This is a genomic window from Rhodococcus sp. NPDC003348, from assembly GCF_053589375.1.
Genome location: NZ_JBSFRT010000003.1, coordinates 113160 through 168803 on the forward strand (window position 1 = coordinate 113160; position 55644 = coordinate 168803).

Consider the following 55644-nt stretch of genomic DNA (forward strand, 5'->3'; position numbering starts at 1 on the left):
ATCATCAGCACGCTCGCCCCGCTGGTGCAGCGGCACTTCGAGCAGATCCAGTACGTGATCAACGCCGTCGCGTTCCCGCTCGGCGCGATCGTGCTGCTGTACATGTGCCGATATCCGCTGACCGTGCCGCGCGGTCTGCGCAAGGGGCGCCGCTACGACGCCCAGACCCTGGCCCGGGCGCGCACGGACACGCTGCTGCTCGGCGACCGCGTCGTCGTGGTGGTCTTCGGGCTGTGGGCAATCGCCGGCCTGGTCTACCCGGTGACCCTGCAGATCCTCACCGGCGGCATCCCGGCGGGCGCGTACGTCCACTTCCTGGGTTCGCTGATCGTGTGCGGGGCGATCGCCGTGGCCTACCCGTTCTTCTTCGTCACCTTCTACGCCGTCCGCTACCTGTATCCGGTGCTGCTGCCGTACGGCATCAGCAGCAGCGACGACGACCGCAACCTCCGTGGCCTGGACCGTCGCAGCACCCGCTACCTCGCGGTCGCGGCGTCGGTACCGCTGGTCGCGGTTGCGGGCGTGACCTTCCTGTCCCCGCAGCAGATACCGGAGATCATCGGCGCGGTCCGGGTGCTTTCGGTCGGCGCGATCTTCGCGTTCGTCGGCGCCTACTGGCTGTTCCGGCAGCTGGAGACGGATCTGCACGCGCTCGAGCGAGTGGTCTCCCACGCGCATCGGAGTCCGGACCTGACGTAGAGCGGCACCGCCGCGCCGTTGCCGAGTCTCGGACTCCCCCTCACACCTGAGCGACCCGTTGCCACGGCAACAGCCGCTCCAACTGTGCCGCCACCGCGAGGATGCGGCCCTCGCCGCCGGGCGGAGCCGCGATCTGCACGCCCAGCGGGGTGCCGGTCGTCGGGTGGATCCCGGCCGGGACGCTGGCCGCCGGCCAGCCGGCGAGGTTCCACAGCGACGGGAACGGCGCGTACCGGATGTTCGCGACCAGGTTCGCGAGCCACGCGCGGTCGCTCCACCTCGTCGCCGCGATCGGCGGCGCCGCCAGCGTCGGCGTGATCACCACGTCGTGTTCGGCGAAGAACCCGCTCAGCGCCCGGTCCAGCCGGGCGACCTGCTCGGGTTTCACCGTGCGGGCCAGCACCTTGCCCAGTGCCACATGGCCCCGGGTACGCCGCTGCAGCAGCGACGAGTCCAGTCCGGCCGCGTCGGCCGCGGTACCGGCGGTCCAACGGGCCAGCAGCGGAACCGGATTCACCGGATACGGCAGCGACGCCGTCGCGACGTGGTGCCCCACCCCGCCGAGCACGGCGGCCGCCCGTTCCGCCGCGGCCCGCCAGTGCGGGTCGACGCGGACCATCGGCAGCGGCGCCCGCACCGACACCGCGATCCGCAACGATCCCGGGTCGGCGATCTCGGCGAGATCCGGGCGATCCGCCATCACCGACAGCAGCAGGGCGGCATCTGCGACGGTCGTCGCGATCGGCCCGTTCTCCGACATGCCGAACCAGGAGTCCACGCCGAGTTCGGCGGGCACCACCCCGCGTCCCGGCTTGATGCCGAACACCCCGCACGCCGCGGACGGGATGCGGATCGACCCCATGCCGTCGGCGCCGTGCGCGGCCGGGACCATGCCCGACGCGACGGCGACGGCGGACCCGCCGGACGATCCGCCGGAGGTGAGGCCGGGATTCCAGGGGTTGCGGGTGATCGCGTCCGGCGTGTCGGTGGCGCCCCACACGCACAGTTCGGGGACCGCGGTCAGGCCGACGGGGACCGCGCCTGCGGCGCGCAGTCGCGCCACCACGGGATGGTCGGCGGTCGCGGGCGTGACCGGACTCGCCTGCGAGCCGTTGCCGAGGCGATGCCCGGCGACGGGCACGTTGTCCTTGATCGCGATCGGCACCCCGGCCAGCGGCAGCGCCGTCAGATCAGGGCGAGCGGCCACCGCAGCCGCCTCCGCACGCGCCGCATCCGAGCGGACGGTCACGAACGCCCCCAGCCGCGGGTCCCGCTCCGCGATCCGTGTCAGTGCGTCGTCGACGGCCGCCATCGGGCTGAGCGCGCCGTTGCGCACCCGCTCGGCGATGGAGGCGACGGTGAAGTCGGGATCCATCCGTCGATTATGCCCGGTGACCACCCAGATCCCGGACGGTCGGCCGCCACATCGGCGGTGCCGATCAACCGCCACAGCGGCGGTGCCGATCAACCGCCACAGCGGCGGTGCCGATCAGCCTCCGTAGACGCTGGGGTCGAGGGTGCCGATGTACGACAGGTCGCGGTAGCGCTCGGCGTAGTCGAGGCCGTAGCCGACGACGAACTCGTTCGGGATGTCGAAGCCGACCCACTCGACGTCCACGTCGATCTTGGTGGCCTCCGGCTTGCGCAGCAGCGTCACCACCGTCAGCGACGCCGGGTTGCGAGTCGACAGGTTCCGCATCAGCCACGACAGCGTGAGCCCGGAGTCGATGATGTCCTCGACGATCAGCACGTTCCGGCCGGCGATGTCCTTGTCGAGGTCCTTGAGGATGCGGACGACGCCGGACGAGGAGGTGGACGAGCCGTACGAACTGACGGCCATGAACTCCATCTGCGTCGGAATCGGCAGCGCCCGCGCCAGGTCGGTCATGAAGAAGATCGCGCCCTTGAGGACGCCGACCAGCAGCAGGTCCCCTTCAGGGGAACCGTCGGGGAACTTCTCGGCGATCGCGGCGGCCAGCTCGGCCGTCTTCTCGCGGATCTCCTCTTCGGAGATCAGAACCGATGCGATATCGCCTTCGTACACGGCGCTAGCCCCTTTGTTCATTACCGATCCGGCTCATTGCTGACCCGCTCTGGCTCGCGCGCGACGAACCCGACCGACAGCCTGCCATGCCGCCGGGACAGCACCAACCTGACATCCCGTCCGCCGCCGCCGAGGGCGACACCGCCCTGGCCTCGCCACCGCCCGACGAGGTCGTCGGCGGCCCGCAACTGCGGCTCGGTCAGCCCGTTCACGCCGCTGACCTGCAACCATTCGCGCAGGGCGCGGCGACGGATCGCCGGGTGGGCGGTGACGAGGACCTCGGTGTCGAGTTCGTCACGCCCCGTTTCCAAGTGCACGGTCGCGGCGCGCCGCAGTTCGGTGGCCGCCGCGTCCAGCACCTCGCCGTCCTCGCGGAGCTGTTCGGCGGTGCGGGCCAGCGCCGGGGCCACGCCGCCGCCGAGGATCTGTTCGAGCAGCGGCAGTGCCTCGGTTCGCACCCGGACCCGGGTGAACGCGGGACTCGCGTTGTGCGGGTCCCGGTGGGGCTGCAGTCCCAGTTCCGCGCAGGAATGGTCGGTGACCGCGCGGCGGACCCTCAGCAACGGTCGCCCCCACGGGTCGTTCCACTCCCGCATCCCGGCGATCGACCGGGGTCCGGACCCGCGGGCCAGCCCGAGCAGCACCGTCTCCGCCTGATCGTCGAGGGTGTGACCGAGCAGCACCGGGCGCCCGTCACGAGCCGCGTCCAGCGCCGTGTACCGGGCGCTGCGGGCCGCGGCCTCGAGCCCACCCTTCCCGGTCACGTCGACCGGCAGCACCCGGGCCGAGGCGCACCCGAGCAGACGGGCGCGGCCGGCGGCCTGCTCGGCGACCCGATCGGAGCCGGCCTGCAGCCGGTGGTCCACGACGAGCGCGTGCACGGGCCCTGCCTCGGCGACGGCGGCGGCGGTCAGGGCCAGCGAATCGGCGCCTCCCGACAGCGCGACCGCGACGCCGTCCAACGGACGGTGTGCTGCGACCCAGCGCCGGACCGCGTGTCGTACCTCGAGCAACGCGGGCCCTTCGGGCAGTCGCGGCGGGCCGCCGGTCGTGCCCGCCGGCGGGCCGTCGGTCATGACAGGACCCGGCCGATCCACGCCTTCGGGTTCTCGATCTCACCGGTGCGCGGCAGGGTCTCCGGGCCGGTCCAGATCGTGTTGAACGCGGCCATCCCGACCTCGCCGACCACCGCGTCGACGAACGCCTTGCCGCGCACGTACTGCGCCATCTTCGCGTCGATCCCCAGCAGTGCCCGCAGCAGTCGCTGGAGTGGATTGGTCTGGCGGGAGCGCCGCGCGTCGAACGCGCGCCGGATCCGGGCCACCGACGGGACGACGTCGGGCCCGACCGCGTCCATCACGTGGTCCGCATGCCCCTCGAGCAGGGTGCCGAGCATCAGCAGCCGGTCCAGCGCCTCGCGCTGCGGTTCGGCCTGGGTGGCGCGCAGCAACCCGAGCACGCCGCGGTCCTCGGGGGCCTGCTCCTGACCGGATCGTCGGGCCCGCAACGCCGAGGCGAGCCTGCCGATCAGGTCGGCGACCGAGTCGTCTCCGGCCGCGCCGAGGGTCGCGACCGTCTCCCGCATGTGGTCCGCGATCCAGGGCGCGGACGAGAACTGCACCCGGTGCGTCACCTCGTGCAGGCACACCCACAGCCGGAAGTCAGCGGACGGCACCTTGAGGGCCCGCTCCACCCCGACGACGTTCGGCGCCACCAACAGCAGGGTGCCGTGTTCGCCGGTGAACGGGTCGTACTGGCCGAGGATCGCCGACGACAGGAAGGCCAGCATCGCGCCGGCCTGCACACCGGCCGGGCGGCCGCGCAGCAGACCGCTGTCGGTGTCGGTGTCGTCGCCGGTCAGGTTCGCCATCGACGCGGACGCGGCCCGGATCCAGCCGGCCCGGTCCACCACCCGCGCCTGCGGGACCGGCAGTCCGTCGGCGAGCCCGGTCACGTCGCGGACGGGGCCCTCGGCGCGCACCGAGGCCTCGGACAGTTCCGCGACGACCGCCTCGGCGGCCGCACGACTGGTGCGCGGACCGGGGCGGACCAGGCGGACGCCGGTGCGTGCGGCCAACTCCCAGTCGACCGCGCCACCGAGTCCCCCGGACCGCTCACCGGTCATGTGCACCCGCAGGACCGCAGTGTGGAGGCGATGGCGTCGAGGGCGGGTCGGCTGACGTCCGGCGATCGGTCGTTCGACATCAGAGAGAAGGTCAGCACCCGGTTGCCGACGTCGGTGACGTACCCGGCGAGGGCGCTGGCCTGCGAGAGGGTGCCGGTCTTCGCGCGCACCCAGCCGGCGCCGGAGCCGTTGCCGTACCGCTCGGAGAGGGTGCCGGTCGCACCAGCGACGGGCAGGTAGTCGAGCATCGGCCGCAGCTTCGGCTGGGCGTCGCCGGTCGCGGCGGTCAGGACCTGGTCGAGCAGGCGGGCCGGGATGCGCCCGTCCACCGACAGTCCGCTGGCGTCGTGCAGGGTGACGCCGCCCAGGTCGAATCCGGCCCCGGCGAGGGTCTTGGTGATCGCCGCGGTCGCGCCGGCGAACGAGGGTTCCGAGCCGACCTGCTCCGCGACCTCCCGGCCGATCGCCTCGGCGAGCACGTTGTCGGAATGCCCCATCATCTGGGCGAGCCGGTCGCGCAGCGGCGCGGACTCGACCGACGCCAGCGGCGCCGCGCCGGACGGCGCCGTGCCGAGGGTGACCCGGTCGGGGGCGACCCCGAACGCGGCCGCGAGGGCGCGCCCGGTGTCGAGCGCGGGTGTTCCGCTGCGCGGGGACTCGTCCTCCAGCGGTTGCAGGCGGGCGCCGTCGAGCATCACCGGTTCGATCGGCGCGATGTACCCGGCGGCGACGTCGCCGGGTGACCAGCCCTGTGCCATCGGCGGTCCGGCATAGGCGCCGGTGTCGACGACGACGGACTGCACGGCGGCGCCGGCGCCGCGGATCTGCGTGACCAGGTCCTCGAGTCGCGGCGCGCCCGGATAGAAACCGGGCTGCCCGGCGGGCTGGGCGGTCAGCGTCACGTCGCCGCCGCCGACGAGCACGATCTGGCCGGGCTCGGCGCCCTGCACGACGCGGGTGGCGACGCGATGTTCGGCGGGCAGCGCCAGCAGCGCCGCCGCCGCGGTGAGCACCTTGGTGGTGGACGCCGGGATCATCGGCGTGTCGGGGCCCTGGCTCCACAGCACGGTCCCGGAGATCGCGTCGGAGACGACGCCGGTGAACGATCCGAGCGCGGGGTTGGCGAGCGCGGGACCGAGGGCCGCGGCCAGGGCCGCGGGGCTCGGCGCCGGGGCGTCCGCGGGGACCGGCGCGACCTGCGGTGTCGCCAGCACCGGGGGCGGTGCTGCGACCGTGGTGGTGACTGCGCTGGCGCCGAAGCCCAGGTCCGGGCGCTGCACGACGAGCACCGCGACTGTCGCGCCGATCGCCACGACAGCGACCGTCCCGAGCAGGATCCGGACCCGCTTCCGTCGTTGCGCGGCCAGGGACCCGATCTTGCGGTCCTTCGCCCCTGCCTTCGCCAACGTCCCTCCGATTGGTCGCTCCATGTAGTTCACCGCCATTATCCCTGACGGGCTACCCTGTCGATCGCACCATCCACCTGAAGGCAAAGCGAGGAAACGCGTGTCGTTCGACGTCACCATCGAGATCCCGAAGGGTCAGCGCAACAAGTACGAGGTCGACCACGAGACCGGCCGCGTCAAGCTGGACCGCTACCTCTACACCTCGTTCGGCTACCCGGCCGACTACGGCTACATCGAGAACACCCTCGGCGAGGACGGCGATCCGCTGGACGCGATGGTGCTGCTGCCCGAGTCGGTGTTCCCCGGCGTCATCGTCGAGGCCCGCCCGGTGGGCATGTTCAAGATGGTCGACGAGGCCGGCGGCGACGACAAGGTGCTGTGCGTGCCCGCGGGCGATCCGCGCTGGGACCACGTCCAGGACATCTCCGACGTGTCGCAGTTCGAGCTGGACGCGATCAAGCACTTCTTCGTGCACTACAAGGATCTCGAGCCGAACAAGCACGTCACCGGCGCCGACTGGGTCGGCCGTGACGAGGCCGAGAAGGTCATCGCGGAGGCGTTCGACCGGCTGAAGGCCAACGGCGGCCACTGAGCTCGACTCCTATCGACTGAAGGTGCCCTTCGTTCGCGTCAACCGAACGAAGGGCACCTTCGGCCGTTCCGGGGGTGAGCGGGCTGCGGGCGGTGTCGGCAGCGCCCTCTACGATCACGCCCCGTGAGCGGATACGACGACCTCGACCCCTTCGGCGGCCTCGACCCTGCGGCGTTGCCGCCGCGGCAGCAGCAGATTCTCGTGACGATCCGGGACTGGGTGGTCGAGTACGGTTTCGCGCCGAGCACCCGCCAGCTCGCGGACACGGTCGGGCTGCGCTCCACCTCGACGGTGTCTCGGCACCTGAAGGCACTGGAGGACAAGGGATTCCTGCGCCGCAGCGCCGCGGTCTCCCGGCCGATCGATGTCCGCCCGTTCCTGCACGGCACCGCCACCGGCACCGCCTCTGACGACTCGGTGGCGGTGCCCGTGGTCGGCGACATCGCCGCCGGCGCGCCGATCCTCGCCGAGGAGCACACCGACGACGTGCTGTCCCTGCCTCGGGAGCTGGTCGGGTCCGGCACCGTGTTCGGGTTGAGGGTGCGGGGCGAGTCCATGGTCGACGCCGCGATCTGCGACGGCGACATCGTCGTGGTGCGCCAGCAGCACGAGGCGCATTCGGGTCAGATCGTCGCCGCGATGATCGACGGCGAAGCCACCGTGAAGGTGTACCGGCGGCGCGGCGGACACGTCTACCTGGAGCCGCGCAACGCCGCCTACCCGGTCATCGACGGCGACGAGGCCGTGGTGCTCGGCAGGGTCGTGTCGGTGATGCGGCGGGTCTGACCACGCGGTCAGAAGTCGACGGCGTCCCGGACGATCGGGCAGGTCATGCAGTGTCCACCACCGCGACCGCGCCCGAGTTCGGCACCGACGATGGTGATCACCTCCACGCCCTCCTTGCGCAGCGCCGAGTTCGTGTGGGTGTTGCGGTCGTAGGCGAACACCACGCCCGGTTCGACGGCGACGAGGTTGTTGCCACTGTCCCACTGCTGACGCTCGTTCGCGTAGTGGCCGCCGCCGGTCGGAACCACACGCAGTTTCTTGAAGTTCAGTGCTTCGGCGACGACGTCGACGAACGGCTTGCTCTCCTCGGTCACCTCGGGTGCCTTGTCTCCGGGGCGCAGCGAGAAGGTGTGGATGCCGTCGACGATGTCCGGGAAGACGGTGACCAGGTCGCGGTCCGCGAAGGTGAAGACGGTGTCCAGGTGCATCGCGGCGCGCAGTTTCGGCATCCCCGCGACGATCACCCGCTCGGCGGCGCCCGCGTCGAACAGCGACTGCGCCACCTGGGTGATCGCCTGCCGGGAGGTCCGCTCGCTCATTCCGATGAGCACCGCGCCGTTCCCTACGGGCAGCACGTCGCCGCCCTCGAATGTGGCCATCCCCCAGTCCTGTTCGGGGTCGCCCCACCACACGGTGGCCGCGGTGAAGTCGGGGTGGAAGGTGTAGATCGCCCTCATCAGCAGGGTCTCGTCGTGCCGCGCCGGCCAGTACAGCGGGTTGAGGGTGACGCCGCCGTAGATCCAGCAGGTGGTGTCCCGCGTGTAGAGGGTGTTCGGCAGCGGCGGCATCAGATACTCGCGGACACCGGACTGCTCGCGGGCCAGGGAGAAGTAGCCGGGACGGAAGTCGTCGGGCAGGTCGGAGGTGGCCAGGCCGCCGATCAGGAACTCGGCGAGGGTCCGGTTGTCGAGGCTCTCCAGGTAGGCGCGCACGTCCTCGACCAGGCCGAGTCCCACCTCGTTCGCGACGATCTTGCGGTCCAGCAGCCAGTCCTTCGCCCCGGGCACCCCGAGGGTCTCGGTGAGCAGGTTGTGCAGCTCGACGACCTCGACGCCGCGGTCCCGCATCTTCGTCATGAAGTCGAAGTGGTCCCGTTTGGCGTTCTGTACCCACAGGACGTCGTCGAAGAGCAGGTCATCGCAGTTGCTCGGGGTGAGCCGCTCGTGGGCGAGGCCGGGAGCGCAGACCAGCACCTTGCGCAGGGTGCCGACCTCCGAGTGGACGCCGAGGGTAGCGGGGACGGTCATCGTTGCACTCCTAAATGGTGATCGTGCCGGTCGCGAGGCCGACGATTCCGGCGATGGCGCCGAGGGTGACGGCGGCGAAAAGCGCCGCCTCCCAGGGGGAGAAGAGTCGCTTGCCCGCTTCTCGGCGGGTGAGTACGAACAGAATGGTGCCCGGCGCGTAGACGATGCAGGACAGCAGCAGGAACTCGAGTCCAGCCGCGAAGATCATGAACGCCGTGTAGAAGGTGGCGACGGCGGCGAAGATCAGCTCCTTGGTGCGGTTTTCCGGGTGCAGCTCGTCGTAGGTCTCACGGGTCCAACCCAGCTTGAGCGCGTACGCGGCGGCGAGCAGATACGGCACCAGCGACAGCGCGCTGCACAGCTTCAGCGTGAAGGTGAACGCGTCGTCGGAGAACAGCGTGGTGACCAGCACGAGCTGGATCAGCACCGTGGTGAACAGCAGCGCCACCATCGGCACGTTGCGGCCATTGGCGCGCGCCAGGAACGACGGCATGTCGCGGTCTTCTGCGGCGACGAAGAGCACCTCGGCGGCCATCAGCGTCCACGCCAGGTAGGCGCCGAGCACCGAGATGATCAGCCCGATGCTGATGAACCAGGCACCCCAGGTGCCGACCGCGGACTCGAACACCCCCGACATCGACGGCTGCTGCAGCTCGGCCAGCTCGTCGCGCGGCATGATGCCGTACGACACCATCGTCACCGACGCGAAGATGGCCAGCACGCTGAGGAATCCGAGCACCGTGGCGCGTCCGATGTCCTCCCGCCTGCGGGCGTACCGGGAGTACACGCTCGCGCCCTCGATACCGAGGAAGACGAACACCGTCACCAGCATGGTCGCGCGGACCTGCTCGAACAGCGACTCCGAGTAGGCGTCTCCACCCATGAAGTTGTCGGCGAAGACTCCGGCGTCGAAGTAGAACAGCATGATCACGATGAAGACCAGGATCGGGACCAGCTTGGCGACGGTGACGATCTTGTTGATCGTCGCGGCTTCCTGCACGCCGCGCAGCACCATGAAGTGGAAGGCCCAGATGCACACGGTCGAGAGCAGGATCGCGGGCACCGTGTTGCCCGCCCCGAAGATCGGAATGACCTGGCCGAGCGTCGACTTGATGAGCACCCAATAGCTGACGTTGCCCACGCACGTGCTTGCCCAGTACCCGAACGCCGAGAAGAAGCCGAGGTACTCGCCGAAGCCGGCCTTCGCGTAGGCGTACACACCGGCGTCGAGGTCGGGTTTGCGGATGGCCAGCGATTGGAAGACGAAGGCCAGCATCAGCATTCCGGTGCCGGCGATCGCCCAGGCGATCAGTGCGCCGAGGCCACCGGTCGCGGACCCGAAGTTCCGCGGCAGCGAGAACACGCCTGCACCGACCATCGACCCGACGACCATCGCCGACAGCGTCAGCAGCGGCATCTGTTTGGTTGAGGTGGTCTCCGTCGTCACAGGCGATCTCCACGTCTCCGGGGTTCAGCCGACCCGTTCGACGCGATCCTCGCAGCAGCCACGGCGGTTTGGCCGCACGCCACGCGGACGACCCCCGGCCTCGTGGCCGGAACCACTCAGTCGGTGTCGGCCGCAGCCGCCGCCCTGGCGCGGTCCGCCGCGATGGCCGCGAGACCGCCGCCCGTGCGCAGCGGCACTTCCTTCCAGAACAGCACCAGCACGAGCCCGATCAGGGACAGGACCGTCACGCCGAGGAACACCGTCGACATCGAGTCGGCGAAGCCGGCCTTGAACGGCTGCGCCAAAGCCGGGCTGAGCTGCTGGATCACCGAGCTGTCCTGCAGTACCTCGCCGGCGACGGAGGTGTCACCGTTCGCCAGGCCGGTGGCGAACGCGGCGTCGACGGGGTTGCTGCTGTGCACGTTCTCGGCGACAGCCTGACGGAAGGCCGAATCGGCGCCTGCGGACTGCAGCTCACCGGTGATGTTCGGGGTCATCTGCGCGAACAGGATGGACAGGAACACCGCGACGCCGAGGGTGCCGCCGATCTGGCGGAAGAAGGTGGCCGATGCAGAGGACACCCCCATGTCCTGCGGCGGGAGCGCGTTCTGGATGGCGAGGGTCAGCGGCTGCGTCACGTTGCCGAGGCCGAGGCCGATGAGTGCCATGGCGACCATCGCGACGGTGAGGGGACTGTCGGCATCGACGACGTACAGCATGAACGCGCCGACGGTGAGCATGACGGCGCCGGCCAGCGTGAAGACCCGATAGCGACCGGTCCTGGCGATCAGTTGCCCGGTCAGGATCGACCCGGCCCCCGAACCCAGCACCATCGGCATCATCTGCATTCCGGCGAGGGTCGGACTCGACCCGTGGACCACCTGTAGGTACTGCGGGAGCAGGGCGATCACCCCGAACGTCGCGGCGCCGACCACGGCCGAGATGGCGATACCCAGTGCGAAGGTGGAGTTGCGGAACATACGCAGGGGAAGCACGGCCATGTCCCGCATCCGTCGCTCGACGAGGATGAACGCGAGCACGCCGACCGCGCCGACCGCGTAGCACGCGATCGCCTGCCCACTGCCCCAGCCCCACCCGCGGCCCAGCTCGGCCACGATCAGCAGCGGGACGACTCCGACCACCAGCGCCACCGTCCCCCACCAGTCGATCCGGACGTCGGGGTGGCGCACCTTCGGCAGGTTCAGCACCTTCCACACCACGGCCAGTGCCAGCACGCCGATCGGGACATTGACGAGGAACACCCAGCGCCAGCCGGTGATCCCTGCGATGACGTCCTGCCCGGCGAACAATCCCCCGAGAACCGGCCCGAGCACCGCCGACGCACCGAACACCGCGAGGAAGTAGCCCTGGTACCTGGCCCGCTCCCGGGGACCGACGATGTCACCGAGGATCGCCAGTGCCAGCGAGACCAGACCGCCCGCACCGATTCCCTGGATCGCCCGGAACACGGCCAGCATGTACATCGACTGCGAGGCCGCACACAGCAGCGAACCGACCACGAAGATGATGATCGCGGCCAGGTAGAACGGCTTGCGGCCGTACATGTCGGAGAGCTTGCCGTACAGCGGTGTGACCAGCGTCGCGGTGACGAGGTATGCCGTCGTGGCCCAGGCCTGCAGCGCATAGCCGTCGAGGTCGTCGGCGATGGTGCGGATCGCGGTCGAGACGACCGTCTGGTCGAGCGAGGCCAGGAACATGCTGATCATGAGCCCGGACAGGACGGCGAGGATCTGCCGGTGGGTGAAAACGCCGTCGCCGCCGGATTCGGCGGCGACGGTGGTGCTCTCGGCGGTGTCGGTCATCGGGCGTCCTTCGCGAACACCGGCCGCAGCCGCTCGTAATCCTCGACGAACCGGTCCAGCAGCCGGGTGAACTCACGGAGGTCGTCGACGGGCCAGTCGGCGAGGAGGCGGCCGAGTCGCTCGTTGCGCAGCGCCCGGATCCGGGCGGCCGCGTCCCGGCCGCTGTCCGTGACGGCGAGAACGCTGGCCCGGCCGTCGGTGGGGTCGGGTTGCCGCTCCACGTGGCCGCGGTCGACGAGTTGGGTGACCTGTCGGCTCACCGTCGAAGGATCCGTGTACATCGCCTCCGCGAGCGCGCTGGACCGCATCGGCCCGTCGTGGATGAGCCGGAAGAGGCAGGCGAACACCGCGGGATCGATGCCGTCGGTCGCCTTCGCGTGCGCGATGGTCCGGTCGCGCACCCGCTGCAGGCGGACCAGGTCGTTGCCGATCCGGTCAGCCAGGGGCGCAACGTCGTCCGGGGTCATCTGTCACTCCTTGCGTGCGTCACTCAAGCGTTTGGCGCCGCAAGTATGTGGTGTACCCCACCCCTCGGGCAACCGGCTGACATGCCTTTACCTCTGCACGGTCGGCCGGTCGCCCGGAGCGTCGGTGTCCCGGGGGGTCCCAGTGGAGTCAGCGGCCCTTGAATTCCGGCGCACGCTTCTGGAAGACCGCGGCCATCGCCTCGCCGATGTCCTCGGACGGCAGGAAGGCCGCGTTCCACGCCGCGACGTAGCGGAGGCTGTCGTCGACCTCGGAGCTGCGGCTGTGGTCGAGCACGTCCTTGATGCCGTGCACCACCAGCGGCGGGTTGGCGGCGATCTCGGCTGCGGTGGCGTGGGCGGCGGCCAGCACGGCGTCCGCGTCGTCGAACACGTCGTTGACCAGGCCGATCTTCTCGGCTCGGGCGGCGTCGATGTCCCGGCCGGTCAGGGCCAGTTCACGCATGTGGCCATCGCCGACGATGCGAGGCAGGCGGGCGAGACTGCCCATGTCGGCGACGATCGCGACCTTGACCTCCCGGACGCTGAACTTGGCGTCGGCGCTGGCGTAGCGGATGTCGGCGGCGGTGATCAGGTCGACGCCGCCGCCGATGCACCAACCCTGGATGGCGGCGACGACGGGCTTGCGGCAGTCGGCGACCGCGTTGATCCCGCGCTGCATCGCCTTGATGTCGCCGTGGAACGTGGTCCGCGGCGCCGCCTGCGCCTTGTCCCCGAGGACCGGGGCCATCATCGGTGCCATCGCGGCGAGGTCGAGGCCGAAGGAGAAGTTCTTGCCCTGGCCGGCGAGCACGATCGCGCGCACCTCGGGGTCGGCGTCGAGCGCGCCGAACAGCGGAACGAGCTCGCTCCAGAAGTCGGGACCCATGGCGTTGCCCTTGCCGGGTCCGATCAGCGTCACCTGGGCGACGTGGTCCTTGATTTCGACGGTGAAGGCCTTCAGGTCGAGGCTCTGAGCGCGTGCATCTTGAGTCATTACTCAAGAGTAACCACGCGGACCGTTCGTCGTTAAGCCTGTGAAAACTTCCGGCCCGACAACTGGCCCGACCGCAGCCGGCGTTTCACCATGAACCCACACGGATGCGCCGGGAGGTCACGATGCTGATGCACCAGGGAATCGGGCTGGACAGATTCAACGACCTGCCACACCGCAGCGCGATGCACGCCCTCTTCGAGTGTTGCTGCTCGGCGATCTGGGCGGGCCGGGTCGCCGCCGGGCGGCCGTACGCCACTCGCGAGGCGTTGCTCACCAGCGCCGACTCCGAACTGTTCGAACTCTCCCCGGCCGACATCGACAGCACCCTCCAGTGCCATCCGGCGGTCGCGCGGCGGGCCCACACCACCGCGTCCGCGCTCGAGCAGTGCGCGGTGTGGGCACCGGACGAGGCGACGATGCGGACCGTGCTCGCCGAGTGCGCCCGCTACGAGCAGCGGTTCGGATACCCGTACCTGTGGTGCGCGGCCGGCCGTGACGCCTCCGCACTGCTGAGCGACCTCGCACTGCGTCTGGCCCACTCCCCCGACATCGAACGCAAGACGATGCTCGGCGAACTGGCGAAGGTCAACCGCACCCGCATCGAGCGCATGCTCGGACCCGAGGGCGGCTACGACAACTACGCCTGACCACCCTCCGCTTCCGGCCCTCCCGTCCCCGACCGAATGGGCCATTCGGTCGGTCCATGTGAACGAATGGCCCATTCGTTCACCGGGGATGGAGGTCAGGTGCGGGTGAATGCACCGGCGAACACCCCGGCGACCGCGGCCTGCACGGCCCGCCTGTCCACCTGTTCCGGGTCGACGGCGTGCTCGAGCATCAGGCCGGAGATCAGCGCCATCACGGTGATCGCGAGGGTGCGAGCGTCGACGCTGTCCGCGATCCCCCACTCGACGGCCCGTCCGGTGATCAGTTCCTCGAGTTGTCCTCGCAGCGAGCGCCGCTCCCGCAGGTAGGCCTCCGCGATGGCCGGTTCACGGGCGGCCTGTACGCCGAATTCGAGCACGAGCAGTGCCCATCCCGGGTCACCGACGAGCCACGTGCTGATGGTCTCGCCACCCCGACCGGCCGCGTCGACCGCGCCGAGTCCGGCGATCTCGGCGAGCACCCGGCCCGCCACCTCGAGGGAGCGTTCGGCGAACAGCTCCGCGAACAGGTCCTGTTTGGACTCGAAATTGGAGTAGACGGCGCCCTTGGTGAACCCGGCCCGGCGGGCGATCTCGGCGAGCCGGGCCGAGGCGAATCCGCGTTCGGCGAACTCCTCGGCGGCGGCCTCGAGCAGACGCCGACGCACCTCGGTCCGGGACGGCCGGGACAGCGCCACCGGGCCGCCCTGTGACGCAGCTCTCGGGTCGTCATCCATTGTCGCGCTCGACTCAGTTGCCACGGTTGTCCACTTTCGCCCTTGACCTCGTGAATTCTGAATACCTACGGTATTCAATACCTTGGGTATCGGCAATGGCGTGGGAGCACCGAAAAACACATGAGCATCACAGACGTCGACGCGGCGACCGAAACCGCACCGCACCGGTCCACCAGTCCGACCGACCGCTACAGCCCGCGTCAGATCCTGATCGCGGTGACGATCGGCGTACTGCTCCTCCAGCTCGGGTTCATCACGAGCTACGTCGCGGCGTTCCATCAGCCGACCCCGCGTGACATCCCGATCGCCGTGGTCGCCGAGGCGGGTCTGCCTGCAGGGATCGACCAGCAGGTGGCCGACCGGCTGAACGACATCGACGGTCACCCGGTGCAGGCGCGGGTCGCCGCCAGCACCTACGAGCTGCGCACGCTGATCGCCCAGCGCGAGGTGATGGGCGGGTACGCACTCGCCGCAACCGGTCCCGACACCCTGATCACCGCGAGCGGCGCGGGCACGTCCGCCGCATCGGCCCTGGAGGGCATCTTCACGAAGGTCACCGCCGAGCAGGGCCGCACCTTCGTGGTCCGCGACGAGGTCCCGGTGGGCGCGCACGACAACCGCGGACTGTCCGGGTTCTACCTGTCGATCGGCTGGGTGGTCGGCGGATACCTGCTGGCCGCGGCGATCGGCCTGCTGATCGGGGCGCCGCGGACGCTGCGCGAGGCCGGCCTGCACACCGCGCTCATGGCCGCGTACTCGCTGGCCTCCGGATTCCTCGGCGCACTGGTGACCACGAACCTGCTCGGCACCTTCACCGGGCACCTGCTGCCGCTGTCGCTGCTCGGCGCCGGGGTGGTGTTCGCGACCGGCATGTTCACGATGGGCATGCGCGCGGCTCTCGGCATCCTGGCCGTGCCCCTGGCGATCCTGATCTTCGTGGTGCTCGGAAACCCCAGCGCGGGTGGAGCATTCGGATCGAACGTGCTGCCCACCTTCTACGCGGCGATCGGCCGCTGGATCACCCCGGGCGCGGGGACGGAGGGGGTGCGCAGCATCGTCTATTTCCACGGCACCGGCGTCGGAGCCCCGATCGTGACACTCGTGGTCTACACCCTCGTCGGACTCGCGGCGGTGTTCGCCTGCACCGCCCGCGCCGCCCGCCGCCCGCATTCGGACTGAACCGGCGCTTCGGCGCGCACGAGATGCCCTGCGGTCATATGGTGGGGCATGGCGAGGACACTGCATCCGGACGCGGCGAACGTCGCGAGGACGCTGATCGCGCGGGGCCACCACGGGGTGGTGGTCACGCAGGACCAGCCCACCCACACCGCTGCCGAGGCGGCCGCGACCCTCGGCGTCGACATCGGGGCGATCACCAAGTCCCTGGTCTTCCTCCTCGACGACGAGCCGGTCCTGTTGCTGGTCTCGGGTGCGCACCAGGTGGACGTCGAACGCACCGGCAAACGCCTCGAGGGCTCGTTGGCCCAGGCCCCCGCATCACTCGTGCGGGAGGTGACCGGTCAGCCGCTCGGCGGTGTCGCCCCGGTCGGGCATCCGACCAACCTGTCCACCTACGTCGACTCCGCCCTCGAGGGGTATCCGGAACTGTGGGCGGCCGCGGGGCGTCCCGACACCGTGTTCCGGACCACCTTCCGCGAACTGATTCGAATCACCGCGGGTCTGGCCGTCGACGTCGACTGAGGACCGGCTTATAGTGGGGCAAACCGATTCTGGAGGCACCCGTGACCGTGCAGTGCTGGCGGCGTAGACACGTCGACCTGTGCCGTGTCACGTCGTGGCGCTGTCCGCGCTGATTCGACCCGGCGGCGCCCACCACTGTGTGCGGCTTCCCGTGCCCCCTGAATCCGCACGCACGTGCATCCCGAAGTCACGTGCATCCCGAATCGGAGTACCTCATGCCACAGCCCCTGGAACCGCAGCACCACGACCGCGCCGCCGATCTGCCCGCGGACCCGCACACGGTCACGGCCGACCAGTACCGCACCGCGATGCGCAGCTATCCGGCGGGCGTCACGATCGTCACCCTCGACTCCGATTCGGGGCCGGTGGGTTTCACCGCGACCTCGTTCGCCTCACTGTCGCTGGACCCACCGCTGGTGTCGTTCAACATCGCGCACACCTCGTCGTCGATCCGTGCGCTGCACGCGGCGGACTCACTGGTCATCCACCTGCTCGGCGAGCACCAGCGGCACCTGGCGCAGCGGTTCTCCCGCAGCGCCGACGAGCGCTTCTCGGACACCTCGCTGTGGAAGCGACTCGAGACCGGGGAACCGGTGCTGCACGGCACCCCGATCTGGCTCCGCACCACCGTGCATCAGTTGATCCCGGCGGGCGATCACACGCTGGTGATCGGGCTGGTGACCCGGATCCACGACGAGAACGACGCGGAGGCCGCGGCCGCTCCACTCCTCTACCACGGCGGCCGCTACCACCGGTCCAGCCCACTCGACGAATGACCGTCGCCTCCAACGGCATCCACGTCGAACGGGAATGTCACGGCCCGCACTGACCCGGCCGTCACACCCGATCCATCCGACATCGGAGCCCCCATGACCGATTCGTCAGTTCCGAGGTCGAGCACCGACCTCGTGCTCACCATGCAGTTCTCCGGATCCGCCGACCGCGGTCAGTTGACAGCGCTCGCCGATGCACTGCGCGTCAGCGCGCGTGAACTGTTGCCGGGCGTCGCGGTGCGCGCGGGCGTCGATGCGACCGCCCCACTGCTGATCGATCTGCCCGCTCGGGAAGCGCGACTCGACGGGACGCCGATCTCACTGAGCCACACCGAATTCGAGATACTCTCGCACCTGGCCAGTCGGCCGCGTGAGGTCGTCTCGCGTCGCCGGATGCTGCAACTGAGCGGCACCCTCGGCGAGCGGGACCGCGCCGGGCGCAGCGTCGACGTGCACGTCTCGCGGGTCCGAACCAAGCTGGGCCGCTTCGGCGGACAGGTGTCGACGGTGCGCGGGTCCGGCTACCGCTTCGATCCGGACCCGCGTATCCATGTCGTCCTGGGGTGACGTGGTCACGCGTCGCCGACCACAGGCAAACCCCGTTTCGTTCTCCACCGGCTGAAGGCCACCTTCAGCCGTGAGGGGTCACGCCCGGAGCGGCGCGCGGCGGGTCAGGACGCGAGCGCGCGCCGGTCGGGTGACAACCCGAACTGCCCGAGAACCTCGCCGAGGACCGCGGACGGCTCGGTCACGCCACCCTCGTGCAGCATGGGCAGCACGTCGTCGACGACGCGGTCGAGCACCCTGGGCAGGACCAGGGGCAGCAGGGTGACACCGTCCGCCACTCCGGCGGCGCGGATGTCGGCGATCAGACCGGCCAGGCCGGACGGGGTGCCGATGTACGAGAGGGACTCCGGCACATGGGGTTCGGTCAGGCCGGCATCCAGGCGGGCCAGTTCGCGCCGGGCGGCACGGTGATCGTCGGCGAGGAGCACCTCGACGTCGAGCAGGACCGCGACCGTGTCGGGGTCGCGGCCGTCCGCCGCCGCGCGGATGCGGGCGGTCTCGCGGCGCCGCTGCGCCTCCCCGAGGTCGCGGGCTCGCACCCGGATCACGGAGCCCGGATCCCCGACGAGATCGAGGGTGGAGGAGGTGAGCTGAACCCAGTAGTCACTGAGCCCCAAAGGGATTCGGAAATCGGTGTGGGCAGCCGACGCGGGGTGGTGGCCGGCGCCGGAGAGTTCGACGGCCACATGCAGCGGCCGGACAGGACGGGACGAAAACGATGCAGACATGACTGTCCTCGGGAAGGTGGTGGAGTGACGGGTCCGGCGAGGCCGAGCTCAGACCGGACACATACCCGAGGCGGTACGGCACAGGTCGACGTGCCGGCGGCACCACTGGCCACCGATCAGGTCCACCGCGTCCGTAGTCATGACGCCGATGTTACCGTGCAGGAACACCGTTCGTCGCGCGCAGCGCGGCGAACTCGCCGACTGCGGCGATCAGGCGATCGACGTCCGCGCTGCTGCTGCCGAGTCCGAGGCTGGCCCGAACCGCCCCCTCGGCGTACCCGAGGCGCGACAGCAACGGGTGGGCGCAGAACTTGCCGTCCCGCACTCCGATGCCGTGCAGGTCCGACAGGTGGGTCGCGACCGCGCGCGGCTCGGCGCCGGCGACGGTGAAGGTGACGATGCCGACGGCGTCCGGCGAGTCCGGCCAGATCCGCAGCACCCGGACACCGTCGATCGATTCGAGTCCGGCCGTGAGTCGGTCGCACAGCACGCGCTCGTGCAGCTCGACGGCGTCGGCGTCGAACCCGGCGAGTGTCTCGCATGCCGCGGCGATCGCGACGGCGCCGAGCACGTTCGGGGTGCCCGCCTCGTGCCGCTGCGGAGCGGCGGCCCACTGCACGGCGTCGATCTCGACGTTCTTAGTGGCGCCGCCGCCGGCAAGGTAGGGCTCGGCGGCGTCCAGCCAGTCGGCGCGGCCGACGAGGGCGCCGGCGCCGAACGGCGCGTACAGCTTGTGCCCGGAGAAGGCCAGGTAGTCGACGCCGAGCTCGGCGATGTCGACGCGGCGGTGCGGCAGCAACTGGGCGGCGTCGACCAGGATCCGGGCGCCGCACTCGTGGGCGATCCGCGCGAGGCGGGCGATCGGCAGCACCTCGCCGGTCACGTTGGAGGCGCCGGTGACGGCGAGCAGTGCAGCCGGGCGGGTGCACAGTTCGGCGACGATGCGCTGGACGGTTTCCTCGACGGTGTCCGCGGAACGGACGACGCGGGCACCGTTCCGGTTCCAGGACAACAGGTTTGCGTGGTGCTCGATGTCGAGGACGACGGCCTCGCCGGGCACGCAGGAGGCGAGCAGGTTCAGTGCGTCGGTGGTGTTGCGGGTGAACACCACGACGTCGTCGGTGCGGGCCCCGACGAAGTCGGCGACCACGTCACGGGCGCCCTCGTACCGCTCGGTGCAGACCTGGGAGGCGTAGCCGGCCCCGCGGTGCACGCTGGCGTAGAACGGCAGCAGCGACTGCACCCGCTCGGCGACGGCGGACAGCGCGGGGGCACTGGCGGCGTAGTCGAAGTTGGCGTACGCGATCGAAGTGCCGTCGGCGAGCGGCGCGATCAGGTCACTGCCACAGACCGGCGCGAAAGGCGCAGTGCCATCACAGTTTTCGTTGCGAACGGCGTCGGCACAGAGGGTGGTGTCGAGTACAGCAGTCATGGCGTCATCCCTTACGTCAAGGGACTCGTGCGGTGAGGGTTGATGCATCGAGTCCGCGCTTGCCGTGTCCGGTATTGGATTCACGGCCTGGTCGTCACCCGGGGCACCCCACCGCGGTGGAGGGTTGCCGGCCAGCAAGCCGGGGCTACGCGCTGGCACTCATGACCTGAGCCGAGAATGGCAGCCGTTCGGCCGCGCTGTCAACCCGGCCACACCGAGTTCGCTGTGACTTCCATCACCTCACGCTGTGCTCGGATGCCGAATCCCGGTGCGCGGCGTGCACTCCCGACCGGCACCGGACCTGCACCCGGAAATTGGTTTGAAAACCACACCGGAACTGCGGTTTCCTGGTTCGGTGACCACCGCAACCCTGATCAGTTTCGCGGGTGTCTGCCTGCTGCTGGCGATCATGCCCGGACCCGACTCGTTCCTCGTGCTGCGCTACAGCATCGGGGGCACCCGTCCGGGTCTCGCCGCCGCGCTCGGCGTCAGCCTGGGTGGTCTCCTGTGGGCCGCGGTCGTCGCGCTCGGGTTGGCGACGCTGCTCGAACAGTCGGCGAGCGCATACCGGGTCCTCAAGATCGCCGGCGGCCTGTATCTGCTCTACCTCGGACTGCGGGCGCTGCAGCGCCGTCGTGCGGCGACGGTCGCGGACACACCCGCCCCGGTCGCCGCGGCCACGCGCCCGGTTTCGGCGTTCGGTGCGGGGGTGCTCTCGTGCGCACTGAACCCCAAGGTCGGCTTGTTCTACCTGGCCGTCGTACCGCAGTTCCTCGGTCACGTCACGCTCGGATCGGCGATGACGCTCGGTGCAGTGGAGGCCGCGGTCGCACTGGTCGTGATGAGCGGGTTCGCGGTCGCCGCGTCCCGACTGGTCGCTCTGCTGCGTAGCCCGCGGATCACAGCGCGGCTCGAGAGCGTGAGCGCAGGCATCCTCGCTGTGCTCGGCGTCGGCACCCTGGCATCGGCCGCCGGAAACGCCTGAGCCCCGTGCGCCGATATCCTGAACTGGCAAGTCGAACGTGCGGTGCATCGTGTCCGCTCGAATCCTGGAGGGCATGAAGTGTCGCGTTTTCGTCGCAAGTCCACCGCACTCGCGGCCGCGGTGGCCGCAGCGCTGTTGTTCGGCGGATGCTCGGACGGCGGCGACACCGGGTCCTCCGGCGCCGCGGCGTCCGCGACCCAGGAGTCCGAGGCGTCGATCACCTTCACCCCGGGCGACACCGACACTCCCGTGAACCCGCTGAGCCCGATCCGCGTCGACGTCACCCAGGGCACGCTGACGTCGGTGACGCTGACCAACCCGGACGGCAAGGTCATCGACGGCATCACCACACCGGACAAGACGTCCTGGAAGCCCGCCGAACCACTCGGATACGGGAAGACCTACGACCTGGCCGTGGCAGCGACCGACTCCCGCGGCGTCGCGACCACCAAGGACACGACCTTCACCACCGTCGCGCCGAACAACCAGACCCGGCTGTACCTGAACACCACCGGCGGACAGTCGATCACGGACGGCGGCACGTACGGCGTCGGCCTCGTTGTGGTGGCGCACTTCGACGAGGAGATCGGCGACCGGGCCGCCGCGGAGAAGGCGATGACGGTCACCACCACTCCCCCGGTTCAGGGATCCTGGTACTGGCTCGACGACCAGAACGCGCACTGGCGTCCGCAGGAGTACTACGCACCCGGCACCACCGTGTCGGTGGACGCGAAGATCTACGGCACCCAGCTCGGGAAGGGCCTCTACGGCGAGCAGGACGAGAAGGTCTCGTTCCGGATCGGCGACTCGCACGTCTCGATCGCCGACGACGACACCAAGATGGTGACCGTCTACGAGAACGGCCAGGTGGTCCGCGAGATGCCGACGTCGATGGGCATGGGCGGCACCGAGACGATCGGCAACACGACGCTCTCGTTCTGGACGCAGCCCGGCACCTACACGGTGATGGACAAGGCGAACCCGGTGATCATGGACTCGTCGACCTATGGGCTGCCGATCAACTCGCGCCTCGGCTACAAGGAGTCGATCAACTGGGCCACCCGGATCAGCACCGACGGCATCTACCTGCACGAGCTGGCGTCGAGCGTGTGGGCGCAGGGCAACACCAACACCTCGCACGGCTGCCTGAACCTGAACCCGACGAACGCCCAGTGGTTCTTCAACTTCTCGCAGCCCGGCGACGTCGTCGAGATCCGCAACACCGGCGGCGCCCCGCTCGAGGTGTGGCAGAACGGCGACTGGAGCGTGCCGTGGGACCAGTGGCTGGCCGGAAGCGCGCTGCACCCGTGAGTCCTTCCGTCCCCTGACGGGCCGGACGGACTCACGGGCGACGGAGACTTCTCACATACCGATCGGGAGTCCGGCGTAGTTCTCGGCGAGTCCGGTGGAGCCGGCCGCGCTGCCGGCGATCCACTGCAGTTGCGAACGCTGCAACTGCGCGTCGAACGGATCGCCGCTCTGATGCAGCATGGTCGTCATCCACCAGGAGAAGTGGGTGCAGCGCCAGACGCGACGCAGTGCGCTCTCGCTGTAGCCGTCAGCGAGGGTCTCGTCGTCCTTGCGCAGCAACGCAATCAGCGCGGGTGCCAGCAAGGCCACGTCGGAGACTGCGAGATTCAGTCCCTTCGCCCCGGTGGGCGGGACGATGTGCGCGGCGTCGCCGGCCAGGAAGAGCCGCCCGTGCCGCATCGGGGTCTGCACATAGCTGCGCATCGGCAGCACGCTCTTCTCGGTGATCGGTCCGGATTTCAGTGTCCAGCCGTCGATTCCATCGCCGAGACGCCGGCTCAACGCCTCCCAGATCCGGTCGTCCGACCACTCGGCGAGATCGGTGCCGTTGGGAACCTGGAGGTAGAGGCGGCTGACGGTGTCCGAGCGCATCGAGTGCATCGCGAAGCCGTCGGGGTGCCAGGCGTAGATCAGTTCGTCGGTGGACGGCGGCACGTCGGCGAGCACGCCGAGCCACGAGTACGGGTAGGTGCGTTCCCAGGTCCGGCGGACGCTGTCCGGAATTGCCGCCCGGCTCGGTCCGAACGAGCCGTCGCACCCGGCGATCACGGCCGCGTCGACACGGCGCTCCACACCTTTCGCGTCCACGAACGTCACGTAGGGCGAGTCGCTGTCGATGTCGTGCAGTGCGGTGTCGGTGACCTCGTAGAAGAACGGCTGGCCGGCGCCCTCGCGGGCCGCGACGAGGTCCTTGGTGACCTCGGTCTGCCCGTATACCCACACACTGCGCCCACACAGTTCGACGAAGTCGACGTGGTGCCGTTCGCCGGGCGTCTGCAGATAGATGCCGCGATGCTCCTGGCCCTCGCGGCGCAGCCGCTCGCCGAGCCCGACGGAGTCGAGCAGTTCGACGGTCGAGTGCTCGAGGATGCCCGCGCGGATGCGGGAGAGCACGTAGTCCTGGGAGCGGGTCTCGATCACGACGGAATCGACACCCTGCTCGGCGAGCAGATGAGACAGGAGCAGGCCCGCGGGGCCGGCGCCGATGATGGCTACCTCGGTACGCATGACCGACAGTGAAGCGGCCACGCCGAGTGACGGCCAGCACGGAATTTCACTGAGCGGAAGATCCGCCACGGAGGCTGCGTTCGACGCCACGCGCGGCCACCTGGAGTGCGGCCACGAGCCGGGACCGATCCCGCGCGAGGGTCGGCACGACGAGCCCGAGGGCCGCGATCACCCTGTCGTCCGGCGCCCGGACCGGGACCGCCACCGAGCAGGCACCGAGGCTCATCTCCTCGCGGGTCTCCGCGAAACCGTCCCGGTGCACGCGACGCAACTGGTCCCGGAGCCGGCCCTGGTGGGTCACGGTGTACGGGGTGATCCGCGTCAGCGACGCCAGTACCACCTCCTGGACGTCCGGCGGCGCGTATGCCAGCAGCACCTTCCCGACGGCGGTGGCGTGCAGCGGCAGGGTGGAGCCGATGGTGCTGACCACGGGCACCGACGCGTGACCTCGAAGCCGATCGAGGTAGAGCACCTGGGTGCCCTTGCGCACCGCGAGGTGCACGGTGGCGAGGGTGGCACCGTAGACGTCGTGCAGGAACGGCGAGGCGATCTCGCGGATCCCGGTCTGGACCGGGGCGAGCAGGCCGAGTTCCCACAGCCGCGGGCCCACCACGTACTCGCCCGTGTCCCGTCTCGCCAGAGCCCCCCACGCCACGAGCTCGCCGACCAGCCGGTGCGCCGTGGGGACCGCGAGGCCGGCACGTCCCGCGAGCGCCGTGAGCGTCTGCGCCCGATGCCCGTCGTCGAAGGCGCCCAGGATCGCGAGGACCCGGGAGACCACGGTCGTGCCCGGGGCGGCGGTGTTTCCGGCCATGCTCGACGTCCTTCCACTCAGTGAAAGCCTACCGTCGCGGCGGCGCGCGGCGGCGCCCTAGCCTGCCGCTGTGACCACACCATCTGACCTCCGGGCGAGAGCATCCTCCGATGCCGCCGCATCGACCCAGTCGGAGATCCTCGCCGAGATCCGCGACATCGAGACGGAATACACCCATGGCGGCATCGAGGAGTTCCAGCCCCGCCTCGACTACCCGCCCTACCGGAGCAGCGTCCTGCGCCACCCGACGAAGGACCTGCACCACGCCGACCCCGAGGGCATCGAGCTCTGGGCGCCGGTCTTCGGCGACCAGGACGTCGATCCCCTCGAAGCGGACCTGACGATCCAGCACCGCGGCGAGCCCGTCGGCGAGCGCACGGTCGTCACCGGCCGGATCGTCGACGGCGAGGGCAGGCCGATCGCCGGGCAGCTCGTCGAGATCTGGCAGGCGAACGCGGGCGGCCGGTACATCCACAAGCGCGACCAGCACCACGCCGCGATCGACCCCAACTTCACCGGCGTCGGACGCTGCCTCACCGCCGCCGACGGTTCGTACCGCTTCACCACGATCAAGCCCGGACCGTACCCGTGGCGGAACCACCACAACGCCTGGCGGCCCGCGCACATCCACTTCTCGCTGTTCGGAACCGATTTCACGCAGCGGATGATCACCCAGATGTACTTCCCGGGCGACCCGCTGTTCGAGCTGGATCCCATCTTCCAGTCGATCACGGACCGGAAGGCGCGCGAACGCCTCGTCGCGCAGTACGACCACGACGTCACCTCGCACGAGTGGAGCACGGGCTACCGGTGGGACATCGTCCTGTCCGGCAGCGCCAAGACCTGGACGGAACCGGAGGATCACGCGTGAGCACCCACCTCTCCCCCACTGCCCTGCCCCCGACCCCGGGCCAGACGGTCGGACCGTTCTTCGGATACGCGCTGCCGTTCGACGGTGACAACGAGCTCGTCCCGCCGGCACACTGCGAGGGCGTCCGCCTGCACGGCCGGGTGCTCGACGGCAACGGCGACCCGGTGCCGGACGCGCTGCTCGAGATCTGGCAGGCAGGCCCGGACGGGCGGGTCGTGCAGCGTGCCGGCTCCCTGCACCGCGACGGCTGGACGTTCACCGGCTGGGGCCGCGCCTCGACCGACAACCAGGGCGCCTACTCGTTCTCGACGCTCGCTCCCGGGGTCGGCGAGGACGGCCGGCCGCCGTTCTTCGCGGTGACCGTGTTCGCACGAGGGCTGCTCAACCGGCTGTTCACCCGCGCCTACCTGCCCGCCGACGAGGGCGTGCTCGCCACCGATCCCCTGCTCGCGTCGCTCGAACCGCCGCGGCGCAGCACCCTCGTGACGACCCGGGACGCCGACGGCTACGTTTTCGACATCCGGCTCCAGGGCGAGAAAGAAACGGTCTTCCTGACCTACCGTGGCCGTTCGCCCGGCGCGACCTCCTAGCGGACGCCGCCGATTCGCGACCGTAGCCAGGCCATCGCGGGCATCCGGTAGCCGTCGATCCCCTTGTAGGCGGCGATGTCCGCTGGCAGTTCCTCGACGATGTCGGCGAGCTGGCCGGCCCACTCGGGGACGGTCGCGATCTCGGCGAGGGGCGCCATGTAGGTGCGGATGTTGAACACCAGCGCGCCGGTCATCGGCAGCCGGATCAGGTGCTCGAGTTCGATGCGCAACTGGATGCGGCCCCAGTCCTCGTCGGCGACCAGGCGCGGCATGTCGTGCATCCACCGCGGCATCGTCTCGAGGCTGGTGTCTCGCAGCCGGGAGCCGACCGCCGAGAACGTCCAGTTGACCCGCCGGTACACCTGGTCAGTGGTGAGCCTGCGCATGAACTGCTCGGCCCGGCCGGTCACCCCGCCGGGTGTCAGTCCCGGTACCGGCCGGTGGATCTCGTCGAAGCTCATGCCGATGTCGAACTTGACCGACCAGTCCGCGGACGAGGTGACGAGCGCGGCGTCGAACCACAACCGGCCGTCGCGTTCGGTGAGCAGCAGGATGTCGTCGGGCACCTGCCGTCCGATGAACGCCAGGGGGTGCTCGGGCAGGGTCCCGGCATTACCGAGCAGGAAGTCCTGGTCGATCCCGAGAAGCCGATTCACCCAACGGTATTCGGTGCCGTCCCGGTGCAGCTCCATCGTGTCCGGATACGACGACGCCAACTGCCCCATCAGGTAGAGCATCACGTCCCAGCAGGCGGGTGTCATGTGCGCAAGCACCTGTAGCCGTTCCGGATCCGCGGCCAGCACCGCCGCGCGGAGCGTCATCATCTCGACGTAGTCCGGGCCGAGGTCCACGACGTGCTCGCCCCAGCCGCCGGTCGCGGTGGCGGTGAAACGCGGGGCGGGCTCGACGTTGACGGCGTAGCGGAAGGTGTTCTCGTTCTCGGGGAACGGCCAGGGCAGCCGCTCGAGGTCACTGGCATGCACACTCGTGGTCAAACGTCACTCCTTCGATCGATCGAGGGTCAGGCGACCTCGGCCACCGCGCCGAGATAACTGCCGTGGTGCGACGAGCGGTGGGAACGCACCTCCAGCACGGTGCCGCACGACCGGCACGGGACACGGTCACCGGGCGCGGCGGCCGTGTCCGCCGCGGTGGCGCAGTGTGGGCAGAACACCGCGACGGCACCCGGCGCGGTGAGGTGGGTGGTCACCTCGCAGGGCAGCGCCCCCGCGGCCCGGACGCCGGCCACCGCGGCCATCACGTCCCGTTCCGGCCCCGCCAGCATCACGCGGGTGCCCGCGCTGGCGCCGAGCACCGCGGTCCGGACACGCTCGGCGTCGGCGTCGACCATCACGGTCGCGGTGCGGCCCAGCGCGATCGCCTGCGCGACCCATTCGGCGGCCACCCGGCGTCCGTCCGGACACCGACCGAGGGCGGCGACCAGGAACACCCGCCCGGCGCTGTCGATGGCGTCCGGTTCCCCGCCGACACCGCCGCGGTCGAATCCGGCGCTCACGCCGACACTCCCGCGTACTCGCGGAGCCAGGCGATGCCGGGACCCCGGGTCCGGGTGATGCCCTTGTAGTCGGCGATGTCGTCGGGCAGCTCGACGAGGACATCGTGCAGGCGCTGCGCCCATCCGGGCACGAGCGCGACCTCCTCGAACGGCAGCAGGTGGGTGCGGATCAGGAACATGATCGAACCGGAGGCCCCCAACCGGACCAGGTGCTGCACCTCCACCCTCAGGTGCAGGCGGGCGCCCACGTCGACGCCCGGGCCCTCCGCGACGAGCCGGCGGTCCCGGCCCCAGTCCGGATAGGTCTCGGTGGCGGTGTCCAGTCGCCGGTCCACGGTCAGGGTCCAGTTGGTCCGCCGATAGCGTTGTCCCGGTTGTAATCCCATCAGGAACTGTTGCGCGCGGGGGATTACTCCTTCCTCGTGCACGCGCGGGACCGGCCCGTGGATCTGAAGGAAGCTCATACCGACGTCGAAGCGCAGCGACCAGTCCGCCGCGAAGGTCACCAATCCGGCGTCACCCCAGAGCGCTCCCTCGCGTTGGTCGAGCAGGACCACGTCCTCCTGGATCTGCCCGCCGATGTAGCGCAGCGGCGCTTCGGGCAGGGTGTCGACGTCGCCATGGATGAACGACTGCCGACACCCGAGTTCAGCGTTGCTCCAGAGCCATCCGTCTCCCTCTCGTGTGAGCGAGAACCGGTCCGGGTAGGCGTGGGCGAGCATCCGCATCAGCGTCACCATCGCCTCCCACTGCGCGACGTCCATGTGCGACAAGGCCTGGAACCGGGACGGATCCCCCGACAGGATGCGCCGCCGCTCGGCGAGCTCCTCGTGGTACCACTCGTCGATGTCGACGGGATGCTCGCCCCAGCTCCCCGCCGCCGTGACCGCGCGGGTGCCTGCGGGCTCGACATTGGTGCTGTAGCGGTAGGTTTCGTGTGGGAACGGAAACGGAAACCGCACCACGCGGGCGGGCAGGGCAACGGCGGTCACAGGTCCACCTCGATTCGGTCACCGGCGGCGCGGGAGACGCACGGCATGAAGTGCGTGCCCGCACTCTTCTCCGACTCGGTCAGGTACAGGTCGCGATGTTGTGCGGCGCCACCGACCGTCGCGGTGCGACATTCGCCGCACACACCCTGGCGGCACAGGTTGGGCACCGGCACCCCGTGCTGCTCGAGCGCCTCGAGGGCGCTCACCCCCGCGGGCACCGGCACGTCGATCCCGCTGCGCCGCAGGCCCAGCGTGAACGGCTGCCCGGCGTCGAGGGCGCCGACACCGAAGTGTTCGTGGTGAATTCGGGCGGGTGGCCATCCGGCGTCGGCGGCGCGGGCGGTGAGCTCGTCGATGAGTGGCGCAGGACCGCACGCGTACAGGTGGGTGCCCAGCGGGCGGTCGAGCAGGGCGGGTGCCAGTTCCGTCCAGAGCTCGGCGGGCGTGTGAAAGGTGCGCAGCCGGTCACCGCACAGCTCGCGCAGTTCGCGCAGGTGCGGGCCGTCCCCGGGGCGGAAGACGTAGTGCACCTCGAACGATCGTCCCCACGTGGACGCCGCCCGGACATGCGACAGGATCGGGGTGACCCCGATGCCGCCGGCGACGAGCAGGTGATGTCGTGCCGTCAGGACCGGAGCGAAAGCGCTACGCGGACGGCCGATCTCGACGGTGTCACCGGGTGCCAGGTCGTGGATCCAGCGGGAGCCTCCCCGGCCGGCTGGGTCGAGCCGCACCGAGATCTCGTACGCGTCGGGTTCGAGTTCGGGCCCGGTCAGCGAGTACGAGTTGCGTCGGGGGCGCCCGTCGTCGTCGACCCCACAGGTCACCACGACGTGACTGCCCGGGGTGAAGGACGGCAAGGGCGCACCCTCCGGATCGACGAGGCGCAGATGACGCACACCGTCGGCGGGCATGCCGACGGCAGCGACCACGAGTACCCGGGTCGGTGCGTCACCCCGCACACGGATGTCGGACGTCTGCGTCATGGAGATTCCTCCGTCATCGGCGTCATGGAGATTCCTCCGTCATCGGTGTCATCAGCGATCCTCCGCATCGATCATGTAGCCGAGGTACGCGCCGGTCCGGCGCGACAGATGGTGGTAGACAACGAGATCGGCCGCACATTCGGGGCATCGAGTCAGCCCGCCGACGGGCACCGCCACCGAGTGGACGGTCGCGCAGTGCGCGCAGTGCACCCGGCGGACGTCGGCGTCCGCTCCCCGAGCCGGAACGACCTCGGCGAGGATCTCCTCGCTCAGCAGGCCCGCGGCGAGGGCGCGGGCCTGCGCCGCGAGCACCGGCTCCTCGGCGCCGACCAGGACCAGTCGCCAGCCGACCCGGGCGGCGACGAGCTGCCGGTCCAGGACGTCGCCGGCGAGTTGGGTCCACCCGGGCGGCAGGCGCAGCCAGTTCACCCGGGTGCCGGAGAAGCCCGCGACCAGCTCGTTCGCCCGGTGGCGGGCCTCGCCACCGAACGACAGAACGGTGACGACCCGGCCACCGTCGGCGACGTCCACCCGTTCCGAGTGCCAGCGCCCGACGCTGGTGGTGTCCATGCAGACGGTCACCACGCCCCCTAGGGCGCGAAGGTGCGCTGGCCGACGTAGAACGCCAGTGCACCGGATGGGGTGGTGAACCGGATACGCGAGCCCTTGGGGAAGAAGATCGCATCCCGGGGCCCGGCGACCTCGACCTGTCCGGTGTCGAGGTTCTCCAGCCGGAATTCGCCGTCGAGGACCACCTTCATCTCGTCGTACTCGTAGGTGTAGTCGAGTGGGGCGTCGGTCGGGTCGAGCTTGAAGTACCCCGCAGCCATCTCCGAGCCGTCCGGGTTGGGGTAGACGTCGTCGATGTAGCCCTCGGTGCCGGGGAACTCCGCCACCGGCATCTGAGGAAGCGTCCTCCAGAAGTCGGAGGTGACGCGGAACGCGGGGACCGTGGTGGTGCCGTCTGCCATGAGAACTCCTGGTCACGGGGCCGGCCGAACAGGCCGGAGAAGCAAGGGGAAGGAAGAACGCCGAATCGCTGGCGTGAAACAGACACTACTGAGAGGAAACACACAGCGAGGTTGCGTCGGGATAAATCGATGTAACCAAATCCTCTCGACCGCAACCGAATTGCCCTCGCCGTGCCGCCAGCGAAGTCGTCACCGCAACCTGACGTGGCCGTAACACGACCGTCACGGATGCTATGTTTCCTGGTATTCGACAGCGATTCACCTAATGAAACTTCCTCACTGATTCATTACTTCGCAGCCGAGAAGACCAGGAGCCCCGATGACGCTCGACACCACCGATCTGAACGTGACGCGTCTGCCCTCATCCACCGACCTCACACCGACCGGCACCGATCTCGCCGGCCTCGCTCGCGCCACCGGTACCCGCTTCATCCTCGCGGTCTTCGTCAATCTCGCAGGCAAGCCGTGCGCGAAGCTGGTTCCCGTCGAATCGGTCGACGAGCTGGCCACCGAGGGAGTCGGTTTCGCGGGTTACGCGGCCGGCGCGATGGGACAGGAGCCCAAGGATCCCGACCTGGTCGCGATCCCCGACCCCTCCTCGTTCACCCCGATCCCGTTCGTCCGCTCCGGCCTGGCGCTCGTCCACTGCGACCCGCACGTCGAGGGCAAGCCCTGGCCGTACGCCCCGCGGGTCATCCTGAAGTCGGCGCTCGCTCGCGCCGCCGCTCAGGGTCTCGAGGTGAACGTCGGCGCCGAGATCGAGTACTTCCTGGTCAACAAGGACGAGGACGGCGGCCTGCGCACCGCCGACGCACTCGACACGTCCCGACAGCCCTGCTACGACGCCCGCGACGTCACCCGGATGTACGAGCACCTGACCTCGATCTCCACCGCCATGAACGAGCTCGGCTGGGGCAACTACGCCAACGACCACGAGGACGGCAACGGTCAGTTCGAGCAGAACTTCAACTACTCGGACGCGCTGACCACCGCCGACCGGGTGGTGACCCTGCGCTACCTGATCTCGGTCCTCGCCGAGGAACGCGGCATGACCGCCACCTTCATGCCGAAGCCGTTCGCCGACCGCACCGGCAGCGGACTGCACATGCACCTGTCCCTGTGGCGTGACGGCGAGTCCGCCTTCCCGGACGCCTCCGACCCCCGCGGCCTCGGGCTCTCGCAGACCGCGTACTCCTTCATCGCGGGCATCCTCGAGCACGCCTGCGCACTGCAGGGAGTGATCGCGCCGACGGTCAACTCCTACAAGCGAACCGGCGCCACCGCGACGAGCAGCGGCGCCACCTGGTCGCCGCGCCGGGCCACCTACGGCGGCAACGATCGCACCCACTACCTGCGCGTGCCGGACCACAACCGCGTCGAACTGCGCGGCGGCGACGGCTCGGCGAACCCCTATCTCGCCGCGGCGGCCGCGATCGTGGCCGGGCTCGACGGAATCGAACGCAACCTCGACCCGGGCGAGCCGGGTGCGGGAGCCGGGCCGGGCACCCTGCCGATGACCCTGCTGCACGCGATGGACGCGCTCGCCGCCGATCCCGTCGTCTGCGGGGCACTCGATGCCGCCGGCCCCGGGGTCGCCGACTACTTCACCGGCCTCAAGCGCGAGGAGTTCTTCCGGTGGCACAACTCGGTGACCCTCTGGGAGGTCGAGACCTACCTCACCGCCTTCTGACCAACCCGAACCCCCCTGACAAGGAGACTGCCCATGTGCGGCATCGTCGGGCTCCACCTTCGCGAGCCCTCCCTGCACCCTCGACTGGGTGAACTGTTGACCGGCATGCTCGGCGAGATGGTCGACCGCGGACCCGATTCCGCGGGCATGGCCATCTACGGCGACCCCGCCTTCTCCCCCGCCGGCCACGCCGCGGTGTCGGTGCTCGGCGCGGAGCCCGGCCTGGCCACCGCCGCGAGCGCGGTGCTCGGCGTGGGGGTCACCGCGATCGAACTGCCACCGACGACGGTGCTGCACGCCCCGGTCCCGGCCCACGAGCTCACCACCGTGATCCGTTCCGTCGCACCGGACGCCACCGTCATCGGATTCGGCGACGAGGTCACCGTGCTCAAGGGCATGGGCGACCCGCTCGATCTGGCCCGCGGATTCGGCCTGCCCGCAGCAATCGGCTGGCAGGGTGTGGGCCACACCCGCATGGCAACCGAGTCCGCGGTCACGGCCGCCGGCTCGCATCCGTTCGCCGTCGGTCCGGACCAGTGCCTGGTGCACAACGGGTCGTTCTCCAACCACCTGTCGGTCAAGCGTGAACTCGAGGCGGAGGGCATCGAATTCGACAGCGAGAACGACACCGAGGTCGGCGCTCGCTTCGTCGCCAAGCATCTCGCCGAGGGCGCGGACCTCGAGAAGGCACTGCGTCTGCTCGGCGAGCGTTTCGACGGCTTCTACACCCTGCTGGTTTCCACCTCCGATTCCTTTGCAGTGGTACGTGATCCGATCGCCTGCAAACCCGCGATCGTCGCCGAGACGGACGCCTACGTCGCGATGGCCTCGGAGTTCCGCGCCCTGGCGCACCTGCCGGGCATCGCCGACGCGCACCTGTTCGAACCCGAACCGGACCGCGTCTACGTCTGGAACCGCTGACGCTCTGCGTCCGACAGCACCGACGCTCTGCGTCCGACAGCACCGACGCCATGCGCCTGGCAGCGCTGACCCGACATCCCCACACCCTTCGGAGCCGACCGTGACCCTCACCGACACCCACACCGTCACCACCTCGTACGACCTGGCCGAGATCTCGACGCGTGAGCTCAACGCCGCGCTGCACGCCACCGAGTCCCCCGCCACCGTGCGGGTCGTCAACCCGCAGGGCGCCCACGCCCTCGCCTGCGGCCTGGACCGCCCCCTCGACGTCACCATCGAGGGCCACACCGGCTACTACACCGCCGGAATGAACAAGCATGCCTCGGTCACCATCGCGGGCAATGCCGGCGTCGGCGTCGGCGAGAACATGATGTCCGGCACCGTCCGGGTCACCGGCGACGCCTCGCAGTCCGCGGGTGCCACAGCGCACGGCGGACTGCTGGTGATCGAAGGCAATGCCGCAGCCCGCTGCGGGATCTCGATGAAGGGCGTCGACATCGTCGTCGGCGGCGACATCGGCCACATGAGCGCTTTCATGGGCCAGGCCGGTCGGCTCGTCGTCCTCGGTGATGCCGGTGAGGCGCTCGGCGATTCGCTGTACGAGGTGCGGATCTACGTGCGCGGCACCGTCGCCTCGCTCGGCGCGGACTGCGTCAAGAAGGAGATGCGTCCCGAGCACCTCCAGGAACTGCGCGAACTGCTGGACGCGGCCGGCCTCGACGCCGACCCGGCCGATTTCACCCGCTACGGCTCGGCCCGCAACCTCTACCACTTCCACGTCGACAACGCTTCCGCGTACTGACCGTCCGGCGCACCACACCCGCCACTTCCGCGATACACCCTGCCTTTTCAGCACCCAGGAGTACACCATGACGACGTTCCAGCCCGGTCTCCGCGAGTCGGCCACCTTCGACCGCAGCGTCATCCACGAGATCCAGCGTGCCGCCGACACCGGTATCTACGACATCCGCGGCTGGGGCGCCAAGCGCAAGGTCCCGCACTTCGACGATCTGCTGTTCCTCGGCGCGTCGATGTCGCGCTACCCGCTCGAGGGCTACCGCGAGAAGTGCGAGACGGACGTCGTGCTCGGTGACCGGAACGCGAAGTACCCGCTGCACCTCGAGACTCCGGTCACCATCGCCGGCATGAGCTTCGGTGCGCTCTCGGGCCGGGCCAAGGAGGCACTCGGCCGCGGAGCCAGCGAGGTCGGAACGTCGACGACCACCGGTGACGGCGGCATGACCCCGGAGGAGCGCGGCCAGTCCAAGCACCTGGTCTACCAGTACCTGCCGTCGCGTTACGGCATGAACCCCGACGACCTGCGCAAGGCCGACGCAATCGAGATCGTTCTCGGTCAGGGCGCAAAGCCGGGTGGCGGCGGAATGCTGTTGGGCCAGAAGATCACCGAGCGGGTCGCCGGGATGCGCACCCTGCCGGTCGGCATCGACCAGCGCAGTGCGTGCCGGCACCCGGACTGGACCGGGCCGGACGACCTGGCCATCAAGATCATCGAGCTGCGTGAGATCACCGGCTGGGAGAAGCCCATCTATGTGAAGGTCGGCGCCACCCGCACCTACTACGACGTCAAGCTCGCGGTGAAGGCCGGAGCCGACGTCGTCGTGGTCGACGGCATGCAGGGCGGCACCGCCGCCACCCAGGACGTGTTCATCGAGCACGTCGGCATCCCGACCCTGGCCGCGATCCCGCAGGCCGTGCAGGCGCTGCAGGAGATGGGCATGCACCGCACCCCCGGCGGCGTGCAGCTGATCGTGTCGGGCGGCATCCGGTCCGGCGCCGACGTCGCCAAGGCGATGGCGCTCGGCGCCGACGCGGTTGCGATCGGCACCGCGGCCCTCATCGCGCTGGGCGACAACGACCCCAAGTACCAGGCCGAGTACGAGAAGCTGGGCTCGGCCGCCGGCTTCTACGACGACTTCCAGGACGGCAAGGACCCGGCCGGCATCACGACCCAGGACCCGGAGCTGCAGGCCCGCTTCGATCCCATCGAGGGCGGCCGCCGCCTCGCCAACTACCTGCGGGTGCTCACCATGGAGGCGCAGACCATCGCCCGTGCCTGCGGTAAGTCGCACCTGCGCAACCTCGAGCCGCAGGACCTCGTCGCGCTGACCGTCGAGGCGTCCGCGATGGCCCGCGTCCCGCTCGCCGGAACCACCTGGATCCCAGGCCGGATGTGAACCGGGACCACCCCGTCACGTTGCCCACTCCCGTCGTCGAGGCGTGGGAGTGGCAACTGCGGGCCCGGTGCCGCACCCACGACGTCGACTTCTTCGGCGAGACACCGGAACTGGTGCGCCACGCCAAGTCGGTCTGCGCCGGCTGTCCGGTGCGGGAGGAGTGCCGCTGGTTCGCGGCGCGGGCGGGCGAGACCCACGGCGTGTGGGGCGGGGTGTCGGCCGACGAGTTGCCAAGGTACCGATGGCTCCCCCCGCCGCACTCACTCCTCCGCGCGCACTGGGACCACACAGCACACATTTCGAGAGGACAGACCGCATGACCGCATTCGACTCGCTCTGGGCGTCGATCATCGACGTCGGCAAGCACGCGACGACCGGCGGCTACCGACGATTCGCCTGGAGCGAAGCCGATCTCACCCTCCGCGAGTGGTTCCGCGGCTGCGCCGCCCAGCGTGGCATGGATGTCGAGGAGGACCGGAACGGCAACCTGTGGGCCTGGTGGCTGCCCGAGGACTGGGTCGGGGATCCGACCGGCGCCTTCGTGACCGGCTCGCACCTGGACTCGGTCCCCGACGGCGGCGCCTTCGACGGTCCGCTCGGCGTGGTGTCGGCCTTCGCCGCGGTGGACCTGCTCCGCGAGCGCGGCGTCCTCCCGACGGTTCCGATCGCGATCGCCGCGTTCTCCGACGAGGAGGGGGCACGGTTCGGGGTGGCCTGTGTCGGCAGCCAGCTCACGACCGGGGCACTGACCGCCGAGCGGGCCCTCGGGCTGCGCGACCGGGACGGAATCACGCTCGCGGAGGCCATGGCCCGGGCCGGCCGCCTACCCGCGCACGTCGGTGTCGACGACACCCTGGTCGACCGGGTCGGCGTGTACGTCGAGCTGCACGTCGAGCAGGGACGCGCACTCGACCTCGTCGACAGGCCGATCGCAGTCGCGTCGTCGATCTGGCCGCACGGCCGGTGGCAGTTCACCTTCACCGGGGAGGCCAACCACGCCGGCGCGACCCGACTGGTCGACCGCCGGGATCCGATGCTTGCCTATGCGTCGTCCGTGCACAGTGCGCGATCCTGCGCCGCCGGCCTCGGCGCGGTCGCCACATTCGGCAAGCTCGAGGTTCTTCCCAACGGCGCCAACGCGATTCCGTCGGAGATCAAGGCCTGGCTCGACGCTCGCGCCGCCGACGAGGAGACGTTGACCAAGCTGGTCGCCGAGATCGAGGCGGACGCCCGCCTGCACTGCCTTCCGGATGGGATCGGTCTCGACGTCTTCACCGAGTCGATCACGCCGATCGTGGAGTTCCCGCCCGAACCGCGCGAACGCCTGCGCCGCGCCCTCTCCCACCTCGGTGACATCCCGGTCCTGCCGACCCAGGCTGGACACGACGCCGGCATCCTGTCCGAGAAGGTGCCGACCGCGATGCTGTTCGTGCGCAACCCGACCGGGGTGTCGCACTCCCCCCACGAGTTCGCCGAAGCCGACGACTGCAACATCGGGGCGCAGGCCCTGGCCGACGTCATGGAGGACTGGACGGCGGGCTCGTAGATGCCGATCCGGGTGGTCCATGACACCGACCGCCGACGGGTGGTCCATGACACCGACCGCCGACGGGCGCCGTGGCGCAACGGCGCCGGGGCGACCGAGGAGGTCGCGATCGGGCCGGACTCGGTTGGCGGGCAGCCGATCTGGCGGATCAGCCTGGCCGATCTGGGTGACGCGCCGAGCAAGTTCTCGGCCTTCCCCGGGGTCGACCGGATCTTCACCGTCGTCGGCGCGCACGGCGTGACTCTGGACCGGGGACGACACGGACCGGAACCGTTGACGCCCTGGCGTCCCCACGCGTTCGCGGGCGAGGACGCGCCCCGGTGCGTCCCGGCCGGGAACACGCGCGCGTTCAATGTGATGACCGAGCGCGGAGCGGCCACCGCGACCGTCGAGCCGGTACGCGTGGACGGTCCGCTGCGCACCCACGCGGACGAGGTGACCGCGCTGTTCGTGCGGGCCGGTGCGGTGCACGCCGGGCCCGAGCGGGCCGCTCCTGGCGACTGCATCGTCGTCCGGAACGAGGCGATCGACCTGTTCGGCGCCGCCGACGGCCTGGTCGTCCGCATTCGAACGACCGGGTGAGGCGGAGCCGTCACCACCGTCCCACGAGAGTTAACACCTTTGTCATGCACTGGAGGTTTCCTGGTAGAAGACGACGATTCATAATTGGAAACGCCCGAGACTCGCGAACCACCCGACCACCCCACAGCCCTCCCCGCCCGGGAGGCCCTCTCCCCGAAGGATCCTCACCGTGACGGACACGACCAAGTTCTTGATCGTCGGCGGCGGCCTCGAAGGTCTTGCCATCGCCTACTCGCTCGCCGACCGAGGCGAGACCGACGTGCTGGTGCTCGAGCGCGACACCCTGTGCTCCGGTATGACCGGCAAGTCCAGCGGCGTCGTCCGGTGCCATTACGGCACACCGTCGCTGGCCGCGATGTCCTGGTACGGCGTGGACATCTTCACTCGCGCGACCGAGATCTTCGGCGACGACATGGCATTCCGGCAGTGCGGTTACGTCGTCGGCGTCGGCGAGAACAACGTCAAGCCGCTCGAGGCGAACATCGAGATGATGCAGTCGCTGGGTATCGCGACCGAGTTCATAGCCCACGACAAGATGGCCGAGCTCTGGCCGGGGATGAACCTGGACGACTTCGCGCTCTTCGCCTACGAGCCGCTAGGCGGTCGTGGTGAGGCCTACATGACCGGCATGGCGTTCGCCGCGACTGCGCGGAAGATGGGCGTGAAGATCCGGCAGAGCACCCCGGTCGTCTCGCTCCTGCAGAACGACTCGGGACGCGTCTACGGCGTCACGCTGGCCGACGGCTCGGAGGTCCACGCCGAGCACGTCATCGTCGCGGCCGGCCCGTGGACGCCGGCCCTCGTCGCCGGGGTGGGCGTCGATGTCGACGTCAAGGCGCAACGCGCACAGCTGGTGCTCGTCGATCAGGGCGTTCCCACCCCCGAGGTTCCCGTGCTGTCCGACCTCGCGGGTCTGCAGTACATCTGCCGGGAACCGAACGGCGAACTCCTGGTGGGCAATTCCGACCACCAGGCGCCGGAGTACATCGACCCCGACAACTACAGCAACCGCGCGGACGACAGCACCATCGAGAAGAACATCATGAAGCTGGGCAACCGCTTGCCCGACATGCCGGATCCGCGGATCACCAGCAGCTACGTCGGCGCCTACGACGTGACGCCGGACTACAACCCGATCATCGGTCCCGCTCCCGTGGACGGTCTGTTCCTGGCCACCGGCTTCTCCGGCCACGGATTCAAGATCTCCCCCGCCGTCGGCAAGCTCGTCGCCGACATGCTCCTCGACGACGGAAAGACCACCCTGCCGAACGTCAACCCGCACGACTTCCGATACTCCCGCTTCGAGGAGGGTGACCTGCTGCTGAGCCTGAACCAGTACGAGGGCGCCGGCGAAATGCGCTAGGCGCCGCCGGCACCTGTGCGCCTTCTCGGTGGTCCCAACTACCGAAAAGGTGCACGGGTGCGGAGCGCCTGTAGGTTGGGACGCGGCCCCGGATTCCCGACGGAAGGAACGGTCATGGCACGCGTCGGCGTCATCGGTGGACACGGGAAGGTGGCCCTGCACCTCGAGCGGATCCTGAGCGGACGCGGCGACGAGGTGACCGCGCTGATCCGCAATCCCGACCACGCCGCGGATGTCGAAGCGACCGGCGCCCGGCCGGTGGTCGCGGATGTCGAGAGCATGACCACCGCGCAGATCGCGGAGGCGCTACGCGGCCACGACGCCGTCGTGTGGTCGGCCGGCGCGGGCGGCGGCGACCCGGCGCGCACCTACGCCGTGGACCGGGACGCCGCGATCCGCTCGATGGACGCGGCAGCGGCGGCCGGAGTGCGTCGCTACGTGATGGTCTCCTACCTCGGATCCCGGCCCGACCACGGTGTCCCCCCGGACAACTCGTTCTTCGCCTACGCGGAGGCCAAGGCTGCCGCCGACGATCACCTGCGCAGCACCGACCTGGACTGGACCGTCCTCGGCCCCGGCACCCTCACCCTCGAACCGGGCACCGGGCGCATCGAGGTGAGCCCGACCCCGGCGGCCACGTCGGTACCGCGCGAGGACGTCGCGCAGGTGGTCGCCGCCGGCCTCGCCGATCCGACCACCATCGGCCGCACCATCCCGTTCAACTCCGGTCCGACGCCCATCGCCGAGGCGATCACCCGCTGACGGGGACGAACTCGGGCTGGTCCAGGACGCGCAGCCAGCTGCCGTCGGGCTGACGCCGGACCACCTGCGCTCGGGCACCGGCGCCGTCCCTCGGCGGCGTCGACGTCAACGCGAGATCACCGCAGACCAGCGTCGGCAGCGGCTCCTCGGCCTCGAAGTGCGGCCGGTTGGCGAGCACGGACTGCCAGAGTGCCTGGATCGCCGCCCGTCCGACGGTGGTGCGGCCAGGCGGGTACGCCATCACCGCGTCCTCCGCGTACAGGGCGGCGACCCCGGCGGCGTCCCCGGCATTGGAGCGCTCGACGAACAGCCGGGTGATGTCCTCGGGTCGCATCGCCTTCTCGTACATGGGTTCCTCCTGCCATCGGTTCGACACCTCCAGCCTCGCCACCCACAGTTCAGAAGTCCAACAGATGGATCTGATCAGAACTAGAATCTGAAGTTATGGACTTGAGGCAGCTGGAGTACTTCGTCGCGGTCGCCGAGGAGCGCAACTTCACTCGCGCCGCCCAGCGGGTGCACATCAGCCAGTCCGGGGTCAGCGCTCAAATCCGCGCTCTCGAGCGCGAACTCGGCGCCGAACTGTTCGACCGCTCCACCCGCAGCGTGACGTTGACCGTCGCGGGCAAGGCCGCGCTCGAGCACGCCCGCGCCGCACTGGCGTCGACGGAGGCGCTGGGACAGGCCGTCGGTGAGGTCACCGATCTGATCCGTGGGCAGCTCACCGTCGGGATGGTCGTCGGCTGCACGATCACACCGCTGTTCGACGCGCTCGCCCGGTTCCACCTTGCCCATCCCGGAGTGGAACTGACTCTGACCGAGGACAACTCGGATCGGCTTCTGGGCGCGGTTCGTGACGGCACCGTCGACCTGGCGCTGGTCGGCACGGCCACGGCCCCCACCGACCTCGAATCGCTCACCGTCGTCAGCGAACCGCTGGTCGTCGCAGTACCCGCCGATCATCGGCTTGCCCGACGCCGGACTGTCACCCTGCGCGACGTATGCACCGACACCGTCGTGTGCATGCCGCCGGGCACCGGCCTGCGGTCCGTCTTCGACAATGCCTGCACCGCAGCGGGACTGACACCGCGGATCGGCCTGCAGGCGGGTGCCTCCGACGCGATCGCGGACCTCGCCGCGCGCGGTCTCGGGGTGGCGATCCTCAGCGAGTCGATGGCCTCCGCCCACCCCCATCTCGTCGCCCGCGCTGTTGACGACCTGGACGCTCCCGCGCTGCTGGCGCTGGTGTGGCAGAACGCCAACCGGCCCGCGGTCCGCGAACTGCTCGCGCACTGCCGCCGCGCATTCGCATGAGCCGTCAGCCCAGGCGTTCGAGCAGTCGCACGGTCACGTCGCCCCCGGCCTGCTTGCCGATCGCGTCCCGCACCGACGCCTTGACCGGCAACTTGTGGGTGCCGTCGCCGAGGGCCATGAACGAACTCTCGAACGGGTGCCCGTCGACGGTTCCGCGGACCTTCACCAGTCCGCGGGTACCGAAGTACGCGACGGACTCAGGCCACACCAGGTACGTCCAGCCGCCCTTCGCCGGGCTCTTGACCAGCGTGGCGACGAACTCTCGATCCAGGGCAGTGGTCATGACACGCCTCCTCACGTGAGTGTCCCTCTGGAGGGTTGGACCGCGCGAGCGGCCGGAACTCATCGCACACAGCGTCACCGAAAGGCTTGCAGCGCGCCGTGCCGACTGCGGCTTGCAGCGCGCCGTGTCCACTGCCGGGAAACACCCCGCTAGGCTGGGTGGATGGCCAGCCCGAAGCGCCCCGTGCACCACGACACCGCGCAGCGCGAGGTGCCTGCGGACACCCCGACCGGCGTCGACCTCGAACGCGTCATCGCCGAACAGGTCCGCAAGCTCCGGCTGGCGAGCGGGCTGTCCGTCGGCGACATGGCCGCGAAGATCGGGATCTCGAAGGCAATGCTCTCGAAGATCGAGAACGCGCAGACCTCGTGCAGCCTCTCGACCCTCGCCCGGCTCGCCGCCGGCCTGGACGTGCCTGTGACGTCCCTGTTCCGCGGCGCGGACTCGACGCGGGACGCGGTGTTCACGTCGGCCGGGCAGGGCGCCGAGATCGTCGGCCGCGGCACCCGGGTCGGTCACCACTACGAGATGCTCGGGGCGCTGCGCGGGCAGCACAAACGACTCGAGCCGGTGCTGGTGACGCTGAACAACGCCAGCGAGGTGTTCCCGCTGTTCCAACACCCGGGCACCGAACTGCTGTACATGCTCGAGGGTGAGATGGTCTACGGCCACGGCGAGAACGAGTACCGGCTGCGCCCCGGGGACGCTCTACTCCTCGACGGCGAGGGCCTGCACGGGCCGAACGAGTTGGTCGAGTTGCCGATTCGATTCCTCGCCGTGACCGCCTACCCGGACAACCACCAGGGCTGACGGCGTCAGCGCCCCCGCCGCAGCCGCAGCGTCAGCCGGTGCGCCTGGCGCAGCAGCAGTTCCCCGAGCTCCTTCCGCCGTTCGAGCGGGAACCGGGATTCCACACCGGTCAGACTCAGCGCCCACGCGGGCTGCTCGGCGGTGTCGAACACGGCCGCGCCCATGCCCCAACTGCCCTCGACGAGCAGCCCGGGATTGACGCAGTACCCGGTCAGCCGGGTGGCGTCGATCCGCTCCCGAATGCCCTCGGAGCTGTGGTCGGAGCCCCACGCGGCGGTCAGCTCGTGACGGCCGAGGTACTCGTCGATCTCCCGGTCCGGCAGGTGCGACAGGATGACCAGCCCCGCGGACGCGACCCCGAGCGGCAGCCGGATACCGACGTGCAGGACGTGTGAGCGCAGCGGGAAACTGCCCTCTTCCCGGGCGATGCACACCGTCTCGTCGCCCCGCCGGGCCGAGAGGAACGCGCTCTCCCCGGTCTCGCGGGCCAGGTCTCGCAGGATGTCGCGGGCGACGTCGGTGATGTCGTAGCGGCCCGCGGCCTGCGCCCCAAGCAGATACAGCTCCGGCCCGAGCGACCACCGGCCCGTCTTGTGGTCCCGGTCGACCAGCCCCTCCTCGGCCAGCGAGGTCAGCAGCCGGTGCGCGGTGGGCCGGGCCAGGTCCGTGGCACGGGCGAGGTCGGAGGTGGACGCGCCGCCCGGCTCCACCGCCGAGATGGCTCGCAGCAGGGCACCGACCCGACGGATCACCTGAGGCTTGAGTGTGTCCTCCATGCCCCCGATCATACGTTCACTCAGTGAACGCATGTTTCGGAGCAGTCCACCAAACGAGCACTCTGGTCCGATTCACGATCTGCTCTTGAACCCCTGCGACCTGCGCACTTAAGTGTCGAGGAGGAAGTCCCCGCGACGTCCGCCGGATGAACACCATTCGAGGACAGGACCGCGGGATGCCACCCGAGTGGAAGGACTGGGATGGGAACGACAGTGTTCGCCACGACGACCGAAGCGGTCGCCGACATCGGCGACGGCGCCACGATCGCCGTCGGAGGGTTCGGGCTGTGCGGGATTCCCGACGCCCTGATCGATGCGCTCCGCGCGTCCGGGGTCGGCAACCTCGAGGTGTTCTCCAACAACTGCGGCGTCGACGACCACGGTCTCGGAATCCTCCTCGGCGCCAAGCAGATCAGCCGCGTCACCGCCTCGTATGTCGGCGAGAACAAGGAATTCGCGCGCCAGTACCTCTCCGGTGAACTCGAGGTCGAACTGACCCCACAGGGCACCCTCGCCGAGCGCCTCCGTGCGGGCGGTGCCGGCATTCCCGCGTTCTTCACCCCCGCCGGTGTCGGCACCCCCGTCGCCGACGGCGGCCTGCCGTGGCGCTACGACGCCGACGGCTCCGTCGCGGTCGCGTCCCCACCCAAGGAGACCCGCGAGTTCGGCGGCAAGCGGTACGTGATGGAACACGGCATCTCCGCCGACTTCGCCCTCGTGCACGCCGTCCGCGGCGACACCGCGGGCAACCTGGTCTTCGACAAGACCGCACTGAACTTCAACCCCCTCGCGGCGATGGCGGGCAAGGTCACCATCGCGCAGGTCGAGGAACTCGTCCCCGCCGGCGAGCTCGATCCGGCCCAGGTGCACCTGCCGGGCGTGTTCGTCCAGCGGATCGTGCACACCGGCCCCCAGAACAGGCGCATCGAGAAGCGCACCGTGACTGCGACCGAAGGAGCCTCGCGATGACCGGATGGACCCGCGACGAGATGGCCGCGCGTGCGGCCGCGGAGATGATCGACGGCGAGTACGTCAACCTCGGCATCGGCCTGCCGACGCTGATCCCCGGCTACCTGACCGACGACGTGCGGGTGACCCTGCACTCGGAGAACGGCATCCTCGGCACCGGCCCGTACCCGACCGACGACGCGGTCGACCCGGACCTGATCAACGCGGGCAAGGAGACCGTCACCGTCAATCCCGGTGCCGCGTTCTTCGATTCGGCGTTGTCGTTCGGCATGATTCGCGGCGGCCACATCGACACCGCGGTCCTCGGCGGCATGCAGGTGTCGGCCACCGGCGACCTCGCCAACTGGATGGTGCCCGGCAAGATGGTCAAGGGCATGGGTGGCGCGATGGACCTCGTGCACGGCGCACGACGCGTCATCGTGGTCATGGAGCACACCGACCGTGACGGCGGCGCGAAGATCGTCGAGTCCTGCAGCCTGCCGCTGACCGGGCAGGGCGTCGTCAACCGGATCATCACCAACCTCGCGGTGATCGACGTGGTCGGCGACGGCACCCTCGCGCTGGTCGAGTTGGCGCCCGGCGTGACGGTCGACGATGTCACCGCCGCGACCGACGCCCCGCTGGACATCCGCCTGCCCGAACTCGTCTGAGCAACCTGCACTTTCGAAAGGAAACATCCGTGACGGACAACGTTTCGGTCATCGTCGCCGGATCCCGGACCCCGGTGGGTCGATTGCTCGGTTCCTTGAAGGACTTCTCGGGATCGGACCTCGGTGGGATCGCGATCAAGGGCGCGCTCGACAAGGCCGGGGTCGCCCCCGAGCAGGTCGAGTACGTGATCATGGGCCAGGTCCTCACCGCCGGTGCCGGGCAGATCCCCGCCCGCCAGGCCGCGGTCGCAGCAGGCATCCCGATGAGCGTGCCCGCGCTGACGATCAACAAGGTGTGCCTGTCCGGCATCAACGCCATCGCGATGGCCGACCAGCTGATCCGCGCCGGCGAGTTCGACATCGTCGTCGCCGGCGGCCAGGAGTCGATGTCCCGCGCACCGCACATGCTCGAGAAGTCCCGGCAGGGCTTCAAGTACGGCGACGTCACCCTGCGCGACCACATGGCCTACGACGGCCTGCACGACATCTTCACCGACCAGCCGATGGGCAACCTCACCGAATCCGCCAACGCCGGGGAGAAGTTCGTCTCCCGCGAGGAGCAGGACGCCTTCGCCGCCGCCTCGCACCAGCGCGCGGCCCGCGCCTGGAAGGACGGGGTGTTCGACACCGAGGTCGTGCCGGTGACCATCCCGCAGCGCAAGGGCGACCCGATCGTCGTCACCGAGGACGAGGGCATCCGCCCCGACACCACCGCCGAGTCCCTCGCCGGACTGCGCCCCTCCTTCTCCAAGGACGGCACCGTCACCGCCGGCTCCGCCTCGCAGATCTCCGACGGCGCCGCGGCGGTCGTCGTGATGTCCAAGACCAAGGCCCAGGAACTGGGCCTGGAGTGGATCGCGGAGATCGGATCCGCCGGCGTCGTCGCCGGACCCGACTCGACGCTGCAGTCGCAGCCCGCCAACGCGATCGCCAAGGCGTGCGAGCGGGAGGGCATCGACCCGAAGGACCTCGACCTGGTCGAGATCAACGAGGCGTTCGCCGCCGTCGGCATCGCCTCCACCCGCGAACTCGGCATCGACCCCGCCAAGGTCAACGTCAACGGCGGCGCCATCGCCATCGGCCACCCCCTCGGCATGTCCGGCGCCCGCATCACCCTGCACCTGGCGCTCGAACTGGCCCGCCGCGGCGGCGGCGTCGGCGCGGCCGCACTGTGCGGCGGCGGCGGCCAGGGCGACGCCCTCATCGTCCGCGTACCCAAGAAGTAAGGCAGACAACGAAAGGCCCCGGTGTCGCGGCGGAGGTGCGCGACACCGGGGCCTCCCCGAGCTCTACAGTCGAGTTGATGGCGCCGTCACGCCGTGACGGCGCATCAACACGCGGGTGGTTCGACGGTACGACGCCGGCCGGGCGGGCAGGAACCACTGCGCGGTCCGTGTCAGCGTCCCCACGTTCGCGTCGATCTCGTCGAGCACCTCGTCGACCTGTCGCAACGAGAACGGGATGATGTTCGTGCCGCGGGCGGGCTTGCCCTCGCTGCGTTCGATCATCCAGTCCAGCCGGGTCCGCACGAAGGCGCGCCGATCCTCGAGCGGCGGCAACTGCGTGCCACCGAGCATGTGGTCGGTCGCCCACAGCGCGGCGGCCTCGGCGCTGAGCGGGCTGAACAGCGACGACCCGTAGCCGACGAAGTACAGGTTCGGGACGTCGAGCGGCAGAATCTGCCGGTACAGCTGGAAGTTGCCCTCGTCGTCGGTCAGCCTGTCCTGCATCTCCTCGGTCAGGAACGGTACGCGTTGCTGGAATCCGGTGGCGCACACGATGACATCCGCCGGAATCACGGTGCCGTCGCTGAGCTCGGCCACGGGCTTGCCGTCCTTCTCGTGCAGCGCAGTGATGACGGTCCCTCGTCGGACACCGATCGTGCCGTCCGCCACCTTCTCGTAGAACTGTTCGGTCGCCAGGCTCACCGCGTGTCGGACGATTCGCTCGAACGATCCCTCCGGCACCAGCCCGACCCGGTCGAGGAGCAACTGCTTCTGCGCGACGGACTGAACGGCGCCGAGCAGACCGTTGCGCAGGAAGCGGCCGGGACCGATGAGGAACCGCCCGAACCCACGCTGGTCGATGTGCTCGAAGAGCCCCTCACTCAGTCGGGTGAGCAGAACGTACTTGTAGTTCAGTACGTTCCCGAGCTTGCGCGGCATCTTCCACGTGACTTCGCGGGCGACGACCGTCATGGAGGCGGAGACCTCGCTGAGTGCCTCGGCGACGTCGCATGCGGACTTTCCGTAGCCCACGACCAGTACGTCCCTGCCCGCGGCGTCCTCGAGCCGATGGAAGTCGGACGCCGCACACAACCGCCCGCCCGCCTGCTCGTAGTCGTCGACACCGGGATACGGGGGCACGAACGGGTCGCAGAAGATCCCGTTCGCGATCACGAGACGGTCGTACCGCTGCTCATCGACGCGGCCGGACTCGACCTCGCGGGATGTCACCGACCAGAACCCGGTGTCCTCGTCCTGGACAGCCGCGGTCACCTCGGTGCCCAGGCGCAGGTGCGGCACCAACCCGAAGTGCTCGGCGTACCCGGCCAGGTATTGCTGCACCTGCTCGCCGCTGGGCCACTCGGGATACCCGCGCGGCATCGGGTAGTCCGAGAATGCGTAGGTGCCCTTGTTGTTCTGCGTCGTCACACCGGGGTAACGCCGGGTGACGCTCCATACCCCGCCGACGTCCGGCGTGCGGTCGTACACCGTGACCTCGAAGCCGAACTGCCCGAGCACCTTCGCCGAGGACAGGCCAGCGACACCGGCCCCGATGACCGCGACCCGCATCGGATCCCCTGCGGATCCGCCGGGTGACCCGCTGGGGCTCACCGCCCCTCCCCCGACACGAGCGCCTCTCCGAGGAACTGGCTCACGAGCTGCTGGAAGCGCGCCGCATGTTCGATCTGCGTCCAGTGTCCGCACTTGCCGAACACGTGCAGCTGCGAGTTGGGGATGGTGTCGAACATGTGCTGGGACGCCGCCAGCGGCACGACCCGGTCTTCACGGCCGTGCAGGATGAGTACCTCGTGCTCGATCCCCGCCAGCTCATCGTCCGGCACGATCTGGGCGTCGAGGTGGCGCTGCCGCGGCTCCGGGAAGACCATCTCGAACGCCTCCTGAGCGCCCGGCCGGATCGTGGCGCGGTACCGCAGCTCGGCGAGTTCGTCGGTCACCAGAGACCGGTCGTACGCCATGATGTCCATGATCTTCTTCATGTTCTCGATCGACGGCTCATAGCCCCACAGCGCATCGAGTTCCGGGGTGAAGTCGAACTTCACGCCGCCGGCCCCCATCAGGACGATCCGACCGAGCCGGTCCGGGAACCGCGTCGCGAGGTGCAGTGCCAGACCGCCACCGAACGAGTTGCCCACCACGTGCACCTTCGGGATGTCCAGCCCGTCGAGCAGCGCCAGGACCTGGTCGATCCAGGTATCGAAGATCTCGAACCGCGCCGGTTCGGGCAGCGAGGTGTATCCGAACCCGACCAGGTCCGGTGCGATCACCCGGAAGTTCTCTGCGAGAACGGGAATCAGACCACGCCAGTTGGCCCAGGCCGACACGCCCGCGCCGGACCCGTGCAGCAACAGCACGGGATCACCAGTGCCGACGTCGTGGTAGTTGGTGTCGAACGATCCGGTCCGCAGGCTCTTCCCGACCTCGGGATTGATCACGGTTGTCATCTCGACTCCTAGTTCTGGAAGACGGACGCCACGGCCGACAGGAGGTCGTCCTGCGGTCGTTCGGGCGAGGGGTAGGCGCGCTTGCTGTGCGCGAGGTCGGTCTGCACGAGCATCTCGCACATCTTGTAGGCCACGACACCGGGATTGAGGACGGGAACGTCCAGTACGGACGACAGATGAGCGTGACTCTGGTGCATCGTCGTCGAGCCGAGGACGATCACGTCGGCGCCGTCTTCCTCCACCGCGGCTCGCGCCTCGCGTTCGAGCGCGGCGAAGACGAATTCCTCCTTGCCGGCGAGCAATTCGGCGGCGTCGGGGCGCACACCGATGTCGCGCACCGATGCCATGCGACCGGTCAGCCCGTTCTCGCGGGCGGCCTTGTGGTACAGCTCGTGCCACTGCGGCCACATCGTCACGACCGAGAATCGCTTGCCGAGCAGGCACGCGAGCAGCATCGTGGCCTGGCTCGGCGCGACGACCGGGATCGTCAACCTGGACCGAAGGGCCGCGAGCGCGGAATCGCTCATCGAGTTGACACACACGCCGGCGTATCCCTGCTCCTCCGCTCTGCATCCGACGTCGAGCACGAAGGCGTCCGCGAGGGTCGTCTCGTACGCGCTGTCGAGCGCACCGCCGCCCGCGCGCGCCGACACGAATACGTTCTCGAACGCCGGGTGCACGAAGTCGCCGGAGAGCTGGGAGGCGAACGCATCCAATGCCTCCGGAGGGACCGGTACGGGGACGATGTTGAGTACACGCTTCACAGTTCGAGTTCCTCTCTGGTACGAGTGAGGGTGTCGACGACGGCATACGCGACCGCTCGGGTCGCTGTCATCACGTCGGACACCGATGCAACACCCATGCCGCCCAGCCCCTCGTTCAGTTCGTCGGGGGCGGTAGCGGGCGGCCACGGGTAACCGATTCGAGCACAAGGAATTCCGAGACGACGGATGAGCGTGCCGTCCGTCTGCCCACCCAGCAGCGGAGTCGTCTCGTAAGGCCGCCCCTCGACCTCCTCCCACCCGCGGCGGCAGGACTGGATGATCCAGTTCGCGGTGTCGGTCATGCCTCCGGGGAGGGACCCGTACATCTCCCAGTCCAGTTCGGTGTCCGGGTGACGACACCGCACACCGGCGATCATCTCCGCGAACTGGTGACGGACATCGGCGGGCGTGACCCGCGGGTTGACCCGGACGTCGAGGTAGATCTCCGTGGTGGCCGATGGAAACGCCGGCTTGTCCGGACTGCCGGAGCGCACCGCCGAGATCCAGCCCTCGGGCAGGGTGGATCCCGAGGTGTTCCGTGCGGTGTACTCCGGAAGCCACTGCTCGATCTCCTGAATCACGGTCGCGGCCGGGACGATCGACGAGCGGAAACCGTCCGTGCCGCGCGTGATACCCGCGTAGCCGAAGGTGCCGCGCACCGAAACCTTGAACCAGCACATTCCCGGTTCCTCGGGGTACACCGCCCACCACGGCTTCAGCACGATCGCGTGGTCCGGCATCATGCCGTGCGTGAGCATGTGGAACACGCCGCTGCTCATCCCCACGTGGTCGCGGTTGCTCATCGTCACCGGCATGCCGCCGCCTGCGAATCCGATCGCGAGGTCGCCGACCAAAGGTATGTCCGCGTCGACGACCGCGTTCATCACCTCGGTGAGTCCGGCAACCATGCACTTCGGGTTGGAGGCGCCCAGTCCGATCACGAGATCGCCGTCGACCTTCGCCTGGGGAACCATGTCGGGGCGCAACGACTTCCCCACCCACGGCACGTCCGCCTCGGGGTCGATGTGGGTGTCGATGGGCGCGTACAGCAGCAGGCGGCTCCCTCCGCCCGTTCCGGCCAGTTCACCGACGGCGTTGCCCGTGTGCTCCGACACCGCCTGGTATCGCGCGTCGATCCCGACCCGGTCCCGGAGGTGGGTCGCCATGAACTCGGACGCGACCCGCTCCCGGCCCGTCGGGCTGTGGATGTCGATCAGGTCGACCAGCAGGTCACGGAACCGGTCCTGATCCAGCTTCGAGCAGACCTGCTCGTACATCTCCCGACGCGTGTCGTCGAGTGGCAGTCGTACGGTCGTCTCCGGCTCAGTCACGTTCGATCTCCTCCGGTACTTCCGGGCGCTCCGCCAGTCCGACGCTGTCGGTGAGGCTGGTGGCCACCCGAATCAGCGCCTGGTCGGCGTGTGCCGGTGCGATGAGCTGGATCCCGAGCGGCAGCCCGTATGCGCCGCGCCCGGTGGGCAGTCCGACTGCGGGACAGCCGCTCACGCTGGCCAGCTTGTTGAACACGGGATCGCCGGTGCTCGTCAGACCCGCCGGCGCCTCCCCTGGCGCGGCGAGCGTCAGCAGCAGGTCTACTTCCGCGAGGGCCCGGTCCACGAACGCTCGCGCGGAGCGCAGCACCCGACGCGCCCGCTGGATCTCGCTCGCCGGCGCGGTTCGTCCGGCGAGGAGGAAGGCGTGCAACTGGTCGCTGATCCGTTCCGGACGCGAACGGTGGATCCGATCGGCGAGCGCCGCGGACGCCTCGGCCGCCATGATGAGCGTGTGTGCCTCGTCGAGGTCCGCCAGCTCCGCCGGTACCTCGATGTCACGGACGTTCGACACCACTTCGCCCATGCCCGAACGGAACTCCTCGAGCATGCTCGCAGCGGCGGGGGTCGCACGGTCCGCCCACGGCGGGCGCAGCACACCCACCCGCATGTCGCGCAGCGCCGGCAGGATCACCGAGTGCGGGGTGTGCGCTCCGTCCGACGCCAGCGACTCGTCCAGCGCTCCCAGCCATGCGGGATGGCGGGCGAATCCGCCGACGGTGTCGAAGGTGAGCGCCACGGGCAGCACGCCGTCGAACGGCCACCGGCCGTACGTCGGTTTCAGGGTGAACACGCCACAGAACGAGCCGGGGCGCAGCACCGAACCGGCGGTCTGCGTGCCGAGAGCCAGCGGCACCTGGCCGTCCGCCACCGCGGCGGCCGAACCGCTCGACGAGCCGCCGGGAGTGTGACCCAGCCCGTGCGGGTTCCGGGTCTGCGTCGGACGGTAGGTGGCGAACTCGGTGGTGGTCGTCTTCCCCAGGACGACGGCCCCGTCCCGGCGCAGGCGTCGCACCACTTCGGCGTCCCGTTCCGGGCGCCATCCCGCCCACAGCTCGGAGCCGTAGCCGGTTGGCTGGTCCCCGGTCTCGATGATGTCCTTGAGGCCGAACGGGATCCCGTGCAGTGCCGAGCGCCGCGGCTCGGCGTCGCGGGACCGGGCCTGCTCCAGCGCCAGATCGGGATCCAGGTGGGCCCACGCCTTGATCGCGTGGTCGCGGGCACCGATCCGTTCGAGGCAGTGTTCCACCGCGGCGGAACTGAGATTCTCGTCGGCCAGGATGTCCGCGAAGGGAGAGGAGACGACTGACATCCCGTTCACTCCGCCTTCTGCGGCTCGTGGCCCCAGCGGGACGGCGAGCGGAAGGTCTTGACCTCCCAGTCGTCGGAGCCGACGAGCTCGCCGCCGTAGCCGATCTCGATGGCGAATCCGGAGGGGGTACGCAGGTAGAAGGACGTCACACCGTCGTTGGTGTGCCGGCCGAAGGTCATCTGCAGCGCGATGGCGGCCTCGTTGATGATGTCGTACGCGCGCCCGACATCGTCGATCGATGTCACCTCGAGCATCAGGTGGTTGAAGTCCCCGCCCGTGAAACTGAAGCACTCGTTCATCAGCGCCAGGCTGTGGTGCCGCGGATTGCAGTGCAGGAAGGTGGCATCCGCACCGTCCCACACGATGTAGTCGGTCAACCGGAAGCCGAGGACGCGGGTGTAGAAGTCAACCGCCTTCGGGTAGTCCTTGCACATCAGGACCACGTGCCCCAGGCCGAGCTCACCGGTGACGAAACCACCGATCACGCCGCCCTGCGCCAACGGGAGGTGATCGATCGTCGGACCGAAGCAGACCTCGTTCGGGAACCCGTCGGCGTCGACGAATCGGAAGGCCGCCACCGCCATCCGTTCCTCCGGCGCACCCGTGTCGAGCCACTCCACGGCAAGGCCCTCGACGCCGACACGGTCCGCGATCGCGCGGAGTTCGTCGAGGCTGTCGACCTCCCACGTGATCGTCCGGATCCGATCCTCGGTCGCGGGGTACAGCGCGATTCGATGATGGTGGTCGTCGATGCGGATCAACAGCGGATCCTGATCGGACTCACGGGATCGTGCATGCAGACCCAGGAGGTCGACCAACACTCGGCGCCAAGCCTCCAGGTCCGTGACGTCGACGCTCAGAGCGCCCAGTCGCGAAATACTCATCTCTTGCCTCTGTTCGGAAGTCGAACCGCGTCGCCGCGCAGTTCAATCACGATCTAGCTGGGAAGGAACTGCTCGGCGTGGATACGCTCAGCCGGCATTCCGAGTTCGAGCAGCCGCTGTTCGGCGGCCTGCAGCATCGCCGGCGGCCCGCACAGGTACGCGGCCGTCTGTGGGTGCGCGACGTCGGCGGCGGTCAGGACGCTGACCGGATTCCCGACCAGGATGTCGGGGATCTCGACGGGTTCGTCGACGACCACCCGGACCGCCAGGTTGCGCATGAAGCTGCGGCGGGCGTCGAGTTCGTCGAGGTGGAACAGGTCGGCCCCACGCGTGCAGCCGAAGACGAGGCGGATCGGGTGATCGTCGCGCGCGGTCTGCAGTGTCTCCAGCATCGACAGCATCGGGGCCAGCCCGGTGCCGCCGGCGATCATCAGGGTCGGTCCCGGATCGTCCGCGAGCCCGAATCCTCCGATCGGTCCCTCGATTTCGATCCGGTCGCCGGTTGCGGCACCGCCGCGGAGGTAATCCGACATCGCGCCGGACGGGAGCACCCGAATCGTGAACGTCAGCTTCTTCCGGTCGCGCTCACCGGACGCCATCGAGTAGGAGCGCCATTCGTCGGTGCCGGGAACACGCATCCGCACGTACTGCCCGGCCCGGAACGAAAAGCGCACCGACTTGGGGAGTTTGAGCTGCAGCTCGACGACGCTCTCACCGAGCCACGTAATGGCGCCCACCTTGGCGGTGGTGACGATCACCGGGTACTCGTCGAGCATCGACGCCGGGTAGTCCAGTTCCACTTCGGAGTCCGCGAACGCGTGCGACTGACACAGCAGTCGGTGTCCGGCGTCCAACTCGTCCTGCCGCAACGAGTAGACCCGACCCTCGGGCATCACCACTTCACCGCAGGCGACCCGACCGACGCAGGTTCCGCAGGTACCGATCGTGCACTGACTCACCAGCCGGACACCGACCGCGTTCGCTGCTTCGAGAATCGTGGTGCCTGCCGGCACCGGAACTGTCTTCGTGCCGTCCGTGAACTTCAGGTGGACGTTGTTCGTGGTCACTGCGCACTCCGGAACTGCGTCGGTCGGGGCGATGGACATGGTCAGTCCTCGTCCTGGAAGGGCGACTCGAAGTAGCCACGCGGGTGCCGCGCTGCCATCTTGCGCCAGGCAATGATGGAATAGTCCATGTCGCAGAGCATCTCGTTGTTCCAGCCGTCGAACCGGGTGTAGTGCTCCTCGGTCGCCTCGCGGGCGAAGACGTCGCTGTTGTTGAAGCCTTCGAGCGCGAGCGGCAGCATGAAGTTGTCGTACTTGAAGTTGAACTCGGCGATCTCCTCGTCGGTGGTCGCGCGGGTCGCGATGATCTCCCAGTACTCGTGGTGATGGTCGTCGATCGGGACGTAGAACTCGTACTGCACGTGGTCGGTGATCGGCCAGTGCTCCACCATCAGGACGCCGGGCACCCACAGCGAGGTGCGGAAGTAGTGCGGCACCGTGCCGCGCGCCTTCATGTTGACCTTCGGGTTGTCGAGGCACGGCTTGTAGAGGTCCGGGCGGTCGTAGCGGTTCATCACGCCCTTGGGACCGTCCGGGATGTCGATCTCCTCGGTGGCCGAGTCGGTGAGGGCGTTGACGCCGAGGGGCAGGGCCCGGTCGAGCGCCACCAGGATCTGGTTGTCCCAGTGCACGAGAAGGTGCCCCGGATCGAGACCGTTCTCCGCGGCCAGGCGCCAGTTGCCCACCAGCTTGCGGTGGATACCGCGGATCACGATGCCCTGGTCCAGCAGATGCGGCACAGGATTGTCATTGGGGTCGTTGGTGACCGGTGCCGGCAGGTCGCTGCCGAGCGGCGGCGGAGTGCCGTAGTCCTCGTCCCCGACGAACACGTAGATGATCCCGTTCACCTCTTCGACGGGGTACGTGCGGATGCCGGCATTGCCGATCAGCGAGTCGTCGGGGTTGCCGACGATCGTGGTGAGGCTGCCATCCTCGAGGCCGTACGTGAATCCGTGGTACCAGCAGGTGATCGTGCCCTCCGACAGGCACATCGGCTTGGCGGACAGCTTCACGCCGCGGTGGATGCAGCGGTCCGACACGGCGTACGCCTTGCCCGCCGAACGGCGCACGGCGATGTCGTGGCCGCCGATCGTGATGCCCTTGACGGTGCCGTCCTCGAGTTCGCCGGACAGCAGTGCGGGGTACCAGTGGTTGGCGTAGCCCCAGTCGGCTTTGACGTAGGGCGCGTACTGCCGGGTCACGCCGGCGGACGAGCCGCTGTAAGAAGAACCGGTCATCGAAGAGACCTCCGTTGTGGTCTGAGTGAATGGGCTGTTCAGCTGCGGGGATGGGACCAGCTGCGCGAAGGCCCGGGCTGTGGGCCGCAAGTTCTGGAGAAGTCGAAACACCTTGGGTGTTGCGAGTCACACTATCAGTTGTCCATGGACTGTCAATAGATTTTTTATGGAACTTCGATGGACTCCTCCTGATACCGTGCACCCAGCGCCTATCGCTCCTTGCGGTTCGCGCCCGCGCCAGGTCGTCCGTCGAGGAACAGCGAAAGAGGACATGAGCCCCACCGACCCCCAGCCGTCCGGAGAGCCCGAATCGCTGGCGCCAGGACGGCGCTGGCACCTCGCGGAGAACGCCTACGAGGAGGGCCTCACCGCATTCGAGTTCGCGCTCCTGCAGGTGGAGAGCGGTTTCCAACGGTTCGCGGTCCAGGCGATCCGCGTCGCAGCGGACCTCGACCTGGGTTTCAACGAGGTGGTTGCGCTACACGTCGTTCGAATGCAGGAGCGGTCGAAGGACACCGCCACCATCGCGCAGCTGACCAATCGCGATGACCTGCCGAATCTGCAGTACAACTTGCGCAAGCTGGTCAGCATGGGACTTCTCGAGCGCACCAAGTCCGGCGCCGCGTCCGTCTTCACGGTGACCGCGAAGGGCCGCGAGATCACCGACCGCTATGCGCAGTTGCGCCGCCAGACCCTGGTGTCCAATCTCGAGGAACTGAGCGACATCACGACCAAGATGCACCACGCGGTCCGGTCGATGCAGGTGCTCACCGGTCTCTACGAGGCGGCCAGCCGCGAGCTCGCCACCATCAACACCGCGGTTCTGTTCGAGCCATTGCCCGACGACGAGACCGCAGGCTGAAGCCGCTGTTCAGCCGGCGAACACCGCCGGACAGAGCCGCCCGCGATCCAAGCGGACCCGGTCCTGGCCCGACTCGCCTTCAGGACAGGAAGCGCTCGATCGCGTCCCGCACGGCCAGCGCCTTCTCGCCGTACTCCCGATAGAGATCCGCGGTCAGGCGTGAGG

61 protein-coding genes and 1 riboswitch (2 of these 62 running past the window's edge) are annotated in these 55644 nt (G+C 69.4%); of the genes, 27 read left to right on the top strand and 34 right to left on the bottom strand.

Translation table 11 applies throughout. The annotated features are described in order from the left end of the window. Positions 1-699: the final stretch of a serine/threonine-protein kinase gene (locus tag ACWDU4_RS03000; protein ID WP_450112360.1), read on the top strand. 1323 nt of this gene lie to the left of the window's left edge; only the last 699 of its 2022 coding nucleotides appear in the window; its start codon lies beyond the left edge, outside the window; its stop codon occupies positions 697-699. A 40-nt stretch (positions 700-739) separates the two neighbouring features. Here ACWDU4_RS03000 and ACWDU4_RS03005 read toward each other — a convergent pair whose 3' ends face one another. The 5 genes from ACWDU4_RS03005 to dacB form a co-directional block, all read right to left on the bottom strand. Then, positions 740-2074 (bottom strand): amidase, encoded by a 1335-nt coding sequence (locus ACWDU4_RS03005; protein ID WP_450112361.1) that lies wholly within the window; start codon positions 2072-2074, stop codon positions 740-742. 114 nt (positions 2075-2188) lie between these two features. Further along, positions 2189-2743 (bottom strand): hypoxanthine phosphoribosyltransferase, encoded by a 555-nt coding sequence (hpt, locus tag ACWDU4_RS03010; RefSeq protein WP_450112362.1) that lies wholly within the window; start codon positions 2741-2743, stop codon positions 2189-2191. Positions 2744-2763: 20 nt separating this feature from the next. After that, complete coding sequence (tilS, locus tag ACWDU4_RS03015) at positions 2764-3819, bottom strand: tRNA lysidine(34) synthetase TilS (protein WP_450112363.1); 1056 nt, start codon at positions 3817-3819, stop codon at positions 2764-2766. Continuing rightward, positions 3816-4868 carry a zinc-dependent metalloprotease gene (locus ACWDU4_RS03020; protein ID WP_450112364.1) on the bottom strand — a complete coding sequence of 351 codons (1053 nt, stop codon included), beginning with the start codon at positions 4866-4868 and terminating at the stop codon, positions 3816-3818. Before ACWDU4_RS03020 ends, tilS begins: the two co-directional genes overlap by 4 nt. Beyond that, entirely contained in the window at positions 4865-6298 is a 1434-nt protein-coding gene (gene dacB, locus ACWDU4_RS03025) for a D-alanyl-D-alanine carboxypeptidase/D-alanyl-D-alanine endopeptidase (protein WP_450112365.1), read from the bottom strand. The genes ACWDU4_RS03020 and dacB overlap by 4 nt, the downstream gene beginning before the upstream one ends. Positions 6299-6374: 76 nt before the next feature. Here dacB and ACWDU4_RS03030 point away from each other — a divergent pair, with 76 nt between their 5' ends. Both ACWDU4_RS03030 and lexA read left to right on the top strand, forming a co-directional pair. Next, positions 6375-6866 (top strand): inorganic diphosphatase, encoded by a 492-nt coding sequence (locus ACWDU4_RS03030; RefSeq protein WP_450112366.1) that lies wholly within the window; start codon positions 6375-6377, stop codon positions 6864-6866. 123 nt (positions 6867-6989) lie between these two features. Then, positions 6990-7652 carry a transcriptional repressor LexA gene (gene lexA / locus ACWDU4_RS03035; protein ID WP_450112367.1) on the top strand — a complete coding sequence of 221 codons (663 nt, stop codon included), beginning with the start codon at positions 6990-6992 and terminating at the stop codon, positions 7650-7652. An 8-nt stretch (positions 7653-7660) separates the two neighbouring features. Here the strand turns inward: lexA and arcA are convergent, their stop codons facing one another. From arcA to ACWDU4_RS03060, 5 genes are all read right to left on the bottom strand, one after another. Beyond that, the gene (gene arcA, locus ACWDU4_RS03040; RefSeq protein ID WP_450112368.1) at positions 7661-8899 is read right to left on the bottom strand and encodes an arginine deiminase; all 1239 of its coding nucleotides are present in this window, start codon (positions 8897-8899) and stop codon (positions 7661-7663) included. Between the two features lie 10 nt (positions 8900-8909). Continuing rightward, positions 8910-10346, bottom strand: a complete 1437-nt coding sequence (locus tag ACWDU4_RS03045) for a basic amino acid/polyamine antiporter (RefSeq protein ID WP_450112369.1) — start codon at positions 10344-10346, stop codon at positions 8910-8912. 116 nt (positions 10347-10462) lie between these two features. Next, entirely contained in the window at positions 10463-12169 is a 1707-nt protein-coding gene (locus ACWDU4_RS03050) for an MDR family MFS transporter (RefSeq protein ID WP_450112370.1), read from the bottom strand. Further along, positions 12166-12636: a MarR family winged helix-turn-helix transcriptional regulator gene (locus ACWDU4_RS03055; protein WP_450112371.1), complete on the bottom strand. Its 471-nt coding sequence runs from the start codon at positions 12634-12636 to the stop codon at positions 12166-12168. The genes ACWDU4_RS03050 and ACWDU4_RS03055 overlap by 4 nt, the downstream gene beginning before the upstream one ends. 148 nt (positions 12637-12784) lie before the next feature. Then, positions 12785-13630, bottom strand: a complete 846-nt coding sequence (locus tag ACWDU4_RS03060) for a crotonase/enoyl-CoA hydratase family protein (protein WP_450112372.1) — start codon at positions 13628-13630, stop codon at positions 12785-12787. A gap of 122 nt (positions 13631-13752) precedes the next feature. Between ACWDU4_RS03060 and ACWDU4_RS03065 the strand changes: the two genes are divergently transcribed. Beyond that, complete coding sequence (locus tag ACWDU4_RS03065; protein ID WP_450112373.1) at positions 13753-14277, top strand: 2-oxo-4-hydroxy-4-carboxy-5-ureidoimidazoline decarboxylase; 525 nt, start codon at positions 13753-13755, stop codon at positions 14275-14277. Between the two features lie 95 nt (positions 14278-14372). On the opposite strand, the gene ACWDU4_RS03070 is transcribed toward ACWDU4_RS03065, so the two are convergent. Beyond that, positions 14373-14942, bottom strand: a complete 570-nt coding sequence (locus ACWDU4_RS03070) for a TetR/AcrR family transcriptional regulator (RefSeq protein WP_450112460.1) — start codon at positions 14940-14942, stop codon at positions 14373-14375. 189 nt (positions 14943-15131) lie between these two features. On the opposite strand from ACWDU4_RS03070, the gene ACWDU4_RS03075 reads away from it, so the two are divergent. The 4 genes from ACWDU4_RS03075 to ACWDU4_RS03090 all read left to right on the top strand — a co-directional run bounded on the left by ACWDU4_RS03075 (position 15132) and on the right by ACWDU4_RS03090 (position 18052). Then, the gene (locus ACWDU4_RS03075; protein WP_450112374.1) at positions 15132-16190 is read left to right on the top strand and encodes a hypothetical protein; all 1059 of its coding nucleotides are present in this window, start codon (positions 15132-15134) and stop codon (positions 16188-16190) included. Positions 16191-16238: 48 nt separating this feature from the next. Beyond that, positions 16239-16712: a YbaK/EbsC family protein gene (locus ACWDU4_RS03080; protein WP_450112375.1), complete on the top strand. Its 474-nt coding sequence runs from the start codon at positions 16239-16241 to the stop codon at positions 16710-16712. Positions 16713-16927: 215 nt separating this feature from the next. Beyond that, positions 16928-17488, top strand: a complete 561-nt coding sequence (locus tag ACWDU4_RS03085) for a flavin reductase family protein (RefSeq protein WP_450112376.1) — start codon at positions 16928-16930, stop codon at positions 17486-17488. Positions 17489-17581: 93 nt separating this feature from the next. Then, positions 17582-18052, top strand: coding sequence for a winged helix-turn-helix domain-containing protein (locus tag ACWDU4_RS03090; protein ID WP_450112377.1), 471 nt, complete (start codon positions 17582-17584; stop codon positions 18050-18052). A 104-nt stretch (positions 18053-18156) separates the two neighbouring features. On the opposite strand, the gene ACWDU4_RS03095 is transcribed toward ACWDU4_RS03090, so the two are convergent. The 3 genes from ACWDU4_RS03095 to ACWDU4_RS03105 are packed head-to-tail and all read right to left on the bottom strand — an operon-like array spanning position 18157 to position 20212. Beyond that, on the bottom strand, positions 18157-18780 hold the full coding sequence (locus ACWDU4_RS03095; protein ID WP_450112378.1) for a hypothetical protein: 624 nt from the start codon (positions 18778-18780) through the stop codon (positions 18157-18159). Between the two features lie 48 nt (positions 18781-18828). Then, a complete protein-coding gene (locus tag ACWDU4_RS03100; RefSeq protein ID WP_450112379.1) occupies positions 18829-18921 on the bottom strand; it encodes a putative leader peptide in 93 nt (30 codons plus the stop codon). 10 nt (positions 18922-18931) lie between these two features. Then, positions 18932-20212, bottom strand: coding sequence for an aminotransferase class V-fold PLP-dependent enzyme (locus ACWDU4_RS03105; protein ID WP_450112380.1), 1281 nt, complete (start codon positions 20210-20212; stop codon positions 18932-18934). 50 nt (positions 20213-20262) lie between these two features. Next, positions 20263-20379: riboswitch (SAM riboswitch) on the bottom strand. Positions 20380-20567: 188 nt separating this feature from the next. Here ACWDU4_RS03105 and ACWDU4_RS03110 point away from each other — a divergent pair. Further along, entirely contained in the window at positions 20568-21197 is a 630-nt protein-coding gene (locus ACWDU4_RS03110; RefSeq protein ID WP_450112381.1) for a LysE family translocator, read from the top strand. A 78-nt stretch (positions 21198-21275) separates the two neighbouring features. After that, positions 21276-22508, top strand: coding sequence for a L,D-transpeptidase (locus ACWDU4_RS03115; protein WP_450112382.1), 1233 nt, complete (start codon positions 21276-21278; stop codon positions 22506-22508). A 51-nt stretch (positions 22509-22559) separates the two neighbouring features. Here the strand turns inward: ACWDU4_RS03115 and ACWDU4_RS03120 are convergent, their stop codons facing one another. Continuing rightward, on the bottom strand, positions 22560-23735 hold the full coding sequence (locus ACWDU4_RS03120) for a 4-hydroxybenzoate 3-monooxygenase (protein WP_450112383.1): 1176 nt from the start codon (positions 23733-23735) through the stop codon (positions 22560-22562). A gap of 46 nt (positions 23736-23781) precedes the next feature. Next, positions 23782-24549, bottom strand: a complete 768-nt coding sequence (locus tag ACWDU4_RS03125) for an IclR family transcriptional regulator (protein ID WP_450112384.1) — start codon at positions 24547-24549, stop codon at positions 23782-23784. Positions 24550-24619: 70 nt separating this feature from the next. Between ACWDU4_RS03125 and pcaH the strand changes: the two genes are divergently transcribed. Both pcaH and pcaG read left to right on the top strand, forming a co-directional pair. Next, the gene (gene pcaH / locus ACWDU4_RS03130; protein WP_450112385.1) at positions 24620-25420 is read left to right on the top strand and encodes a protocatechuate 3,4-dioxygenase subunit beta; all 801 of its coding nucleotides are present in this window, start codon (positions 24620-24622) and stop codon (positions 25418-25420) included. Beyond that, positions 25417-26010: a protocatechuate 3,4-dioxygenase subunit alpha gene (gene pcaG, locus ACWDU4_RS03135; RefSeq protein ID WP_450112386.1), complete on the top strand. Its 594-nt coding sequence runs from the start codon at positions 25417-25419 to the stop codon at positions 26008-26010. Before pcaH ends, pcaG begins: the two co-directional genes overlap by 4 nt. On the opposite strand, the gene ACWDU4_RS03140 is transcribed toward pcaG, so the two are convergent. The 6 genes from ACWDU4_RS03140 to ACWDU4_RS03165 are packed head-to-tail and all read right to left on the bottom strand — an operon-like array spanning position 26007 to position 30475. Continuing rightward, positions 26007-27005: a heme-dependent oxidative N-demethylase family protein gene (locus tag ACWDU4_RS03140; RefSeq protein ID WP_450112387.1), complete on the bottom strand. Its 999-nt coding sequence runs from the start codon at positions 27003-27005 to the stop codon at positions 26007-26009. The two genes, pcaG and ACWDU4_RS03140, sit on opposite strands and share 4 nt — an antisense overlap. A 26-nt stretch (positions 27006-27031) precedes the next feature. Continuing rightward, positions 27032-27526 carry a dimethylamine monooxygenase subunit DmmA family protein gene (locus tag ACWDU4_RS03145; RefSeq protein WP_450112388.1) on the bottom strand — a complete coding sequence of 165 codons (495 nt, stop codon included), beginning with the start codon at positions 27524-27526 and terminating at the stop codon, positions 27032-27034. Further along, on the bottom strand, positions 27523-28518 hold the full coding sequence (locus tag ACWDU4_RS03150) for a heme-dependent oxidative N-demethylase family protein (protein WP_450112389.1): 996 nt from the start codon (positions 28516-28518) through the stop codon (positions 27523-27525). The genes ACWDU4_RS03145 and ACWDU4_RS03150 overlap by 4 nt, the downstream gene beginning before the upstream one ends. Continuing rightward, entirely contained in the window at positions 28515-29504 is a 990-nt protein-coding gene (locus tag ACWDU4_RS03155) for a PDR/VanB family oxidoreductase (protein WP_450112390.1), read from the bottom strand. The genes ACWDU4_RS03150 and ACWDU4_RS03155 overlap by 4 nt, the downstream gene beginning before the upstream one ends. 51 nt (positions 29505-29555) lie before the next feature. Beyond that, positions 29556-30074, bottom strand: a complete 519-nt coding sequence (locus ACWDU4_RS03160) for a dimethylamine monooxygenase subunit DmmA family protein (RefSeq protein ID WP_450112391.1) — start codon at positions 30072-30074, stop codon at positions 29556-29558. Positions 30075-30094: 20 nt separating this feature from the next. Continuing rightward, positions 30095-30475: an ethanolamine utilization protein gene (locus tag ACWDU4_RS03165; RefSeq protein WP_450112392.1), complete on the bottom strand. Its 381-nt coding sequence runs from the start codon at positions 30473-30475 to the stop codon at positions 30095-30097. 319 nt (positions 30476-30794) lie between these two features. Here ACWDU4_RS03165 and glnT point away from each other — a divergent pair, with 319 nt between their 5' ends. From glnT to ACWDU4_RS03210, 9 genes are all read left to right on the top strand, one after another. After that, complete coding sequence (glnT, locus tag ACWDU4_RS03170) at positions 30795-32165, top strand: type III glutamate--ammonia ligase (RefSeq protein WP_450112393.1); 1371 nt, start codon at positions 30795-30797, stop codon at positions 32163-32165. A gap of 33 nt (positions 32166-32198) precedes the next feature. Next, the gene (locus ACWDU4_RS03175; protein ID WP_450112394.1) at positions 32199-33086 is read left to right on the top strand and encodes a glutamine amidotransferase; all 888 of its coding nucleotides are present in this window, start codon (positions 32199-32201) and stop codon (positions 33084-33086) included. A gap of 100 nt (positions 33087-33186) precedes the next feature. Then, positions 33187-33888 (top strand): GltB/FmdC/FwdC-like GXGXG domain-containing protein, encoded by a 702-nt coding sequence (locus ACWDU4_RS03180; protein ID WP_450112395.1) that lies wholly within the window; start codon positions 33187-33189, stop codon positions 33886-33888. 67 nt (positions 33889-33955) lie between these two features. Further along, positions 33956-35281 carry an FMN-binding glutamate synthase family protein gene (locus tag ACWDU4_RS03185; RefSeq protein WP_450112396.1) on the top strand — a complete coding sequence of 442 codons (1326 nt, stop codon included), beginning with the start codon at positions 33956-33958 and terminating at the stop codon, positions 35279-35281. Between the two features lie 20 nt (positions 35282-35301). Further along, positions 35302-35601: a WhiB family transcriptional regulator gene (locus ACWDU4_RS03190; RefSeq protein WP_450112397.1), complete on the top strand. Its 300-nt coding sequence runs from the start codon at positions 35302-35304 to the stop codon at positions 35599-35601. Continuing rightward, entirely contained in the window at positions 35598-36827 is a 1230-nt protein-coding gene (locus ACWDU4_RS03195) for an allantoate amidohydrolase (RefSeq protein ID WP_450112398.1), read from the top strand. Before ACWDU4_RS03190 ends, ACWDU4_RS03195 begins: the two co-directional genes overlap by 4 nt. Positions 36828-36866: 39 nt before the next feature. Further along, positions 36867-37409: a HutD family protein gene (locus ACWDU4_RS03200; protein WP_450112399.1), complete on the top strand. Its 543-nt coding sequence runs from the start codon at positions 36867-36869 to the stop codon at positions 37407-37409. Positions 37410-37578: 169 nt separating this feature from the next. Continuing rightward, positions 37579-38772 (top strand): NAD(P)/FAD-dependent oxidoreductase, encoded by a 1194-nt coding sequence (locus tag ACWDU4_RS03205; RefSeq protein ID WP_450112400.1) that lies wholly within the window; start codon positions 37579-37581, stop codon positions 38770-38772. A 114-nt stretch (positions 38773-38886) separates the two neighbouring features. Beyond that, a complete protein-coding gene (locus ACWDU4_RS03210) occupies positions 38887-39534 on the top strand; it encodes an SDR family oxidoreductase (protein WP_450112401.1) in 648 nt (215 codons plus the stop codon). Here ACWDU4_RS03210 and ACWDU4_RS03215 read toward each other — a convergent pair. Next, complete coding sequence (locus ACWDU4_RS03215) at positions 39524-39883, bottom strand: YybH family protein (RefSeq protein WP_450112402.1); 360 nt, start codon at positions 39881-39883, stop codon at positions 39524-39526. The genes ACWDU4_RS03210 and ACWDU4_RS03215 overlap by 11 nt on opposite strands. Positions 39884-39978: 95 nt before the next feature. Between ACWDU4_RS03215 and ACWDU4_RS03220 the strand changes: the two genes are divergently transcribed. After that, positions 39979-40848 (top strand): LysR family transcriptional regulator, encoded by an 870-nt coding sequence (locus ACWDU4_RS03220; RefSeq protein ID WP_450112403.1) that lies wholly within the window; start codon positions 39979-39981, stop codon positions 40846-40848. A 4-nt stretch (positions 40849-40852) separates the two neighbouring features. On the opposite strand, the gene ACWDU4_RS03225 is transcribed toward ACWDU4_RS03220, so the two are convergent. After that, positions 40853-41131, bottom strand: a complete 279-nt coding sequence (locus tag ACWDU4_RS03225) for a DUF1905 domain-containing protein (protein WP_450112404.1) — start codon at positions 41129-41131, stop codon at positions 40853-40855. A gap of 162 nt (positions 41132-41293) precedes the next feature. Between ACWDU4_RS03225 and ACWDU4_RS03230 the strand changes: the two genes are divergently transcribed. Further along, positions 41294-41941 (top strand): helix-turn-helix domain-containing protein, encoded by a 648-nt coding sequence (locus ACWDU4_RS03230; protein ID WP_450112405.1) that lies wholly within the window; start codon positions 41294-41296, stop codon positions 41939-41941. A 5-nt stretch (positions 41942-41946) separates the two neighbouring features. Here ACWDU4_RS03230 and ACWDU4_RS03235 read toward each other — a convergent pair whose 3' ends face one another. Continuing rightward, complete coding sequence (locus tag ACWDU4_RS03235; protein ID WP_450112406.1) at positions 41947-42717, bottom strand: IclR family transcriptional regulator; 771 nt, start codon at positions 42715-42717, stop codon at positions 41947-41949. A 201-nt stretch (positions 42718-42918) separates the two neighbouring features. On the opposite strand from ACWDU4_RS03235, the gene ACWDU4_RS03240 reads away from it, so the two are divergent. The 3 genes from ACWDU4_RS03240 to ACWDU4_RS03250 are packed head-to-tail and all read left to right on the top strand — an operon-like array spanning position 42919 to position 45562. After that, complete coding sequence (locus ACWDU4_RS03240; RefSeq protein WP_450112407.1) at positions 42919-43686, top strand: CoA transferase subunit A; 768 nt, start codon at positions 42919-42921, stop codon at positions 43684-43686. Beyond that, a complete protein-coding gene (locus ACWDU4_RS03245; protein ID WP_450112408.1) occupies positions 43683-44336 on the top strand; it encodes a 3-oxoacid CoA-transferase subunit B in 654 nt (217 codons plus the stop codon). The genes ACWDU4_RS03240 and ACWDU4_RS03245 overlap by 4 nt, the downstream gene beginning before the upstream one ends. A 29-nt stretch (positions 44337-44365) precedes the next feature. Further along, positions 44366-45562, top strand: coding sequence for an acetyl-CoA C-acetyltransferase (locus ACWDU4_RS03250; protein ID WP_450112409.1), 1197 nt, complete (start codon positions 44366-44368; stop codon positions 45560-45562). 63 nt (positions 45563-45625) lie between these two features. On the opposite strand, the gene ACWDU4_RS03255 is transcribed toward ACWDU4_RS03250, so the two are convergent. The 8 genes from ACWDU4_RS03255 to ACWDU4_RS03290 are packed head-to-tail and all read right to left on the bottom strand — an operon-like array spanning position 45626 to position 54617. Continuing rightward, entirely contained in the window at positions 45626-47173 is a 1548-nt protein-coding gene (locus tag ACWDU4_RS03255) for a flavin-containing monooxygenase (protein ID WP_450112410.1), read from the bottom strand. Then, positions 47170-48024 carry an alpha/beta fold hydrolase gene (locus tag ACWDU4_RS03260; protein WP_450112411.1) on the bottom strand — a complete coding sequence of 285 codons (855 nt, stop codon included), beginning with the start codon at positions 48022-48024 and terminating at the stop codon, positions 47170-47172. The genes ACWDU4_RS03255 and ACWDU4_RS03260 overlap by 4 nt, the downstream gene beginning before the upstream one ends. 8 nt (positions 48025-48032) lie before the next feature. Then, positions 48033-48788 carry an aspartate/glutamate racemase family protein gene (locus tag ACWDU4_RS03265; protein WP_450112412.1) on the bottom strand — a complete coding sequence of 252 codons (756 nt, stop codon included), beginning with the start codon at positions 48786-48788 and terminating at the stop codon, positions 48033-48035. After that, positions 48785-50119, bottom strand: a complete 1335-nt coding sequence (locus ACWDU4_RS03270) for an acetylornithine deacetylase (RefSeq protein ID WP_450112413.1) — start codon at positions 50117-50119, stop codon at positions 48785-48787. The genes ACWDU4_RS03265 and ACWDU4_RS03270 overlap by 4 nt, the downstream gene beginning before the upstream one ends. Further along, positions 50112-51431, bottom strand: coding sequence for an amidase (locus ACWDU4_RS03275; RefSeq protein WP_450112414.1), 1320 nt, complete (start codon positions 51429-51431; stop codon positions 50112-50114). Before ACWDU4_RS03275 ends, ACWDU4_RS03270 begins: the two co-directional genes overlap by 8 nt. A gap of 5 nt (positions 51432-51436) precedes the next feature. Then, positions 51437-52315: a VOC family protein gene (locus tag ACWDU4_RS03280; protein ID WP_450112415.1), complete on the bottom strand. Its 879-nt coding sequence runs from the start codon at positions 52313-52315 to the stop codon at positions 51437-51439. Between the two features lie 53 nt (positions 52316-52368). Beyond that, positions 52369-53421 carry an FAD-binding oxidoreductase gene (locus ACWDU4_RS03285; protein ID WP_450112416.1) on the bottom strand — a complete coding sequence of 351 codons (1053 nt, stop codon included), beginning with the start codon at positions 53419-53421 and terminating at the stop codon, positions 52369-52371. A 2-nt stretch (positions 53422-53423) separates the two neighbouring features. Continuing rightward, positions 53424-54617, bottom strand: a complete 1194-nt coding sequence (locus tag ACWDU4_RS03290) for a Rieske 2Fe-2S domain-containing protein (protein WP_450112417.1) — start codon at positions 54615-54617, stop codon at positions 53424-53426. 271 nt (positions 54618-54888) lie between these two features. Here ACWDU4_RS03290 and ACWDU4_RS03295 point away from each other — a divergent pair, with 271 nt between their 5' ends. After that, entirely contained in the window at positions 54889-55479 is a 591-nt protein-coding gene (locus tag ACWDU4_RS03295; protein ID WP_450112418.1) for a helix-turn-helix domain-containing protein, read from the top strand. 79 nt (positions 55480-55558) lie between these two features. Here the strand turns inward: ACWDU4_RS03295 and ACWDU4_RS03300 are convergent, their stop codons facing one another. Then, positions 55559-55644 carry the end of an IclR family transcriptional regulator gene (locus ACWDU4_RS03300; protein WP_450112419.1) on the bottom strand. It continues 652 nt past the right edge of the window, so only the last 86 of its 738 coding nucleotides appear in the window; its start codon lies off the right edge, out of view; the stop codon is at positions 55559-55561.

Bases quoted from the DNA above. Each gene is read 5' to 3' on its own strand.
- ACWDU4_RS03050 (WP_450112370.1), bottom strand. From the start codon at position 12,169: ATGACCGACACCGCCGAGAGCACCACCGTCGCCGCCGAATCCGGCGGC.
- arcA (WP_450112368.1), bottom strand. From the start codon at position 8,899: ATGACCGTCCCCGCTACCCTCGGCGTCCACTCGGAGGTCGGCACCCTG.
- ACWDU4_RS03090 (WP_450112377.1), top strand. From the start codon at position 17,582: ATGACCGATTCGTCAGTTCCGAGGTCGAGCACCGACCTCGTGCTCACC.
- tilS (WP_450112363.1), bottom strand. From the start codon at position 3,819: ATGACCGACGGCCCGCCGGCGGGCACGACCGGCGGCCCGCCGCGACTG.
- ACWDU4_RS03285 (WP_450112416.1), bottom strand. From the start codon at position 53,421: ATGTCCATCGCCCCGACCGACGCAGTTCCGGAGTGCGCAGTGACCACG.
- ACWDU4_RS03100 (WP_450112379.1), bottom strand. From the start codon at position 18,921: ATGACTACGGACGCGGTGGACCTGATCGGTGGCCAGTGGTGCCGCCGG.
- ACWDU4_RS03065 (WP_450112373.1), top strand. From the start codon at position 13,753: ATGCTGATGCACCAGGGAATCGGGCTGGACAGATTCAACGACCTGCCA.
- ACWDU4_RS03275 (WP_450112414.1), bottom strand. From the start codon at position 51,431: ATGTCAGTCGTCTCCTCTCCCTTCGCGGACATCCTGGCCGACGAGAAT.
- ACWDU4_RS03215 (WP_450112402.1), bottom strand. From the start codon at position 39,883: ATGTACGAGAAGGCGATGCGACCCGAGGACATCACCCGGCTGTTCGTC.
- ACWDU4_RS03195 (WP_450112398.1), top strand. From the start codon at position 35,598: ATGACCGCATTCGACTCGCTCTGGGCGTCGATCATCGACGTCGGCAAG.
- ACWDU4_RS03280 (WP_450112415.1), bottom strand. From the start codon at position 52,315: ATGAGTATTTCGCGACTGGGCGCTCTGAGCGTCGACGTCACGGACCTG.
- ACWDU4_RS03235 (WP_450112406.1), bottom strand. From the start codon at position 42,717: ATGGAGGACACACTCAAGCCTCAGGTGATCCGTCGGGTCGGTGCCCTG.
- ACWDU4_RS03230 (WP_450112405.1), top strand. From the start codon at position 41,294: ATGGCCAGCCCGAAGCGCCCCGTGCACCACGACACCGCGCAGCGCGAG.
- ACWDU4_RS03185 (WP_450112396.1), top strand. From the start codon at position 33,956: ATGACGACGTTCCAGCCCGGTCTCCGCGAGTCGGCCACCTTCGACCGC.
- ACWDU4_RS03020 (WP_450112364.1), bottom strand. From the start codon at position 4,868: ATGACCGGTGAGCGGTCCGGGGGACTCGGTGGCGCGGTCGACTGGGAG.
- ACWDU4_RS03055 (WP_450112371.1), bottom strand. From the start codon at position 12,636: ATGACCCCGGACGACGTTGCGCCCCTGGCTGACCGGATCGGCAACGAC.
- ACWDU4_RS03095 (WP_450112378.1), bottom strand. From the start codon at position 18,780: ATGTCTGCATCGTTTTCGTCCCGTCCTGTCCGGCCGCTGCATGTGGCC.
- ACWDU4_RS03220 (WP_450112403.1), top strand. From the start codon at position 39,979: ATGGACTTGAGGCAGCTGGAGTACTTCGTCGCGGTCGCCGAGGAGCGC.
- ACWDU4_RS03085 (WP_450112376.1), top strand. From the start codon at position 16,928: ATGCCACAGCCCCTGGAACCGCAGCACCACGACCGCGCCGCCGATCTG.
- ACWDU4_RS03240 (WP_450112407.1), top strand. From the start codon at position 42,919: ATGGGAACGACAGTGTTCGCCACGACGACCGAAGCGGTCGCCGACATC.
- ACWDU4_RS03005 (WP_450112361.1), bottom strand. From the start codon at position 2,074: ATGGATCCCGACTTCACCGTCGCCTCCATCGCCGAGCGGGTGCGCAAC.
- dacB (WP_450112365.1), bottom strand. From the start codon at position 6,298: ATGGAGCGACCAATCGGAGGGACGTTGGCGAAGGCAGGGGCGAAGGAC.
- ACWDU4_RS03295 (WP_450112418.1), top strand. From the start codon at position 54,889: ATGAGCCCCACCGACCCCCAGCCGTCCGGAGAGCCCGAATCGCTGGCG.
- ACWDU4_RS03075 (WP_450112374.1), top strand. From the start codon at position 15,132: ATGAGCATCACAGACGTCGACGCGGCGACCGAAACCGCACCGCACCGG.
- ACWDU4_RS03105 (WP_450112380.1), bottom strand. From the start codon at position 20,212: ATGACTGCTGTACTCGACACCACCCTCTGTGCCGACGCCGTTCGCAAC.
- ACWDU4_RS03210 (WP_450112401.1), top strand. From the start codon at position 38,887: ATGGCACGCGTCGGCGTCATCGGTGGACACGGGAAGGTGGCCCTGCAC.
- ACWDU4_RS03120 (WP_450112383.1), bottom strand. From the start codon at position 23,735: ATGCGTACCGAGGTAGCCATCATCGGCGCCGGCCCCGCGGGCCTGCTC.
- ACWDU4_RS03160 (WP_450112391.1), bottom strand. From the start codon at position 30,074: ATGGACACCACCAGCGTCGGGCGCTGGCACTCGGAACGGGTGGACGTC.
- ACWDU4_RS03125 (WP_450112384.1), bottom strand. From the start codon at position 24,549: ATGGCCGGAAACACCGCCGCCCCGGGCACGACCGTGGTCTCCCGGGTC.
- ACWDU4_RS03165 (WP_450112392.1), bottom strand. From the start codon at position 30,475: ATGGCAGACGGCACCACCACGGTCCCCGCGTTCCGCGTCACCTCCGAC.
- ACWDU4_RS03260 (WP_450112411.1), bottom strand. From the start codon at position 48,024: ATGACAACCGTGATCAATCCCGAGGTCGGGAAGAGCCTGCGGACCGGA.
- ACWDU4_RS03225 (WP_450112404.1), bottom strand. From the start codon at position 41,131: ATGACCACTGCCCTGGATCGAGAGTTCGTCGCCACGCTGGTCAAGAGC.
- ACWDU4_RS03155 (WP_450112390.1), bottom strand. From the start codon at position 29,504: ATGACGCAGACGTCCGACATCCGTGTGCGGGGTGACGCACCGACCCGG.
- ACWDU4_RS03080 (WP_450112375.1), top strand. From the start codon at position 16,239: ATGGCGAGGACACTGCATCCGGACGCGGCGAACGTCGCGAGGACGCTG.
- glnT (WP_450112393.1), top strand. From the start codon at position 30,795: ATGACGCTCGACACCACCGATCTGAACGTGACGCGTCTGCCCTCATCC.
- ACWDU4_RS03060 (WP_450112372.1), bottom strand. From the start codon at position 13,630: ATGACTCAAGATGCACGCGCTCAGAGCCTCGACCTGAAGGCCTTCACC.
- ACWDU4_RS03175 (WP_450112394.1), top strand. From the start codon at position 32,199: ATGTGCGGCATCGTCGGGCTCCACCTTCGCGAGCCCTCCCTGCACCCT.
- ACWDU4_RS03290 (WP_450112417.1), bottom strand. From the start codon at position 54,617: ATGACCGGTTCTTCTTACAGCGGCTCGTCCGCCGGCGTGACCCGGCAG.
- ACWDU4_RS03245 (WP_450112408.1), top strand. From the start codon at position 43,683: ATGACCGGATGGACCCGCGACGAGATGGCCGCGCGTGCGGCCGCGGAG.